General features: G+C 69.1%; 51 protein-coding genes (2 of these 51 cut by a window edge). 34 read left to right on the forward strand and 17 right to left on the reverse strand.

Going from position 1 to position 56,205, the window contains the following annotated elements; translation table 11 throughout:
• Positions 1–73, reverse strand: the start of a protein-coding gene (locus tag KY49_RS05705) for a cation:proton antiporter (RefSeq protein WP_042583724.1). The gene continues 1,508 nt to the left of window position 1, outside the view; only the first 73 of its 1,581 coding nucleotides appear in the window; its start codon is at positions 71–73; its stop codon lies off the left edge, out of view.
• A 25-nt stretch (positions 74–98) separates the two neighbouring features.
• Entirely contained in the window at positions 99–359 is a 261-nt protein-coding gene (locus KY49_RS05710; protein ID WP_042583725.1) for a XapX domain-containing protein, read from the reverse strand.
• Positions 360–635: 276 nt separating this feature from the next.
• Between KY49_RS05710 and KY49_RS05715 the strand changes: the two genes are divergently transcribed.
• Positions 636–1,322, forward strand: a complete 687-nt coding sequence (locus KY49_RS05715) for a hydrolase (protein ID WP_042583726.1) — start codon at positions 636–638, stop codon at positions 1,320–1,322.
• Between the two features lie 49 nt (positions 1,323–1,371).
• On the opposite strand, the gene KY49_RS05720 is transcribed toward KY49_RS05715, so the two are convergent.
• Positions 1,372–2,295: a LysR family transcriptional regulator gene (locus KY49_RS05720; RefSeq protein WP_042583727.1), complete on the reverse strand. Its 924-nt coding sequence runs from the start codon at positions 2,293–2,295 to the stop codon at positions 1,372–1,374.
• A 98-nt stretch (positions 2,296–2,393) separates the two neighbouring features.
• On the opposite strand from KY49_RS05720, the gene KY49_RS05725 reads away from it, so the two are divergent.
• Genes KY49_RS05725 through KY49_RS05755 form a run of 7 tightly spaced genes read left to right on the forward strand, consistent with a single transcriptional unit; the run spans position 2,394 to position 8,347 of the window.
• Entirely contained in the window at positions 2,394–2,561 is a 168-nt protein-coding gene (locus tag KY49_RS05725; RefSeq protein ID WP_042583728.1) for a DUF1427 family protein, read from the forward strand.
• 4 nt (positions 2,562–2,565) lie between these two features.
• A complete protein-coding gene (locus tag KY49_RS05730; protein ID WP_042583729.1) occupies positions 2,566–4,470 on the forward strand; it encodes an amidohydrolase in 1,905 nt (634 codons plus the stop codon).
• A 1-nt stretch (position 4,471) separates the two neighbouring features.
• The gene (locus KY49_RS05735) at positions 4,472–4,933 is read left to right on the forward strand and encodes a DoxX family protein (protein ID WP_042583730.1); all 462 of its coding nucleotides are present in this window, start codon (positions 4,472–4,474) and stop codon (positions 4,931–4,933) included.
• A gap of 26 nt (positions 4,934–4,959) precedes the next feature.
• Positions 4,960–5,877: a glyoxalase/bleomycin resistance/dioxygenase family protein gene (locus KY49_RS05740; protein ID WP_042583731.1), complete on the forward strand. Its 918-nt coding sequence runs from the start codon at positions 4,960–4,962 to the stop codon at positions 5,875–5,877.
• Positions 5,874–6,569: a YoaK family protein gene (locus tag KY49_RS05745; protein WP_042583732.1), complete on the forward strand. Its 696-nt coding sequence runs from the start codon at positions 5,874–5,876 to the stop codon at positions 6,567–6,569. Before KY49_RS05740 ends, KY49_RS05745 begins: the two co-directional genes overlap by 4 nt.
• On the forward strand, positions 6,566–8,038 hold the full coding sequence (locus tag KY49_RS05750) for an alginate export family protein (protein ID WP_042583733.1): 1,473 nt from the start codon (positions 6,566–6,568) through the stop codon (positions 8,036–8,038). Before KY49_RS05745 ends, KY49_RS05750 begins: the two co-directional genes overlap by 4 nt.
• A 42-nt stretch (positions 8,039–8,080) precedes the next feature.
• A complete protein-coding gene (locus KY49_RS05755) occupies positions 8,081–8,347 on the forward strand; it encodes a DUF3331 domain-containing protein (RefSeq protein ID WP_042583734.1) in 267 nt (88 codons plus the stop codon).
• Positions 8,348–8,420: 73 nt separating this feature from the next.
• Here KY49_RS05755 and KY49_RS05760 read toward each other — a convergent pair whose 3' ends face one another.
• Complete coding sequence (locus KY49_RS05760; RefSeq protein WP_042583735.1) at positions 8,421–10,007, reverse strand: acid phosphatase; 1,587 nt, start codon at positions 10,005–10,007, stop codon at positions 8,421–8,423.
• Between the two features lie 221 nt (positions 10,008–10,228).
• On the opposite strand from KY49_RS05760, the gene KY49_RS05765 reads away from it, so the two are divergent.
• The 4 genes from KY49_RS05765 (at position 10,229) to KY49_RS34420 (ending at position 14,104) form a co-directional block, all read left to right on the forward strand.
• Positions 10,229–11,569 carry a cytochrome-c peroxidase gene (locus tag KY49_RS05765; RefSeq protein WP_042583736.1) on the forward strand — a complete coding sequence of 447 codons (1,341 nt, stop codon included), beginning with the start codon at positions 10,229–10,231 and terminating at the stop codon, positions 11,567–11,569.
• Between the two features lie 101 nt (positions 11,570–11,670).
• On the forward strand, positions 11,671–12,057 hold the full coding sequence (locus KY49_RS05770) for a hypothetical protein (RefSeq protein WP_042583737.1): 387 nt from the start codon (positions 11,671–11,673) through the stop codon (positions 12,055–12,057).
• Positions 12,058–12,068: 11 nt separating this feature from the next.
• Positions 12,069–12,539, forward strand: a complete 471-nt coding sequence (locus tag KY49_RS05775; protein WP_042583738.1) for an NUDIX hydrolase — start codon at positions 12,069–12,071, stop codon at positions 12,537–12,539.
• Positions 12,540–13,366: 827 nt separating this feature from the next.
• A complete protein-coding gene (locus KY49_RS34420) occupies positions 13,367–14,104 on the forward strand; it encodes a hypothetical protein (RefSeq protein WP_156162433.1) in 738 nt (245 codons plus the stop codon).
• Between the two features lie 123 nt (positions 14,105–14,227).
• Here KY49_RS34420 and KY49_RS05785 read toward each other — a convergent pair whose 3' ends face one another.
• The gene (locus KY49_RS05785) at positions 14,228–15,937 is read right to left on the reverse strand and encodes a glutamine--tRNA ligase/YqeY domain fusion protein (protein WP_042583739.1); all 1,710 of its coding nucleotides are present in this window, start codon (positions 15,935–15,937) and stop codon (positions 14,228–14,230) included.
• Positions 15,938–16,202: 265 nt separating this feature from the next.
• Between KY49_RS05785 and KY49_RS05790 the strand changes: the two genes are divergently transcribed.
• Positions 16,203–16,412, forward strand: coding sequence for an ornithine acetyltransferase (locus tag KY49_RS05790; protein WP_042583740.1), 210 nt, complete (start codon positions 16,203–16,205; stop codon positions 16,410–16,412).
• 137 nt (positions 16,413–16,549) lie between these two features.
• Positions 16,550–17,104, forward strand: a complete 555-nt coding sequence (locus tag KY49_RS05795; protein WP_042583741.1) for an RBBP9/YdeN family alpha/beta hydrolase — start codon at positions 16,550–16,552, stop codon at positions 17,102–17,104.
• 30 nt (positions 17,105–17,134) lie between these two features.
• On the opposite strand, the gene KY49_RS05800 is transcribed toward KY49_RS05795, so the two are convergent.
• Entirely contained in the window at positions 17,135–18,355 is a 1,221-nt protein-coding gene (locus KY49_RS05800; RefSeq protein ID WP_042583742.1) for a CaiB/BaiF CoA transferase family protein, read from the reverse strand.
• A 308-nt stretch (positions 18,356–18,663) separates the two neighbouring features.
• Between KY49_RS05800 and alaS the strand changes: the two genes are divergently transcribed.
• Entirely contained in the window at positions 18,664–21,288 is a 2,625-nt protein-coding gene (gene alaS / locus KY49_RS05810; RefSeq protein WP_042583744.1) for an alanine--tRNA ligase, read from the forward strand.
• Positions 21,289–21,450: 162 nt separating this feature from the next.
• Here alaS and KY49_RS05815 read toward each other — a convergent pair whose 3' ends face one another.
• Positions 21,451–22,365: a LysR family transcriptional regulator gene (locus KY49_RS05815; protein ID WP_042583745.1), complete on the reverse strand. Its 915-nt coding sequence runs from the start codon at positions 22,363–22,365 to the stop codon at positions 21,451–21,453.
• A gap of 127 nt (positions 22,366–22,492) precedes the next feature.
• On the opposite strand from KY49_RS05815, the gene KY49_RS05820 reads away from it, so the two are divergent.
• From KY49_RS05820 to KY49_RS05855, 8 genes are all read left to right on the forward strand, one after another.
• Positions 22,493–23,728: a YbfB/YjiJ family MFS transporter gene (locus KY49_RS05820; RefSeq protein ID WP_042583746.1), complete on the forward strand. Its 1,236-nt coding sequence runs from the start codon at positions 22,493–22,495 to the stop codon at positions 23,726–23,728.
• A 216-nt stretch (positions 23,729–23,944) separates the two neighbouring features.
• Complete coding sequence (locus KY49_RS05825; protein WP_042583747.1) at positions 23,945–24,481, forward strand: NUDIX domain-containing protein; 537 nt, start codon at positions 23,945–23,947, stop codon at positions 24,479–24,481.
• 139 nt (positions 24,482–24,620) lie between these two features.
• A complete protein-coding gene (locus KY49_RS05830; RefSeq protein ID WP_010092613.1) occupies positions 24,621–25,058 on the forward strand; it encodes an acyl-CoA thioesterase in 438 nt (145 codons plus the stop codon).
• A 9-nt stretch (positions 25,059–25,067) separates the two neighbouring features.
• Positions 25,068–26,003, forward strand: coding sequence for a branched-chain amino acid ABC transporter permease (locus KY49_RS05835; RefSeq protein ID WP_042583748.1), 936 nt, complete (start codon positions 25,068–25,070; stop codon positions 26,001–26,003).
• Positions 25,996–27,231, forward strand: a complete 1,236-nt coding sequence (locus KY49_RS05840; protein ID WP_042583749.1) for a branched-chain amino acid ABC transporter permease — start codon at positions 25,996–25,998, stop codon at positions 27,229–27,231. Before KY49_RS05835 ends, KY49_RS05840 begins: the two co-directional genes overlap by 8 nt.
• Positions 27,228–27,980 (forward strand): ABC transporter ATP-binding protein, encoded by a 753-nt coding sequence (locus tag KY49_RS05845; protein ID WP_042583750.1) that lies wholly within the window; start codon positions 27,228–27,230, stop codon positions 27,978–27,980. Before KY49_RS05840 ends, KY49_RS05845 begins: the two co-directional genes overlap by 4 nt.
• Positions 27,977–28,681 carry an ABC transporter ATP-binding protein gene (locus KY49_RS05850; protein ID WP_042583751.1) on the forward strand — a complete coding sequence of 235 codons (705 nt, stop codon included), beginning with the start codon at positions 27,977–27,979 and terminating at the stop codon, positions 28,679–28,681. The genes KY49_RS05845 and KY49_RS05850 overlap by 4 nt, the downstream gene beginning before the upstream one ends.
• A 161-nt stretch (positions 28,682–28,842) precedes the next feature.
• On the forward strand, positions 28,843–29,589 hold the full coding sequence (locus KY49_RS05855; RefSeq protein WP_042583752.1) for a glucose 1-dehydrogenase: 747 nt from the start codon (positions 28,843–28,845) through the stop codon (positions 29,587–29,589).
• Positions 29,590–29,617: 28 nt separating this feature from the next.
• On the opposite strand, the gene iolB is transcribed toward KY49_RS05855, so the two are convergent.
• The 7 genes from iolB to KY49_RS05890 form a co-directional block, all read right to left on the reverse strand.
• Complete coding sequence (gene iolB / locus KY49_RS05860; protein ID WP_042583753.1) at positions 29,618–30,418, reverse strand: 5-deoxy-glucuronate isomerase; 801 nt, start codon at positions 30,416–30,418, stop codon at positions 29,618–29,620.
• A complete protein-coding gene (gene iolE / locus KY49_RS05865) occupies positions 30,415–31,329 on the reverse strand; it encodes a myo-inosose-2 dehydratase (RefSeq protein ID WP_042583754.1) in 915 nt (304 codons plus the stop codon). Before iolE ends, iolB begins: the two co-directional genes overlap by 4 nt.
• Positions 31,326–33,284 carry a 3D-(3,5/4)-trihydroxycyclohexane-1,2-dione acylhydrolase (decyclizing) gene (gene iolD, locus KY49_RS05870; protein WP_042583755.1) on the reverse strand — a complete coding sequence of 653 codons (1,959 nt, stop codon included), beginning with the start codon at positions 33,282–33,284 and terminating at the stop codon, positions 31,326–31,328. The genes iolE and iolD overlap by 4 nt, the downstream gene beginning before the upstream one ends.
• 9 nt (positions 33,285–33,293) lie before the next feature.
• Positions 33,294–35,270 carry a bifunctional 5-dehydro-2-deoxygluconokinase/5-dehydro-2-deoxyphosphogluconate aldolase gene (locus tag KY49_RS05875; RefSeq protein WP_042583756.1) on the reverse strand — a complete coding sequence of 659 codons (1,977 nt, stop codon included), beginning with the start codon at positions 35,268–35,270 and terminating at the stop codon, positions 33,294–33,296.
• A 13-nt stretch (positions 35,271–35,283) separates the two neighbouring features.
• Positions 35,284–36,087, reverse strand: coding sequence for an ATP-binding cassette domain-containing protein (locus KY49_RS05880; RefSeq protein ID WP_042583757.1), 804 nt, complete (start codon positions 36,085–36,087; stop codon positions 35,284–35,286).
• 13 nt (positions 36,088–36,100) lie between these two features.
• On the reverse strand, positions 36,101–37,237 hold the full coding sequence (locus KY49_RS05885; protein WP_042583758.1) for an ABC transporter permease: 1,137 nt from the start codon (positions 37,235–37,237) through the stop codon (positions 36,101–36,103).
• A gap of 94 nt (positions 37,238–37,331) precedes the next feature.
• Entirely contained in the window at positions 37,332–38,378 is a 1,047-nt protein-coding gene (locus tag KY49_RS05890; RefSeq protein WP_042583759.1) for a sugar ABC transporter substrate-binding protein, read from the reverse strand.
• A 245-nt stretch (positions 38,379–38,623) separates the two neighbouring features.
• Between KY49_RS05890 and KY49_RS05895 the strand changes: the two genes are divergently transcribed.
• From KY49_RS05895 to KY49_RS05935, 9 genes are all read left to right on the forward strand, one after another.
• Complete coding sequence (locus KY49_RS05895; RefSeq protein ID WP_042583760.1) at positions 38,624–39,517, forward strand: MurR/RpiR family transcriptional regulator; 894 nt, start codon at positions 38,624–38,626, stop codon at positions 39,515–39,517.
• Positions 39,510–40,526, forward strand: coding sequence for an inositol 2-dehydrogenase (iolG, locus tag KY49_RS05900; RefSeq protein WP_042583761.1), 1,017 nt, complete (start codon positions 39,510–39,512; stop codon positions 40,524–40,526). Before KY49_RS05895 ends, iolG begins: the two co-directional genes overlap by 8 nt.
• Positions 40,527–40,544: 18 nt before the next feature.
• Complete coding sequence (locus KY49_RS05905) at positions 40,545–41,582, forward strand: Gfo/Idh/MocA family oxidoreductase (protein WP_042583762.1); 1,038 nt, start codon at positions 40,545–40,547, stop codon at positions 41,580–41,582.
• A 119-nt stretch (positions 41,583–41,701) separates the two neighbouring features.
• Positions 41,702–41,929: a sulfurtransferase TusA family protein gene (locus KY49_RS05910; RefSeq protein ID WP_006402122.1), complete on the forward strand. Its 228-nt coding sequence runs from the start codon at positions 41,702–41,704 to the stop codon at positions 41,927–41,929.
• A 198-nt stretch (positions 41,930–42,127) separates the two neighbouring features.
• Positions 42,128–42,544 (forward strand): hypothetical protein, encoded by a 417-nt coding sequence (locus tag KY49_RS05915; protein WP_042583763.1) that lies wholly within the window; start codon positions 42,128–42,130, stop codon positions 42,542–42,544.
• 207 nt (positions 42,545–42,751) lie between these two features.
• Positions 42,752–43,456 (forward strand): response regulator transcription factor, encoded by a 705-nt coding sequence (locus tag KY49_RS05920; RefSeq protein WP_042583764.1) that lies wholly within the window; start codon positions 42,752–42,754, stop codon positions 43,454–43,456.
• 2 nt (positions 43,457–43,458) lie between these two features.
• Entirely contained in the window at positions 43,459–44,841 is a 1,383-nt protein-coding gene (locus tag KY49_RS05925) for a FecR family protein (protein WP_042583765.1), read from the forward strand.
• Positions 44,842–44,851: 10 nt separating this feature from the next.
• Positions 44,852–47,239, forward strand: a complete 2,388-nt coding sequence (locus KY49_RS05930) for a CHASE2 domain-containing protein (RefSeq protein WP_042583766.1) — start codon at positions 44,852–44,854, stop codon at positions 47,237–47,239.
• A 36-nt stretch (positions 47,240–47,275) separates the two neighbouring features.
• Positions 47,276–47,896, forward strand: coding sequence for a DUF4136 domain-containing protein (locus tag KY49_RS05935; protein WP_042583767.1), 621 nt, complete (start codon positions 47,276–47,278; stop codon positions 47,894–47,896).
• Between the two features lie 61 nt (positions 47,897–47,957).
• Here KY49_RS05935 and galU read toward each other — a convergent pair whose 3' ends face one another.
• Both galU and KY49_RS05945 read right to left on the reverse strand, forming a co-directional pair.
• Positions 47,958–48,842 (reverse strand): UTP--glucose-1-phosphate uridylyltransferase GalU, encoded by an 885-nt coding sequence (gene galU, locus KY49_RS05940; RefSeq protein WP_042583768.1) that lies wholly within the window; start codon positions 48,840–48,842, stop codon positions 47,958–47,960.
• An 83-nt stretch (positions 48,843–48,925) separates the two neighbouring features.
• Complete coding sequence (locus tag KY49_RS05945; protein ID WP_042583769.1) at positions 48,926–51,793, reverse strand: valine--tRNA ligase; 2,868 nt, start codon at positions 51,791–51,793, stop codon at positions 48,926–48,928.
• A 179-nt stretch (positions 51,794–51,972) separates the two neighbouring features.
• Between KY49_RS05945 and KY49_RS05950 the strand changes: the two genes are divergently transcribed.
• Positions 51,973–54,336: a UvrD-helicase domain-containing protein gene (locus KY49_RS05950; protein WP_042583770.1), complete on the forward strand. Its 2,364-nt coding sequence runs from the start codon at positions 51,973–51,975 to the stop codon at positions 54,334–54,336.
• A 2-nt stretch (positions 54,337–54,338) separates the two neighbouring features.
• The gene (locus KY49_RS05955) at positions 54,339–55,127 is read left to right on the forward strand and encodes a 5'-methylthioadenosine/adenosylhomocysteine nucleosidase (protein WP_088580844.1); all 789 of its coding nucleotides are present in this window, start codon (positions 54,339–54,341) and stop codon (positions 55,125–55,127) included.
• A gap of 78 nt (positions 55,128–55,205) precedes the next feature.
• Here KY49_RS05955 and KY49_RS05960 read toward each other — a convergent pair whose 3' ends face one another.
• On the reverse strand, positions 55,206–56,205 hold the 3' portion of the coding sequence (locus tag KY49_RS05960) for an MFS transporter (RefSeq protein WP_042583772.1). The gene runs 251 nt beyond the window's last position; the window shows 1,000 of its 1,251 coding nt (coding positions 252–1,251); the start codon falls outside the window, past its right edge; the stop codon is at positions 55,206–55,208.

Below are 56,205 nucleotides of genomic sequence, written 5' to 3' on the forward strand. Positions count from 1 at the left end.
CGGCGAGCCACGTGAGTGCGCCCGCGCCGCAGATCAACAGCAGCAGGTAATGAAACAGCTCGACGTTGGTCATGCGCGGCCGGCGGCGACGGAATGCATCACGACGGCTTGCGGTCGTTCCCGGTGCCGCCGGGCAGCGCGCCGAACATGTGCTGGCTGCACTGCGCGTCGCGCCACGCGGTATTCAGTCGGTGGCCCGCGAGCATCCGGCGCGCGACGGGCAGGATCTGTTCGCCGGCCAGCATCCCGAGCAGGCCGGTGAGCGCAATGATCGGCGGCGCAGGCGAATTCACGCCGAGCGCGCCGTAGATGACGCCGGCGAGGATGCCGGCGAGCAGCGACAGGACATACGGTTTCATGGTGAGCGTCTCGTGATGGTCGACCGACGCCGAGGGGCGCCGTCAGAGTCCTGAAAGCGTAGCGGGTTTGCATGCAGAGCAAAAGGGTGGAATGCCTCGAACGGACGCCGATTCCGGAATTTCATCGATTCCGTTTCTTGGGTGTTCGCGCCGCGCGTTTGTTGATTAAATGCTCGAAGCCGGACAACAACGATCCGGTGCAACGCACACCCGGCGCCTCCCGTTTTCGCGGTCGAGGCAGGGGCTCCCTTTCCCGTTCACAGGACGACTCGCGCCATGAGCAACCCCAAGCTTGAAGTACTCACTCCGCAGAACAGCCAGCTGATCTTCATCGATCAGCAGCCGCAAATGGCGTTCGGCGTGCAATCGATCGACCGCCAGGCGCTGAAGAACAACGTCGTCGGGCTCGCGAAGGCCGCGAAGGCGTTCGATATTCCGACCATCATTACGACGGTCGAGACCGAGAGTTTTTCGGGCTTCACCTATCCCGAGCTGCTCGACGTGTTCCCGAACCAGCCGCTGCTCGAACGCACGTCGATGAACTCGTGGGACGACCAGAAGGTGCGCGACGCGCTCGCCGCGAACGGCCGCAAGAAGGTGGTCGTCGCGGGCCTGTGGACCGAGGTCTGCAATACAACCTTCGCGCTGTGCGCGATGCTCGAAGGCGACTACGAGATCTACATGGTGGCCGATGCGTCGGGCGGCACGTCGAAGGACGCGCACGACTTTGCGATGCAGCGGATGGTGCAGGCCGGCGTAGTGCCCGTCACGTGGCAGCAGGTCATGCTCGAATGGCAGCGCGACTGGGCGCGCCGCGACACGTACGACGCGGTGATGGCGATCGCGAAGGAACACTCGGGCGCGTACGGGATGGGCGTCGACTACGCATACACGATGGTTCACAAGGCCGCGCAGCGCACCGCGACGCCGCATGAGTCGCTCGCGGCCGTGCCGGCAAAGTGACGGGCCGCCGGCCGCGCTCGCCGCGGCCGGCGCAACGGCCGCCGCGCGTTCAGGCCGCGGGCAGCGCCCACGGCGCGTGCGAGAAGTGGTCGGCGAGGAAGTCGAGCAGCACCGTCAAGCGCGCGGCGCGCAGCATGCCGGGCGGCGTGACGAGGTTGACGTTGATGTCGGCGATCTTCCAGTCGGGCATCACTTCCTCGAGCTCGCCGCGCTGCAGCGCTTCCCACACCAGGAACTCCGGTTGCAGCGCAAGGCCGTGGCCGGCGAGAAGCGCGGGGACGATCACGTCGGCGTTGTTGGTGCGGATGCGTCCTTGCACGGACACGCCGACATCCTCGCCCGATGCCGGGTGACGGAAGCGCCAGTATTCGGGCGTCGGCAGGTTCGTGTAGGTGAGGCATGCGTGCTGTTCGAGGTCGCGCGGGTGCGCCGGCCGGCCGCGCCGGTCGAGGTACGCGGGCGACGCGACGAGCGGCCGGCGCACCGCGCATAGCCGGCGCGAGCGCAGCGACGAATCGCTCAGCTCGGCGATGCGGATCGCGACGTCGAAGCCGCCGGACACGATGTCGACGAGGTGATCGGTGAGCACGAGATCGATGTCGACGCGCGGATAGCGTTCAAGAAACGTGGGCAGTAGCGGCGCGAGATGGCGCAGGCCGAACGACATCGGCGCATTCACGCGCACGACGCCGTGCGGCTCCAGCGCCTGCGCGGACGCGTCGCTCTCGATCAGCTCGGCATCGGCGAGCAGGCGGATTGCGCGATCGCGCAGCAGTTCGCCGGTCGGCGTGAGCGACAGCCTGCGCGACGTGCGGTACAGCAGCATCGCGCCGAGGCGCTTTTCGAGGCGCGCGATCGCCTTCGACACGGTCGGTTGCGATACGCCGAGCAGGTCGGCGGCCTTCGCGAACGAACCGGTCTCCGCGACGCGCGCAAAAATGGCCCAGGCTTCGAGATCAGGAAGATGTTGCATGGTCGGAACGGGTGGCAGGGAAGCGAAACGGATCCGACGCACCGCGAACGCGGGCGTGCGATGCAGGTGATTCTAATCCGGCCGGGAGAAAAATCGTTATGGAATCTTATCTACTTTCGTTGGGCGCCGGTATGCTGATCGGCGTCGTGTACAGCGTGATCAAGGTGCGCTCGCCGGCGCCGCCGCTGATCGCGCTGGTCGGCCTGGCCGGCATGCTGATCGGCGCACAGGCGATCGCGCCGGTCCGTCACTGGCTCGGCTTCTGACCGCATCGAGGACACGTTCACGAGTGCAATCAATACACAACCGGATCTCATCCTGCACAACGGGCGCATCACGACGCTCGATCGTGCGAACCCCGTCGCGACGGCCGTCGCGATCAAGGACGGCCGTTTCGTCGCGGTCGGCGGCAACGCGGACGTCATGCCGCTCGCGGGCCGCGCGACGAAGGTCGTTGACCTCGAGGGCCGCGCCGTGCTGCCGGGCCTGATCGACAACCATACGCACGTGATTCGCGGCGGCCTGAACTACAACCTGGAGCTGCGCTGGGACGGCGTGCGTTCGCTCGCCGTCGCGATGGAGATGCTCAGGCGGCAGGTCGCGATCACGCCCGCGCCGCAATGGGTGCGCGTGGTCGGCGGATTCACCGAACACCAGTTCGCCGAGAAGCGCCTGCCGACGATCGAGGAACTCAACGCGGCCGCGCCCGATACGCCGGTGTTTATCCTGCACCTGTATGACCGTGCGCTGCTGAATGCTGCCGCGCTGCGCGTGGTCGGCTACACGAAGGACACGCCGGAGCCGCCGGGCGGAACGATCCTGCGCGACGCCGCGGGCAACCCGACCGGGCTGCTGCTCGCGAACCCGAACGCGACGATCCTCTACGCGACGCTCGCGAAGGGGCCGAAGCTGCCGTTCGAATACCAGTACAACTCGACGCGCCACTTCATGCGCGAACTGAACCGTCTCGGCGTGACGGGCGTGATCGATGCGGGAGGCGGGTCGCAGAATTATCCCGACGATTACGAAGTGATCCGCAAGCTGCACGACGCGGGCGAGATGACGGTGCGGATCGCGTACAACCTGTTTACGCAGAAGCCGAATGCCGAGAAGGAAGACTTCGTGAACTGGACGAAGAGCGTCAAGTATCACGACGGCACCGACTACTTCCGCCATAACGGCGCGGGCGAAATGCTGGTGTTCTCGGCGGCCGATTTCGAGGACTTCCGCGTCGCGCGCCCCGATCTGCCGGCGCAGATGGAAGACGACCTCGAAGGCGTCGTGCGCGTGCTTGCGCAGAACCGCTGGCCGTGGCGCATGCATGCGACCTACGATGAAACCATCAGCCGTGCGCTCGACGTGTTCGAAAAGGTCAACAAGGACATCCCGCTCGACGGCCTGAACTGGTTCTTCGATCACGCGGAAACCGTTACCGAAAAATCGATGGATCGTATTGCGGCGCTGGGCGGTGGCATCGCCGTGCAGCATCGGATGGCGTATCAGGGCGAATACTTCGTCGAGCGCTATGGCGCACCGGCGGCCGAAGCGACGCCGCCCGTCGCGAAGATGCTGTCGAAGGGCATCAAGGTCTCGGCCGGCACCGACGCGACGCGTGTCGCGTCGTACAACCCTTGGGTGTCGCTCGCATGGCTCGTGACGGGCAAGACGGTCGGCGGGCTGCGGATGTATCCGCAGCGCAACCTGCTCGATCGCGAGACCGCGCTACGCATGTGGACTGAGTACGTGACGTGGTTCTCGAACGAGGAGGGGAAGAAAGGGCGCATCGCGGTCGGGCAGCTTGCCGATCTGATGGTCCCGGATCGCGATTTCTTCACGTGTGCCGAGGACGACATCGTGGACACGACCGCGTTGCTGACGGTGGTAGGCGGCAAGATCGTGTGGGGTGCGGGGCCGTTCGCGTCGCACGATGCGCCGATTCCGCCGGCGATGCCGGACTGGTCGCCCGTGCGCGAGTACGGCGGCTACGGTGGCTGGGGTGCGACGCAGCGCAACGGCGCGCCGCTGCAGCGCGCGGCGGCCGCCGCGATGTGCGGCTGCGCGAACGCGTGCAACGTGCACCAGCATGCGCATGCGAGCGCGTGGGGAAGCGCCTTGCCGACGTCGGACGCGAAGGGCTTCTGGGGCACGTTCGGCTGTTCGTGCTGGGCGGTCTGACATGGCCGTCTCGATCAACCGCGGCGGCTCCCACAACCCGGCATGGGTTCGCGCGCTGCTGTCGCGGCCGTGGTTCCTGCCGCTCGCGCGGCTCGCGCTGGTTTCCGCCTACCTGATCGGCGGCGTCGCGAAGGCGCTGGATTTCGACGGCGCGGTCGCCGAGCAGGCGCATTTCGGCCTGCATCCGGCCGCGCTGTGGGCGGCGCTCGCGATCGCGGTCGAGATCGCCGGCTCGCTGTGCGTGGTGCTGAATCGGTTCACGTGGCTCGGCGCCGGCAGTCTCGGCATGCTGACGATCGTCGCGATGGCGGTGGCGAACGATTTCTGGAACCGCGCGGGCGCCGGGCAATTCATGGCGCTCAACAGCTTTTTCGAGCATCTCGGGCTGATTGCGGCACTCGCGCTCGCGACCCTGCTCGCCGATGCGAAGCATACGGTCGGCGACGGCCGAACCACTCGATGACGATGAAACAACAAGGGAATCCTTTCATGAAAACCATTCGTTCCGTGTTGCTCGCCGCGCTGATCGCGGGCGGCCTCGCCGTCGCGGCCGTCGCGTTCGCGCAGACACCGGCCACGAAGGCCGTCGCGACGCCGGCCGTCGCGGTCGGCCCGCAGTACGACACGACTCACGTGTGCGTGTCGCCCGACGATTTCGACCGCTTTACCGACAGTTTCGTCGCGACCTTCGGCGGCAAGAAGTCGAAGCAGGGCGTGTTCCAGGTTACGCCGACGCCGAGCCAGACGATGTCGCAACTCGTGCTCACGCCGGTCGGCACGATCTCCGTGTTCGGTTTCAAGACGCCGGTCCCCTGGCCGTTCGGGGCGGAGCGCACGGGCTATCTGGTCACCGACATGGACGCGGCGGTAAAGGTCGCGCGTGAGCATGGTGCGGACGTGATCGTCGACACGTTTCCCGACCCGATCGGCCGCGACGCGATCGTCAGCTGGCCGGGCGGCGTGAACATGCAACTCTACTGGCATACCGAAGCGCCGCACTACGACGCACTGCAGACGATTCCCGATAATCGTGTGTACGTGTCGCCGCAAAGCGTGCGCAAGTTCGTTCACGATTTCGTCAAGTTCTCGAACGGCAGGGTAGTGTCCGACAACCTCAAGGCGCCCGGCAGCGAAATCGGCCGGCCGAACGACACGTATCGCCGCATCCGCATCGAGTCGGGCTTCGGCAAGATGACCGTGCTCGTGACAGATGGCCATCTGCCTTATCCGTTCGGGCGCGAAACGACCGGCTATGAGGTGCAGCATCTCGACGCGACGCTGGAGAAGGCCAAGGCCGCCGGCGTGACCGTGCTCGTGCCGCCGTTCGCGTCGGACGGCCGCGACGCGGCGCTCGTGCAGTTCCCGGGCGGCTACGTCGCCGAGATCCACGCTGGCGCCGCGCGATGACGCACGAAGACACGATCCTGGCCGCGGTGGCCGGCTTCGTCGACACGTTGAGCTTCGTCGCGCTGTTCGGGCTGTTCACCGCGCACGTGACGGGCAACTTCGTGCTGATCGGCGCGGGCATCGCGGGGTTCGGGCAGGGCATCCTGATGAAGCTGAGCGTGTTTCCCGCATTCGTGTGCGGCGTCGTCGCGAGCAACCTGATCGCGCGATCGCTGTCCGCGCGGCCCGCATGGCAGTGCGCGCGCGCGCTGCATGCGGTGCAGGCCGTGCTGCTGCTCGGCTTTTGCGCGGCCGGCGTGTGGGCGACGCCGATCACGCAGCCCGACAGCCTGCCGGCGCTGCTGGCCGGCATCGTCGGCACGTTCGCGATGGGCGTGCAGAACGCGCATCCGCGCGTGATCCCGCGCGCCGGCGTGCCGAACACGGTGATGACGGGCAACGTCACGCAGGCGATCCTCGACGTCGTCGACCTGCTGTCCGCCGGCACGGCCGACAGCGTGCGCGCGACCGCACGTGCACGCTTCGGCAAGATGTTGCCGGCAATCATCGCGTTTGCATTCGGTGCGGCATGCGGCGCGCTCGGATTCCGCTATGCCGGGTTCTGGGCGCTGCTCGCGCCCGTCTGTGCGCTTGCGGTGCTGGCGCTGGGCGCGGCGCAATCGGCCGGCGCCGTCACGCAGGAGCGAGCATGAACGGGCGGCGGGAACGGAAGCATCACGGCCGCCGTTTCGATCGTGCGGCCCGCGCGTCGGTCGTCGCGGGGCTGCTGCTCGCGGGGGGCGACGCTGCGTTCGCGGAAGCGGCGCCGGCATCGGCACCGGCCGCGGACAGCACCGCATCGACATGCACGGCCAAGCGGCCGACCGTGCTGTTCAACCGCTGGCAGGAAGACTGGTCGGTGCTCGTGAATCCGTGCGTGCCGCGCGCACCGCTCGACGGGCTGAAGTACATCCCGCTCGGCAACGATCCGGCGTCCTATCTGTCGCTCGGCGTGAACCTGCGCGAGCGCCTGGAGACCAACGACGCGCCGCTGTTCGGCATCGGCTCCGCGCAGTCGGACACGTACCTGATCCAGCGCGTCGAAGTGCATGCCGATGCGCATCTCGGTCAGCACTGGCAGTTCTTCGTGCAGTTGCAGGACGACCGTGCATTCGGCAAGAACACGATCTCGCCGGTCGACAGGAACCCGCTTGATCTCGAACAGGCGTTCGCGACCTACACGGGTGCGCTCGGCGGCGGCACGTTCAAGTTCCGCGTCGGCCGGCAGGAGATGGCGTTCGACCTGCAGCGCTTCATCGCCGCGCGCGACGGCCCGAATGTGCGACAGGCTTTCGATGCGGTGTGGGTCGACTACGAATACCGGAAGTGGCGCTTCATCGCGTATGCGACGCAGCCCGTGCAGAACCGCGCCGTGTCCGAGTTCGACGACGTGTCGAACCGCGACCTCACGTTCAGCGGCGTGCGCTTCGAGCGGCAGTCGGTCGGGCCCGGCGACCTGTCGGGCTACTGGTCGCGCTACAACCGCAGCAACGCGCGTTTTCTCGACGCGAGCGGTGCCGAGCGCCGCGACGTGTGGGACTTGCGCTATACGGGCACGCAGGGCCGCTTCGACTGGGATCTCGAAACGATGCTGCAGACGGGCACGGTCGGCAACAGCTCGATCCGCGCGTGGGCGCTGGGTTCGATCGCCGGCTACCGGCCCGACGCGCCGTGGTCGCCGCGCATCGCGCTGCAGGTCGATGCGGCGTCGGGCGACCGGCATCCGCACGACGGCCGCGTCGGCACCTTCAACCCGCTGTTTCCGAACGGCTATTACTTCACGCTAGCGGGCTTCACCGGTTACTCGAACCTGATCCACGTGAAGCCGTCGGTAACGCTGAAGCCGTTGCCGAACCTGTCGCTGCTCGGCGCGCTCGGTTTCCAGTGGCGCGAGACGACCGGTGACGCCGTCTACCAGCAGGGTAACGCGGCAGTGCCGGGCACGGCCGGCAAGGGCGGGTTGTGGACGGGGATGTATGTGCAATTGCGGGCGGACTGGACGATTGCCGCGAACCTGATCGGTGCGGTCGAGGCCGTGCATTTCCAGGTGGGCGACGCGATCCGGCAAGCGGGCGGGCACAACGCCGATTACGTTGGCGTCGAGCTGAAGTATGGGTGGTAGGGCGTGTCCGCCGTCGAAGGGGCGCACGATGTGTGGTGTCGAATGAATGCGCATGTGCAGGTGCTTGAGCGTTCGGAGCGGCTGCTGGTCGTGCGCTGGGTCGAGCCGGGGCGTGCGCACTTCGGCGAGCAGCACTGGAAACCCGGGCGGGCGCGGCACCCGGGCGTTTGCGTGTTGTCGGGGGTGCAGATTGCGTACGGGGATGAGGTGTTCCGCCCGAGCGGGCGGCCGACACCGCGAAATGCGCGCGCGATGATTCTGGCTGTCGCACTCGATGGTGCCGACCGCGCGTGCGGGCGCGGGGCGTGATTGCGCGCGCGGAGAACGCGATGATGGTTGCGGGAACGGAACCGGCCGGCGTGCGACGCCGGCCGGTTCTCCGTTACAGGTTCGGCGACAGCGTGAGCGCGTTGGTCAGGTCGCCCATCGGCTGCGCGCCGTTCTGCTTCAGCGCGTCGTCGCGTTGCTGCAGGCCCGCGAGGCGCGGCAGCGCGTAGCGGCGCGTGATGAAGCGCAGGATCGAGCCCGTGTCGTACTGCGTGTGGTCGACGAAGCCCTTCTTCGCGAACGGCGACACGATCAGCGCCGGGATGCGCGTGCCCGGGCCCCAGCGGTCGCCGGTCGGCGGCGCGGCGTGATCCCAGAAGCCGCCGTTCTCGTCGTACGTGACGATCACGACCATGTTGTTCCACTGCGGGCTCTTCTGCAGGTGCGAGATCACGTCGGCGATGTGCTGGTCGCCCGACGTCACGTCCGTGTAGCCCGGGTGCTCGTTCAGGTTGCCCTGCGGCTTGTAGAACGTCACCGCCGGCAGCGTGCCCGCGTCGATCGCCTGGATGAACGCCGCGCCGTTCGCGCCGCCGTCGAGCAGGTGCTGCGCGCGGCTCGCGGTGCCCGGCGCCTGGTTCGCGAAGTAGTTGAACGGCTGGTGGTGCGGCTGGAAGTTCGGCGTCGACAGGTCCGGGCCGTAGATCACGCCCGACGTGCCGCTCTGGCTCGCCGCGAGCGCCTGGCCCCACGCGCCGCCGTACCACGCCCACGACACGTTTGCGTTGGTCAGCAGGTCGCCGATGTTGGTTGCCGTCTGCGGCGGCATCGTCGACGCGTTGGCCGGATCGGCGAGCAGCGGGTCGCCGCCCGTGGCCGCCTTGTTGCCGCTCGGCTGGTACGGCGGCTGCATCGTGTTGACCGCGTAGAAGTCGGGCGTGAGCGCGCCGTCGTTGACGAACTTCGGCGGGCCGCTCAGCGCGGAAGCGGGCGAGTTCGCGGCGACGGCCAGCGACTTGCCGTCCGCGTTCAGCACCGCGATCTTGCCGGCCGCCGGGCTCGTGTTCGCGTTCGCATAGAACGGCGCGCATGCGCAGATCAGGTACTGGTGGTTCAGGAACGAGCCGCCGAACGCGCCCATGAAGAAGTTGTCGGCGAGCACGTACTGCTGCGCGATCTTCCACAGCGGCAGCTTCGACGGGTCCGGCGTGTAGTGGCCCATCGTCAGGCCGCCCGCGTCGGTCCATGCGGCGTACATGTCGTTCTTGCCGCCGTTGATCTGCATCTGGTCCTGGTAGAAGCGGTGCACGATGTCGCGCGTCGCGATGCTCATCGACTGGTTGAAGCCGTTCGGATCGTCGATCGCGAACGGCGCGTTCGGCAGGTTGGCCGTCATCGCCTCGGTGACCGCCGGCGTGATGCCGGTCGCGGTCAGGCCGCCCCAGACCTTCGGCAGCGTCGCCATCGTCGAGCCGTCGCGATCCTTCTGCACCGAGTTCGCGGCCGTCACGTTCTGCAGGCCGTTCGCGCCCGGGAAGTTGCCGTACAGGTTGTCGAAGCTGCGGTTTTCCGCATAGATCACGACGACGTTCTTGACGGCCGACAGGCCCTGCTGCGTGACGTCGTCGCCGCCGCAGGCGGTCAGGCTGAGCGCGGCCGCGAGGGCGATCGGCGTGTAGCGAATCCAGGCGTGCTTCTTCATGCGGTGTTCTCTCTTTCGTTGTTTGTCGCGTGCGGGAACCGGGTTGTATTGGAGCCGGCGCGAAAGGTGCCGGGCGCCGACCGGCTGCGCGCATTATCTGGAACCGATTTGACAGGCGGGTGTAGGGGCGCTTTCAATTCACTGTCGGTGGAAAGTCACGCAACGGTCACGGAACTGACATAAGCTCCGGCCGACTTTCCATCGCTACAAGAAGAACGACGATGCACAGCAATCCGACTTCCTTCGCGTTCGCGCGATCGTTGATCCATGCCGCGGCGGCGCTGGCGCTGGCCGCCGGGCTCGCGGCGCTCGCCGGCTGCGATGCAAGGCCCGGCGCGAGCGCGCCGGTCGCGCCCGTCGTGCCGGCCGCGCAGGCCGCGCCCGCGGTCGCGCCGGCCAGCCAGCCGCAGACGCGCGCGCAGGTGTTCGAGGGCGTGAAGCAGATGACGGCGCTCGGCAAGCAGCTGTTCTTCGATCCGTCGCTGTCGGGTTCCGGCAAGCTCGCGTGCGCGTCGTGCCACAGCGCCGAGCATGCGTTCGGGCCGCCGAACGCGCTGTCGGTGCAGCTCGGCGGCGACGACATGCGTCGCCCCGGGTTCCGCGCGGTGCCGTCGCTGAAGTACCTGCGCGGCATTCCGCCGTTCAGCGAGCACTTCCACGATTCGCCCGACGAGGGCGACGAAAGCGTCGACGCGGGCCCGACGGGCGGGCTGACGTGGGACGGCCGCGTCGACACGCGCGACGCGCAGGCGCGCATTCCGCTCACGTCGCCGTTCGAGATGAGCAGCTCGCCCGCGAAGGTCGCGAAGGCGGTGCGCGCGGCGCCGTACGTCGACGCGTTCCGCAAGGCGTTCGGCGACACGGTGCTCGCCGACGACCAGGCGACCTTCGACGCGGTGCTGCGCGCGCTCGACGCGTTCCAGCAGCAGCCGGCGCTGTTCGATCCGTACACGAGCAAGTACGACGCGTACCTGGCCGGCCGCGCGCAGCTCACGCCCGCCGAGCTGCGCGGGCTGCAGCTGTTCAACGACGAGAAGAAGGGCAACTGCGCGAGCTGCCACCTGAGCCAGCGCACGCTCGAAGGCGGCCCGCCGCAGTTCAGCGACTTCGGGCTGATCGCGATCGGCGTGCCGCGCAACCGCGCGCTGCCCGTCAACCGCGACCCGCGCTTTTACGATCTCGGCGCGTGCGGGCCGGAGCGCACCGACCTGAAGGGGCGCGGCGAGTTCTGCGGGCTGTTCCGCACGCCGTCGCTGCGCAACGTCGCGACGCGCAAGACGTTCTTCCACAACGGCGTCTACCACTCGCTCGAGGACGTGATGCGCTTCTACGTCGAGCGCGACATCCATCCGGAAAAGTTCTATCCGGTCGTGCACGGCAAGGTGCAGCGCTTCGACGACCTGCCGAAGCGCTACTGGGACAACATCAACCGCGAGCCGCCGTTCGACCGCAAGCCCGGCGACCAGCCGGCGCTGAACGAGGCCGAGATCAAGGACGTGATCGCGTTCCTCAACACGCTGACCGACGGCTATCAGGCCGCGGCGACGCAGGCGAGCCGCTGAGCGGCGCGCCCGGCGGGGCGCGCATGCTATCCTCGCTGGCTGACGCGCGGGGCGGCGAGGGTCGCGCCGCGCGGTTCGAACGATCAGCCAAGGAGAACAACATGTCGATGCGTGCATCCCTTTCCGTCGTCGCGCGCCTGCTGGCCGGCGCCGCGTGTGTCGCCGCCGCGCTGCCGGCGCACGCGCAAAGCAATCTCGGTTTCCTGAACGACACGCCGATCACGTACTTCAGCAAGGCGGACGTCGCGTCGCTGACGAAGGCCGTGCAGCAGGCCCGCGACGAGGGCAAGGACGGCGAAACCACGACCTGGCAGAACAGCGGCGGGCGCACGCCGCTCGAAGCGAAGCTCACGCCCACGACGTCCGACAAGGACGGCAAGACCTGCCGCGAGATCGCGACCGAGATCGCCGCGAAGGGCCAGTCGATGACGCTCAAGCCCGTCTACTGCAAGACCGCCGCGGGCAAGTGGCAGCTGCAGAAGCGCTGAGCGCAGCGCCGATGAAAGCGGGCGGCGCGCCGCGCACGGTGTCGTGCGGCGTCGTGATCCTCGACGCAGCGGGACGCGTGTTCCTCGCGCACGCGACGGACACGACGCACTGGGACATCCCGAAAGGGCAGGGCGAGCCCGGCGAAGCGCCGATCGACGCGGCGCTGCGCGAGCTGCTCGAGGAAACCGGGATCGCGCTCGCGCCGGAGCGGCTCGTCGATCTCGGCCGCTTCGTCTACCGCCAGGAAAAGGATCTGCATCTGTTCGCGGTGCGCGTCGCCGACGACGAGCTGGACCTGGCTCGCTGCGTGTGCACGTCGCTGTTCCCGAGCCGGCGCGACGGGTCGATGATCCCCGAGATGGATGCGTATCGCTGGACGGCGCCCGGCGATGTCGACGCGTACGCGAGCCGCAGCCTCGCGCGGCTGTTCAGGACGACGCTGTCGCTCGCGGATTTGCACCGGCGCCTGCCGCGCGCGTGAGCGCGGGGCAATGCTTGCGCGGAAGGCATCTTTAAAGGCGTGCGCGACAAATGCATGGTGTGAATCGTAGAAGATATCGGTATTCTTTTATTAAAATAATTAGTTTGAAAATGCTTGTTCGTATGGAGCATTAAAATCCATGTGAATAAAATTGCACGACAATTCGCATCGTCAGAGGAGTTGCATGCGATTGCCGTTGGTGCACAGGGTAATGGTCTGATTTCCATACGAATCGGCCGACTGTGCGCGAAGTCTCTGGAATATCGAAAATTTCCTGGAAATCCGCGTACTAAAACATTTGTAATGTTCACATCGTACGGTGCGGTTCCGTGTTCGGTATGACGTCAGTCGAATTCGGTCTTCGATTTATATTCGTCACGGGTTGAAATCCGTCAATTACTCGCCTAGGCTTAATCCAAAAAAAATGAAAATGCCGCTCACCTCGTCGTGAGCTGAATGGGTGTCCGGGGGCGTGTAGTAAATCAAGACGAATCGGCGACTATGGACACTTGCTTCCAGCAGAGATTTTCGACACTCCGTCAGTAGCGCCTTAGCGCGCCTTCGCCAACGCATGCGTGTGGATTCACGCATGCGTTGCAAAGCCGGCTCGTCTTTTCCTTATTGCGGACGCGCGTCGCCGTGCGCGTCGCGTGTGGGTGGCGGGTGAATCGACCCGCTGTGAAGTGGCGAATGAAGGAGGGGCTCATGGACAAGCGCGAAAGGAAGTCGACCTTGCTTTTCAGCACGCTGCGACGATGGCGCATGCCCGTCGTGCGGCACCGGCGCAGTCTGAAACTGTTTCCTTTTCGCTTGAACGGAGACCCGTCATGAAACAGGCGTTGAAACACGGACGCATGCTTGCATTCACAACCGGCGTCCTTCTCGGCATCTCGCTTGCTCCGGCCACCTTTGCGCAAAGCGCAGGCTCCGCCGTCTACCCGCCGGGGAATGCGGTTTCCGGATTGAGCTATGGCGAATGGTCCGCAACGTGGTGGCAATGGCTGCTAGCCATCCGGACCGGGCCCGGAAACGACCCGAACCCGCAGGACCAGTCGAACGGCGCCGTCGACTGCAGCCTCAATCAGTCGGGACCGGTGTGGTTCCTCGCGGGCAGCGGTTCAGGCTCGACCGTCATCCGCACGTGCTCCGGCAATATCTCGTCGACGACCGCGCTTTTTCTTCCACTGATCAACGTCGAGTGCTCGACTCAGGACCAGCCTCCGTTTCATTGCACCGATGCGGCATCGTGCCGCCAGTGCGCCGCGAGTTTTGCGAATTACATCGGCCCGACCACGTTGCATCTGTCGATTGATGGCGTCGAGGTGCTGAACGGCGTACAGGGTTTCCGCGCGCAATCCCCGTTCTTCGGTTTCACGACTCCGAAAAACTACAACATCCTCGGGTCCGCCGGTGGGTCCGGCATGTCGGTCAGCGACGGATACTGGGCGATGCTCAGGCCGCTGTCGCCCGGTCGGCACACGATCCGGTTTGGCGGCGCGCTCGTCCGCGGCCCGTACCCGGGCTTCACGCAGGATGCCACGTTCAACGTCACGGTGTCGCAATAGGGCAGGTCGAAAGACGTCGCGAGGTGCCAGACGCAGGCAGTCAATGAAAAACCCGGCTCGCGAGCCGGGTTTTCTTGACGATCGCGCGAGGGCGGCGCCGCGCCTCGCAGGGCAGTCGGGCCGTCAGGCCGGCTTGCCCCAGCTGTCGCGCAGCCCGACGATCCGGTTGAACACCGGCTTGCCCGGCTTCGAATCGACACGGTCCGCGACGAAGTAGCCGTGGCGCTCGAACTGGAGGCGGGTTTCCGGCGCGACGTCGCCGGCGCCCGGCTCGACGTACGCGTGCACGACCTTCTTCGAATCCGGGTTCAGCGCATCGAGGAAGTTCGCGCCGCCTGCGTCCGGATGCGGCTCCTTGAACAGCCGGTCGTAGATTCGCACTTCGGCCGGCTGCGCATGCTTCGCGCTGACCCAGTGGATGTTGCCCTTCACCTTGTAGTTGTTCGCGCCGTCGGTGCCCGACTTGCTGTCCGGGAAGTAGTTGCAGTGCACGGCCGTCACGTTGCCGTCTGCATCCTTGTCGAAGCCCGTGCACTCGACCACGTAGCCGTAGCGCAGCCGCACCTTGTTGCCCGGGAACAGGCGGAAATAGCCCTTCGGCGGCGTCTCGACGAAATCCTCGCGCTCGATCCACAGCTCGCGCGAGATCGGGAACGTGCGCTGGCCGCGCTCCGGATGGTGCGGATGCACCGGCGCCGTGCACGCTTCTTCCAGGTCTTCCGGATAGTTGTCGATCACGAGCTTCAGCGGATCGAGCACCGCGACCGTGCGCGTGGCCTTGGCGTCGAGGTCGTCGCGCAGCGCGCCTTCGAACACGCTCATGTCGATCCACGAATCGACCTTGGTCACGCCGATCCGCTCGCAGAACAGCTGGATGCTCTCCGGCGTGAAGCCGCGGCGGCGCACGCCGACGATCGTCGGCATCCGCGGATCGTCCCAGCCGTCGACGTGGCCTTCGGTCACGAGCTGCAGCAGCTTGCGCTTGCTGGTGATCGCGTACGTGAGGTTCAGCCGCGAGAATTCGATCTGCTGCGGCAGCGGGCGGGTGAACACGCCGGCGTCGGCCAGCTCGTTCAGCACCCAGTCGTACAGCGGGCGGTGATCCTCGAATTCGAGCGTGCACAGCGAGTGCGTGATGCCTTCGAGCGCGTCCGAGATGCAGTGCGTGTAGTCGTACATCGGATACACGCACCACGTGTCGCCGGTGCGGTAGTGGTGCGCGTAGCGGATCCGGTAGATCACCGGGTCGCGCATGTTCATGTTCGGCGAAGCCATGTCGATCTTCGCGCGCAGCACGTGCTCGCCTTCCTGGAACTCGCCGGCCTTCATCCGGCGGAACAGGTCGAGGTTCTCGTCGGGCGTGCGCTCGCGATACGGCGACGGCTTGCCGCCTTCGGTCAGCGAGCCGCGGTTCGCGCGCATCTCTTCCGCGCTCTGGCTGTCGACGTACGCCTTGCCGCGCTTGATCAGCAGCTCGGCGAATTCGTAGAGCTTGTCGTAGTAGTCGCTCGCGAAGTACTGGTGGTCGACCGCGTCCTTGCGCCAGTCGAAGCCGAGCCAGCGCACCGCGTCGACGATCGAGTCGACGTATTCGACGCTTTCCTTTTCCGGGTTCGTGTCGTCGAAGCGCAGGTGGCACACGCCGCCGTAGTCGCGCGCGACGCTGAAGTTCAGGCAGATGCTCTTCGCGTGACCGATGTGCAGGTAGCCGTTCGGCTCCGGCGGAAAGCGGGTTTCGACGCGGCCGGCCCATTTGCCCGTGCGGTTGTCGTCGTCGATGATGTTGCGGATGAAATTGGAGGCCGCGGGGGCGTCGTTGCGTTCGGTGCTCATGCGGATAGAGTCAGGTTTGGATCGGCGCGTGCCGCGCCGCCGGTTTAATCTTGCTTAATCTTGTAATTCTACCTGAGCGGGGTTCGGCCCGTGCGCGTTGCGCGTAGACGTCGCGCGCGGGTGGTGCGGCCGCGCATTATCTCGACATTGTGTCTGCTGTAACACGACGTAAATCGGATTGCCCGTGGTATTCGGCTTTTCCTATGATCACAGCACCGATTCAATGCCGCCGTCGCGTCGTCCGCGAGGCGGGAGGAACTGAACAATCATGAAGAAAACCACCTTTATCGTACGCACCGCGGTGATCGTCGCGGCCCTGTCCCAGCTCGGCGCATGCGCGATGACGCACACGCAGCGCAATGCCGGCATCGGCGCGGCCGCGGGCGGCGCACTCGGCTACCTGATCACCGGTGGCCCGATCGGCACGGTCGCGGGCGCCGCGGCGGGCGGCATCGTCGGCGCGAACGTGCGCTGACCGGCGGCGGCGCCAGCCGCCGCCTTCGCACATCCTTCCGATGGTTCGAATATTGACGGGCAGCATCAGGGAGGAACGGATGTGCGACACTCCGTCGACCCATCATCACAACGCTTCAAGCGTCGACGGACCCCCGCATGACCCAACCACTCGTATTCGTGTTGCCGGGCTACGGCAATTCCGGCCCGCTGCACTGGCAGAGCCGCTGGGAGCGCGATGACGCGCGCTTCGTGCGCGTCGCGATGCCCGACTGGGAGCGCGCATTCCGCAACGGCTGGTGTCTCGCGCTCGACCGCGCGGTCGAGGCGGCGCGCGCGCCGGTGCTGATCGCCGCGCACAGCCTCGGCACGCTGACGACGGCCTGGTGGGCGACGCGCTATGCGCGCCCGGCCGCGCTCGCGAAGGTCAGGGGCGCGCTGCTCGTCGCGCTGCCCGATCCGGCCGGGCCGGCGTTTCCGGCCGATGCGCACGGCTTCGGGCCGGTGCCGCGCGAGCGGCTGCCGTTCCCGACCCGGGTGGTCGCGAGCCGCGACGATCCGTACGGCACGCCGGCGTTCGCGCGTGCGTGCGCGAACGCATGGGGCAGCGACTTCCACGACATCGGCCCGCGCGGCCACATCAACGCGGACAGCGGGCTCGGCGACTGGCCCGCCGCGCGCGCATGGCTCGACGCGCTGGCGGTCGCGGGCTGACCGTGTCGCGCGGGGCGGATCGCAGGACCGTCAGATCGCCTGCTTCGCCTTCAGCGCCGCGATCCGTTCGTCGTCGTAGCCGAGCAGCTCGCGCAGCACGGCGTCGGTGTGCGCGCCGAGCAGCGGCGGGGCCGAGCGCGCGTCGGGCGGCGTCGCGCTCATCCGGATCGGATTGCGCACGAGCTTCACGTTCGCGCCGCACGGATGCGGCAGCTCGACCTGCATCCCGCGCGCGACCACCTGATCGTCGTCGAACACTTCCTCCAGATCGTTGATCGGCCCGCACGGCACGCCGGCCGCCTCGAGCGCCGCGATCCACGTGTTCTTGTCGAGCGTCCTCACCATGTCCGCGAGGATCGGCACCAGCGTGTCGCGGTGGCGCACGCGCGCGGGATTGGTCGCGAAGCGCTCGTCGTCGGCGAGCTCGGGGCGGCCGCCGGCCTCGACGAACTTGCGGAACTGCCCGTCGTTGCCGACCGCGACGATGATCCAGCCGTCGCGCGTCTGGAACGTCTGGTAAGGCACGATGTTCGGGTGCGCGTTGCCCCAGCGCACGGGCGGCTTGCCGCTCGCGAGGAAATTGGTGTTCATGTTCGCGAGCAGCGCGACCTGCACGTCGAGCAGCGCCATGTCGATGTACTGGCCTTCGCCCGTCCGGTCGCGATGCGCGAGCGCGGCGAGCACCGCGATCGTCGAATAGAGGCCGGTCGCGAGGTCGGAGATCGCGACGCCGGCCTTCTGCGGGCCGCCGCCGGGCTCGCCGTCGCGCTCGCCGGTGATGCTCATGAACCCGCCGATCCCCTGGATGATGAAGTCGTAGCCCGCGCGGTGCGCATACGGGCCGGTCTGGCCGAAGCCCGTGACCGAGCAGTACACGAGGTCGGGCTTCACCGCGCGCAGCGACGCGTAGTCGAGCCCGTATTTCTTGAGCTGGCCGACCTTGTAGTTCTCCAGCACCACGTCGCTTTGCGCGGCGAGCTCGCGGACGATTCGCTGGCCTTCGGGCGTCGCGATGTCGATCGTGACCGAGCGCTTGTTGCGGTTCGCGGCGAGGTAGTAGGCGGCCTCGGCGGTGTCCGCGCCGTTCGCGTCCTTCAGGTACGGCGGCCCCCAGTGGCGCGTGTCGTCGCCGGCGCCCGGGCGCTCGACCTTGATCACGTCGGCGCCGAAGTCGGCAAGCGTCTGCGCGCACCACGGGCCCGCGAGCACGCGGGTCAGGTCCAGCACGCGGATATGGCTCAGGGCACCCATCGTCGATTCGTCTCCTTTATGGCTTGGCCGTGCCGCGCGGCGCGGGCAAGGCGTGCGGCATGGCGAGCATCTTAAGGCGAATCGCGCGCGCGTGGCCCGGCAACCCCGCGATCGGGGCGGAATCGGACAAATGCAGCCCAAAGCGGGCCGAAACCGGGCTCGAGTCTGACGAAACGCGCGCCGGCCGGGCCCGCCGGCCGCGCACCGGGATCTATCCCGTATAATCGATCGTTTCAGAAACCTGCCGCCGTGCGCCCGCGAGGGTCGCCGGCATTTGAAGCGTCTTAGCCAGACCGTCCCCGCACGCCATGAAAGCTGCCGAAATCCGCGAGAAATTCCTCAAATTCTTCGAATCGAAGGGCCACACGATCGTCCGCTCGTCGAGCCTCGTGCCCGGTAACGACCCCACGCTGATGTTCACGAATTCGGGGATGGTCCAGTTCAAGGACGTGTTCCTCGGCACGGAATCGCGCCCGTACTCGCGCGCGACCACGTCGCAGCGCAGCGTGCGCGCGGGCGGCAAGCACAACGACCTCGAGAACGTCGGCTACACCGCGCGCCACCACACGTTCTTCGAGATGCTCGGCAACTTCTCGTTCGGCGACTACTTCAAGCACGACGCGATCAAGTTCGCGTGGGAGCTGCTGACCACGGTCTACCAGCTGCCGAAGGAAAAGCTGTGGGTCACCGTCTACCAGGAAGACGACGAGGCGTACGACATCTGGGCGAAGGAAGTCGGCGTGCCGGTCGAGCGGATCATCCGCATCGGCGACAACAAGGGCGCGCGCTACGCGTCGGACAACTTCTGGACGATGGGCGACACGGGCCCGTGCGGCCCGTGCACGGAAATCTTCTACGACCACGGCCCGGACGTGTGGGGCGGCCCGCCGGGGTCGCCTGAAGAAGACGGCGACCGCTACATCGAGATCTGGAACCTCGTGTTCATGCAGTTCAACCGCGACGCGCAGGGCAACATGACGCGCCTGCCGAAGCAGTGCGTCGACACCGGCATGGGCCTGGAACGCCTCGCCGCGGTGCTGCAGCACGTGCACAGCAACTACGAGATCGACCTGTTCCAGAACCTGATCAAGGCCGCCGCGCGCGTGACCGAGATCAGCGACCTGAACAACAACTCGCTGAAGGTGATCGCCGATCACATCCGCGCGTGCTCGTTCCTGATCGTCGACGGCGTGATCCCCGGCAACGAAGGCCGCGGCTACGTGCTGCGCCGGATCGTGCGCCGCGCGATCCGCCACGGCTACAAGCTCGGCCGCAAGGGCTCGTTCTTCCACAAGCTGGTGGCCGATCTCGTCGCCGAGATGGGCGTCGCGTATCCGGAGCTGAAGGAAGCCGAGCAGCGCGTGACCGACGTGCTGCGCCAGGAAGAAGAACGCTTCTTCGAGACGATCGAGCACGGGATGTCGATCCTCGAGGCCGCGCTCGCCGAAGTCGAGGGGAAGGGCGGCAAGGTGCTCGACGGCGAACTCGCGTTCAAGCTGCACGACACCTACGGCTTCCCGCTGGACCTGACGGCAGACGTGTGCCGCGAGCGCGGCATGACGGTCGACGAGCCGGCGTTCGACGACGCGATGGCGCGCCAGCGCGAGCAGGCGCGCGCGGCCGGCAAGTTCAAGGCCGCGCAGGGCCTCGAATACACGGGCGCGAAGACGACCTTCCACGGCTACGAAGAGATCGCGTTCGACGACGCGAAGGTCGTCGCGCTGTACGTCGACGGTTCGTCCGTCAACGAAGTGAAGACCGGCCAGGATGCGGTGGTCGTGCTCGACCACACGCCGTTCTATGCGGAATCGGGCGGCCAGGTCGGCGACCAGGGCGTGCTCGCGAATGCGTCGACGCGCTTCGCGGTCGGCGACACGCTGAAGGTGCAGGCCGACGTGATCGGCCACCACGGCACGCTGGAGCAGGGCACGCTTAAGGTCGGCGACGTGCTGCGCGCCGAGATCGACGCGCACCGCCGCGCGCGCACCCAGCGCAATCACTCGGCGACCCATCTGATGCACAAGGCGCTGCGCGAGGTGCTCGGCTCGCACGTGCAGCAGAAGGGCTCGCTCGTCGACGCGGACAAGACCCGCTTCGACTTCGCGCACAACGCGCCGATGACCGACGACGAAATCCGTCGCGTCGAGCAGATCGTCAACGACGAAATCCTCGCGAACGCGCCGGGCATCGTGCGCGTGATGCCGTACGACGAGGCGGTGAAGGGCGGCGCGATGGCCCTCTTCGGCGAGAAGTACGGCGACGAAGTGCGCGTGCTCGACCTCGGCTTCTCGCGCGAACTGTGCGGCGGCACGCACGTGAGCCGCACCGGCGACATCGGCTTCTTCAAGATCGTCGTCGAAGGCGGCGTCGCGGCCGGCATCCGCCGCGTCGAGGCGATCACCGGCGACAACGCGGTGCGCTACGTGCAGGAGCTCGACGCACGCGTGAACGAAGCGGCGGCCGCGCTGAAGGCGCAGCCGTCGGAACTGACGCAGCGCATCGCGCAGGTGCAGGACCAGGTGAAGTCGCTCGAGAAGGAGCTGGCCGCGCTGAAGTCGAAGCTCGCATCGAGCCAGGGCGACGAGCTCGCACAGCAGGCGGTCGAAGTCGGCGGCGTGCACGTGCTGGCCGCGATGCTCGACGGCGCGGATGCGAAGACGCTGCGCGAGACCGTCGACAAGCTGAAGGACAAGCTCAAGAGCGCGGCGATCGTGCTGGCGGCCGTCGAAGGCGGCAAGGTCAGCCTGATCGCGGGCGTCACGCCGGAAGCGAGCAAGAAGGTCAAGGCCGGCGAACTGGTGAACTTCGTCGCGCAGCAGGTCGGCGGCAAGGGCGGCGGCCGTCCGGACATGGCGCAGGCGGGCGGCACCGAGCCGGCGAACCTGCCGGCGGCGCTCGCGGGCGTCAAGGGCTGGGTCGAAGAGCGGCTCTGATCGGCCTGGCCGGCGCGGCGCTCGCCCGAGCGTCGCGGGCCCGGTCCGGCCGTGCGATGCGCGACGGCCGCCCGGTGGCGGGGACCGAATGAAACGACCCGACCGGCACAGGCCGGTCGGGTCGTTTTGCGTGTGCGCGCCGCAAGTCTGCGGGGCGATCCTTCAGGCCGGCGCCGCCGCGCGCCGCTTCCCGGCATCGGCTGGCGGCCGCGCGGCCGCCTCCAGCGCGTCGCGCAGCGCGCCGAGCGCTGCCGACGCGTAACCCTTGCGCCACGCAAGCACCGTGTCGATCCCTTCGAATTCGGCGATCGCATGCGCCGCGACGTCGTCGGTCCCGGGCTGCAGGTCGAGCACCGAACGCGGCGCGACCGCGACGCCCGCGCCGGCCGCGACGCACGCGACGATCGCGTGGTACGAGCCGAGTTCGAGCACGCGCGCCGGCTTCGTCCCGTGCGCCGCATACCATTGCTCGACGTACTTGCGATACGTGCAGCCGCGCTCGAATGCGATCAGCGTCGGCAGGATCACGTCGCGCGGCGTGCGCACCCGAGGATGGCCGCGCGGCGTGAGCAGCATCAGGTCTTCGCGGAACACTGGCACCACCTCGAACGTGTCGGGCAACGCCTCCGGCGCGGGCGGGCGCGCGAACAGCGCGGCGTCGATCGCGAACTCGCGCACCTGCTCGATCAGGCAGCCCGTCGTGCCCGTCAGGAGTTCGAGCGACACGTCGGGCCACGCATGGTGATAGCGCGCGAGCAGGGCCGGCAGCCGGCTCGCGGCCGTGCTCTCCATCGCGCCGAGCCGCAGCCGGCCGCGCGGCCGGTCCTCGCGCACCGCATGGCGGGCCTCGTCGGCAAGCGCAAGCAGGCGCTCCGCATACGTCAGCAGCGTCTGCCCGGCGGGCGTCAGCACGAGCCGCCGGCCGTCGCGCACGAACAGCGCCGCGCCGAGTTCCTCCTCGAGCTGCTTGATGCGTGTCGTCACGTTCGACTGCACGCGATTGAGCTTCTCCGCCGCGCGCGTCACGCCGTTTTCGCGCACGACGGCCCGGAAAATCGCCAGCGCCGCCAGATCCATGATTCTCTCCGAGCGATGAATCGATTCTGAATTATTCATTTTTAGAGAACGATTGGTCAAGCTACGATGAAGGCATTCCGATTTCCGTTCAGGCCGGCGCGCCGCGCGCCGGCCGTACGCTGCCGCCATGTCCCGTTCCGATGCCTCGTCCGCCGCCCGCGCGTTTCCTTCATACGATAGCGACCGCCGCGCCCGCACGGCCGCACTCGCCGGCATGATCGGGCTCGCGGTCGCGCTCGGCGTCGGCCGCTTCGCGTTCACGCCGCTGCTGCCGCTGATGCTCGCCGATGGCTCGATCGGCCTGAAGGCCGGCAGCTGGCTCGCGTCGGCGAACTATGCGGGCTACTTCGTCGGCGCGGTCAGCTGCGCGGCGTTGCGCGTCGCGCCCGCGCGGATGGTCCGCTTCGGACTTGCAGCAACCGTGCTGCTCACCGCCGCGATGGGCGTCGGCCATCTGCTGGCCGTGTGGCTCGCGGTGCGCTTCGTCGCGGGTGTCGTCAGTGCGTGGACGTTCGTGTTCGTGTCGCAATGGGGGCTGCGCCGGCTTGCCGAGCTGCACGCGCCGGAATGGAGCGGCGTGATCTACGCGGGCCCCGGCGTCGGCATCGTGCTGACGGGGCTGATCGGGAGCGCGTTGGCCGGCCAGCGCGCGGCGTGGGGCTGGCTCGGTTTCGCGGCGCTGTCGGCCGTGCTGTCGGTCGCGATCTGGCGCACGTTCGGCGGCGCGGCGCCACCCAGGTCGCCGGCCGCTTCGCCGCACGCGCCGGACCGTCACGCGCCGGCCGCCGCGGGGCCGCATCGCGCCGACGCGGCCTGGCTCGTCGCGCTGTACGCGATGCCGGGCTTCGGCTACATCATCACCGCGACGTTCCTGCCGGTAATCGCGCGCGCGGCGCTGCCGGCCGGCTCGCCGTGGCCGGACCTGTTCTGGCCGATGTTCGGCGCCGCGCTGATCGTCGGCGCGATCGCTGCCGCGCGGCTGCCCGCGCATTGGGACAACCGGCTGCTGCTCGCGGGCGGCTGCGCGACCCAGGCGCTGGGCATCGCCGCCGGGATCGTCAGGCCGAACGCGGCGGGCTTCTCGCTCGGCAGCGTGCTGCTCGGCCTGCCGTTCACCGCGATCACGCTGTTCGCGATGCGCGAGGCGCGGCGCCTGCACGGCGAGCGCGCGGCGGGGCTGATGGGCTACGCGACCGCGTCGTACGGGGTCGGACAGATCGCGGGGCCGCTCGTGGCCGCGCCGCTGGTGGCGCAGAGCGGGTCGTTCACGCCGGTGCTGTGGATCGCGGCGGCGTCGCTCGTGGCCGGCGCGGCCGGGTTTGCGATGCGCGCATCGCGCGGCAGGCGCTGGTCGCCGAATTGATCGCGGCGCGGGCCGCGCCGCCGTCGCCGGTGCCGCTTCTTGCCGCGTTCGCGACGCGCGAGCCCGCGCGGCCCGCCGCGGCGGACGACCCTGACGCGGCTGGGGCCAGATCCTCTGCGGCGCGGGCAAACTCGCTAGAATGAAGCCTTTCCCGCGCCGAGCGGGCGCGCGAGCCGCCTGCGGGCGGCCTCCCCGGCGTCCGCCATGCCCACATCGATGACCACCGCCGACTATCGCTTTTGCCCGCGCTGCGCGCGCCCGCTGACCGAGCGCGCCGATTCCGAACACGAAGGCGGCCGCGTTCGCCAGGTTTGCCCCGACGACACCTGCGGCTATGTGCACTGGAACAACCCGCTGCCCGTCGTCGCCGCGATCGTCGAGCTCGACGGCAAGATCCTGCTCGCGCGCAATGCAGCCTGGCCCGAAGGGATGTTCGCGCTGATCACCGGTTTCCTCGAGAACGGCGAGACGCCCGAGGACGGCATCGCGCGCGAGGTGTTCGAGGAAACCGCGCTGAAGGCCGAGCACGTGTCGCTCGTCGGCGTCTACGAATTCATCCGCAAGAACGAGCTGATCATCGCGTACCACGTGCGCGCGTCGGGCACGGTCGCGCTGTCGCCGGAACTGCTCGAATACAAGCTCGTCGATCCACCGCTGCTGCGCCCGTGGCGCGCCGGCACGGGCGTCGCGCTCGCCGACTGGATGCGCGCGCGCGGCCTCGATTTCGAATTCGTCGACCGGCCGGGGCAATGACGGGCCGGTCCGTCCGCGGGGTTTCATCCGCCGCGCCGCGCGCGATCGCGACGCGGCGCTTCGCTGCCTGCCGGCGCGCCGTGCGATACGGCCGCCGCGCTTCGTCTTCATCGCCTCCATCGTCCTGAGCGCCATCGCCATGTCCGACAAGCCGCAGCCGCGTTCGCGCGACGCCTATCGCCACTTCCTGCCGATCACGACCCGCTGGATGGACAACGACGTCTACGGGCACGTGAACAACGTCGTCTACTACAGCTACTTCGATACCGTCGTGAACGAGTACCTGATCCGCGCGGGCGTGCTCGACGTCGAGCGCGGGCAGACGATCGGGCTCGTCGTCGAAACGCAGTGCAACTACTTCGCGCCGCTCGTGTTTCCGCAGTCGGTCGACGCGGGGCTGCGCGTCGTGAAGCTCGGCACGTCGAGCGTGCGCTACGAGGTCGGGCTGTTCGCGCAAGGCGACGCATCGCCCGCCGCGCAGGGGCATTTCGTGCACGTGTACGTCGATCGCGGCACGCGTCGCCCGGTGCCGCTGCCGGACGCGCTGCGCGCCGCGCTCGACCCGCTCGCCGCCTGACGACGCGCGGTGCAGGCGTTCGCGCTCCAGGCGTTCAACGGCCTCAGCTACGGCTTGCTGCTGTTCATGCTGTCGGCCGGCCTCACGCTGATCTTCAGCGTGCAGGGCGTGCTCAACTTCGCGCATGCGAGCTTCTACATGCTCGGCGCGTACGTCGGCTACGGCATCGCCGCCCGCGCGGGCTTCTGGCCGGCGCTCGTGCTCGCGCCGCTCGCGGTCGGGCTGCTGGGCGCGGGCTGCGAGCGCTGGCTGCTGCGCCGCGTGCAGGCGCACGGGCATACGAGCGAGCTGCTGCTGACGTTCGGGCTCGCGTACCTGATCGGCGAGGGCGCGAAGTTCGTCTGGGGCCTCGCGCCGCTGCCCGCGCCGGTGCCGCCGCTGTTCGACGGCGCGCCGGTCACGGTGTTCGGCGTCGCGCTGCCGCGCTACCGGCTGTTCATGATGGCGATGTCGGCGGCGATGCTGGTCGCGCTCGCGGGCCTGCTGCGCGCGTCGCGCATCGGTCTCGTCGTGCGCGCGGCGCTCACGCATCGCGCGGCCGTCGAGGCGCTCGGCCATGACGTGCCGCGCCTGATGACGGGGCTGTTCGGCGCGGGCACCGCGCTCGCGGCGCTGGCCGGCGTGATCGGCGCGCCGCTCGCGGTGATCGAGCCCGCGCTGGCCGAGACGGTCGGCTCGATCGTGTTCGCGGTCGTCGTGATCGGCGGGCTCGGCTCGCTCGGCGGCGCGTTCGCCGCGTCGCTCGCGGTCGGCTTCGCGCAGACCTTCGCGGCCGCGAGCGACACGTCGCTGCGCGAGCTCGCGCAATGGGCCGGCGTCGTGCTGCCGGACGGCGTCGCCGCGGTGTCGGTCGCGCAACTCGCGCCGCTCGTGCCGTACCTGCTGCTCGTCGCGGTGCTGGTCGTGCGCCCGCGCGGACTGTTCGGCGAGCGTGCCGATGCGTAGCCGCGCGTTGGCGGGCGTCGTGCGCTGGACGCTGTTCGCCGGCTGCCTCGTGCTGCCCGCGTGGCTGTGGCCGCACGGCTGGATGCTCGGCTATCTCGCGCAGACCGCCGCGCTCGTCGTGCTCGCGCTGTCGTACAACCTGCAGCTCGGCACGACCGGGCTGCTGTCGTTCGGCCATGCGGCATTCGCGGGCCTCGGCGCGTTCGCGGCCGCGCACTGGTTCAACCGCTTCGGCGGCCCGCTGCCGCTGCTGCCGCTCGTCGGCGGCGCGGCGGGCGCGGCCTTCGGCCTGCTGTTCGGCGTGCTCGCGACGCGCCGCGCGGGCACCGCGTTCGCGATGATCACGCTCGGCCTCGGCGAGTGCGTCGCGGCGGCCGCGTGGAGCGTGCCCGCGTGGTTCGGCGGGGTCGGCGGCGTGCCGATCGATCGCGCGAGCGGCCCGCCGCTCGGCGGCTGGCAGTTCGGCGCGCCGGCGCACGCGTATGCGCTGATCGCCGCGTGGTGCATCGGGTCGGCGCTCGCGATGCGCGCGCTGACGCGCACGCCGCTCGCCCGCCTCGCGAACGCGGTGCGCGACAACCCGGCGCGGGTCGCCGCGCTCGGCACCGAGCCGCGCCGGGTGCGGCTCGCGATGGTCGCGTGCGCGTCGTTCTTCGCGGGCGTGGCCGGCACACTGACGCTGATCGACGTCGAGATCGCGACGCCCGACAGCGTCGCGATGTCCCGCTCGGCGACGGTGCTGATCGCCGCGGTGATCGGCGGCGCCGGTTCGTTCTTCGGGCCGGCGGCGGGCGCGGCCGTGCTGACCGGGCTGAGCGTCGCGGTCGCGGGCGTGTCGCGCGCGTGGGCGCTGTATCTCGGGCTGCTGTTCGTCGTCGTCGTGATCGCCGCGCCGCGCGGGCTCGCGGGCGTCGCGGCGGACGTCGCGCACGCGCTGCGGCCCGGCACGCGCAGGGGCGAACGCGCGGCGCTGCTGTATGGCGTCGCGGCGAGCCTGTGCGGGGGCGTCGCCGTCGTCTGCGCGGCGGAGCTCGGCTACGCGTGGCGCTTCGCGCAGGACGGCGGCGCGCCGGCCGCGTTCGGCGCGTGGCAGGTCGATGCGGGCGCGCCGTTCGGCTGGGCGGTCGCGCTCGCGGCGGCGGGGCTCGGCGCGCTGCTGTGGCGCCGGCGCGGCCGGATCGCGCGCGACATGTCCGGCGTGCACGGAACGCAAGGCGCGCCGCGATGAACGGCGCCGCGCTCGCCCTGCACGGCATCACGCAGCGCTTCGGCGCGCAGACGGTGCTCGACGGCGTCGAGCTGGCCGTCGCGGCCGGCGAGCGGCATGCGCTGATCGGGCCGAACGGCGCGGGCAAGTCGACGCTCTTCAACGTGATCGCGGGTGTCGTGCGGCCGACGCGCGGGCGCGTGGTGCTGCACGGCGTCGAGCTGCGCGGGCGCGGGCCGGTCGCGGCGAGCCGCCTCGGCATCGGCCGCAGCTTCCAGCAGACGAGTGCGTTTGCCCGCCTGACGGTGTTCGACAACCTGCGCTGCGCGGCGCTGCACGCGCCGGCCGAGCGGCGGCGCTGGTGGAACCGGCTGCGCGAATCGGCGTCGGTCGACCGCGCCGCCGCGCAGGTGCTGCGCGACATCGGCCTCGTCGCACACCGCGATACGCCGGCTGCCGCGCTCGGCTACGCGGAGCAGCGCGCGCTCGATCTCGGCATCGCGCTGGCGAGCGGGGCGCGCACGCTGCTGCTCGACGAGCCGACGGCCGGCATGAACCGCGCGCAGGCGGCGCGGATGATCGAGCTGATTCGCGCGACCACGCAAGGCCGCACGGTGCTGATGATCGAGCACGACATGGACACGGTGTTCGGCTTCGCGGAACGGATCACGGTGCTGGTGCGCGGCGCGGTGGTCGCGACGGGCGCGCCGGAGGCGATCCGCGCCGATCCCGCCGTGCGTGCCGCGTATCTCGGCGACGGGTTCGCATGAGCGCGCTGCTCGACATCTGCGGCCTGCGCGCATGGTACGGGATGCAGCCCGTGCTCGACGGCGTCGATCTCGCGCTCGCGCCGGGCGAGACGCTCGCGCTGCTCGGGCGCAACGGCTCGGGGCGCTCGACGCTCGCGAAGGCGGTGATGGGGCTCGTGCGGACCGCCGGGTCGGTGCGGATCGCGGGCGTCGAATGCGCGGGCGCGCGGACCTTCGAGATCGCGCGGCGCGGCGTCGCGTATGTCGCCGAGCAGCGCGACGTGTTTGCGCTGCTGAGCGTGCGCGACAACCTGCGCGTCGGGCTGCGCGGCAGCGGCGGCGCGGCCGCGCGCACGGCGCTCGACGCGCTGTTCGAGCGCTTTCCGCTGCTGGCCGCGCGCGCGGACGTGAAGGCCGGGCGGCTGTCGGGCGGCGAGCAGCAGGTGCTCGCGCTCGCTCGCGCGCTCGCCGGCGAGCCGCGCGTGCTGATCGTCGACGAGCCCGCGGAAGGGCTCGCGCCGCTCGCGGCCGCCGAGATCGGCGCGTGTCTTGCAGGACTGCAGGCGGACGGCGTCGCGATCGTGCTGATCGAGCAGCGGCTGCAGCTCGCGCCGCGCTTGACGCGGCGCGCGGCGGTGATGGGGCGGGGCCGGATCGTCTATGACGGCGTGCTCGACGGACTGGACGGCGAGATCGCCGACGCGTGGCTGAGCGTGGGGTGACGACGCGCGGCGGATTGTTCGGCTGGCCCCGCCAGTCAATTCGTGGCGAGCCGCTTTATCGACGCCGGGCGGACGCCTAGAGTGACACCGTCGCAGGCTCGTTGCATCGCAGCGGCAGCCGGTGCGATCCATCGTGCATCATCAGACTGAGGAATGAAATCATGAGCAAGCTGGCAGGCAAGGTCGCGATCGTGACGGGCGGGTCCAAGGGGATCGGCGCCGCGATTGCCAGGGCGCTGGCCGCCGAGGGCGCGGCGGTGGTCGTCAATTATGCGAGCAGCAAGGCCGGCGCCGACGCCGTCGTGAGCGCGATCGTCGAAGCCGGCGGACGCGCGGTGGCGGTCGGCGGCGACGTGTCGAAGGCGGCCGACGCGCAGCGCATCGTCGACACGGCGATCGACACGTATGGCCGCCTCGACGTGCTCGTCAACAATTCCGGCGTGTACGAATTCGCGCCGATCGAGGCGATCACGGAAGAGCACTACCGCCGGCAGTTCGATACGAACGTGCTCGGCGTACTGCTCACGACGCAGGCGGCCGTCAAGCACCTCGGCGAGGGCGCGAGCATCATCAACATCAGCTCGGTGGTGACCAGCATCACGCCGCCGGCGACCGCCGTCTATAGCGGGACGAAAGGTGCGGTGGACGCGATCACGGGTGTGCTCGCGATCGAGCTCGGGCCGCGCAAGATCCGCGTGAACGCGATCAACCCGGGCATGGTGGTGACCGAAGGCACGCACAGCGCGGGGATCATCGGTTCCGATCTCGAAACGCAGGTGCGTGGCCAGACGCCGCTCGGCCGCCTCGGGCAGCCGGACGACATCGCATCGGTCGCGGTGTTCCTCGCATCGGACGACGCGCGCTGGATGACCGGCGAACGCCTCGTCGCGAGCGGCGGCCTGCACTGAGCCAAAGGGCCGGCCCGCGCGCATCCCGCTACTTCCGCTCGAGCATCCACTCGTGCGCGGGATCGTTCTTGAAGTGCCACACGCGCGTCGGCCCGGCCATCACGTTCAGGTAATACGACTCGTAGCCGTAGGGCACGACGACCGGGTGATAGCCGCGCGGCACCAGCACGACGTCGTGGTCGCACGCGGCCATCGATTCGTCGAGATCGCGTTCGTCGGTGTACACGCGCTGGAACACGAAGCCCTGCGGCGGATGCACGCGATGGTAGTAGGTCTCCTCGAGCGAGCTCTCGAACGGCACGTTGTCGGTGTCGTGCTTGTGCGGCGGATAGCTCGACGAATGCCCGGACGGCGTGCGCACCTCGACGACGAGCAGCGCTTCGGCGGGCTCCGTCTGCGGAAGGATGTCGCAGACGTAGCGCGTATTCGCGCCCGCGCCGCGCACCGAGCGCTTCATCTGCGACGGCTTGATCACGCGCGCCGGATATTTCCCGGTCGCGGGCGCGGTCGCGACGCCGAGCTCGGCCGCGCGCGACGCCGCGACCGTGACGCGCACGCCCGGCGGCAGATACAGCGCATACGGCGCGACGCCGTCGAACACGCTGTCGCGCGAGCCGAGATCGGTCCAGCGCGTGCCGTCTCCCGCGGTGATGTCCACGCTGCCGGTCAGCACGACGATGCACGTCTCGCGCGCGGCTTCGTACAATTCGACCGATTCGCCGGCCGCGAGCCGATACGCGGCAAACCCGACATGCCGCCAGTGCGCGGATTCCGGCGTGACGCGCGCGATCGTCGGTCCGTCCTGCGCGCCTTTGACCAGCAGGCTCATGCCGCCTCCTTGTGCGAATCGAGCGGCGCGTCGACGAGCGCGCGCAGCGTGCGGTAGCCCTTTTGCGCGTACGCGTAGCTCGGCGCGACGACCGGGTCCTGTTCCGCCTCGACGACGAGCCAGCCGCGATAGCCGTGCCGCTTCAGCAGGTCGATCAGCGTCGCGAAGTCGATCGCGCCGTCGCCCGGCACCGTGAACGCGCCGTTGATCACCGCGTCGAGAAAGCTCCAGTTGCGGTTGCGCGCGAGCCGGATCACGGCCGGCCGCACGTCCTTGCAGTGCACGTGGCACACGCGCGCGATGTGGCGCTTCAGCACCTCGGCCGGATCGCCGCCCGCGAACGTGATGTGGCCCGCGTCGAACAGCAGGCCGACCGCGTCGCTCGTCGTGGCCATCAGCCGGTCGACGTCGGCGGGCGTTTCGACATACGCGCCCATGTGATGGTGATACGCGACGCGCACGCCGCGGCTCAGCGTATAGCGCGCGAACGCGTCGAGCCGCTCGGCGTAGCCGTCCCATTGCGCGTCGGTCGTGAAGCGCGGCCGCTGATACAGCGGCACGGGCGCGCCCTGGATCGTGTCGGCGACTTCGCCGTAGACCATCACGGTCGCGCCGTTCTGCGCGAGCAGGTCGAGATGCGGATCGACCGCGGCGATTTCCTCGTCGACGCTGCGCTGCGCGAGCCGGCCCGAGTACCAGCCGGACACGAGCGACAGCCCGTATTCGCCGAGCAGCGCCTTGAGCGCCTGCGGCTCGCGCGGGAACTTGTTGCCGAGCTCGAAGCCTTCGTAGCCGATGTCGCGGCCTTCGGTCAGCGCGACCGCGAGCGGCGTCTCGCCGCCGAGTGACGGCAGGTCGTCGTTCATCCACGACAGCGGATTGATGCCGATGCGGAATTCGAATGGATTCATGCTGGAGATCCTGAACGGGAGAGGGCGCCCGTGCGGGCGGCGACCTGCTTGTCATACGCGCTGCGCGCGTCGCGCACCGCCTCGCGCGACGACACTTCGGGCACCGCGACTTCCCACCACCAGCCGCCTTCGGCCGTGGTGCGCGCGGGATCGGTGTCGATGCAGATCACATAGGTGCGGTCCGCGGCGCGCGCGCGCTGCAGCGCGGCGTCGAGCGACGCGACGTCGGCGACGTGCTCCGCGTGCGCGCCGAGCGCGCGCGCATGCGCGGCGAAGTCGATCGCCGGCGCGCCGAGCGGGCCTTGCAGGCAATCGTCGAGCAGGTTGTTGAACGGCGCGCTGCCGCATGCCTGCTGCAGCCGGTTGATGCAGCCGTAGCCGCGGTTGTCGAGCACGACGACGATCAGCTTCGCGCCGAGCATCACCGACGTCGCGATCTCGCTGTTCATCATCAGGTAGCTGCCGTCGCCGACCATCACGATCACGTCGCGCTCGGGCCGCGCGAGCTTCGCGCCGAGGCCGCCGGCGATCTCGTAGCCCATGCACGAGTAGCCGTATTCGACGTGGTACGCGCCCGGCCGCCCCGCGCGCCACAGCTTGTGCAGCTCGGCGGGCAGCGTGCCGGCCGCGCACACGACGATGTCGGCTTCCGGCGACGCGCGATGCGAGCGCTGCACCGCGCCGATCACGTCGGCGTCGTACGGCAGCGCGCCCGCGCGCGGCGGCGCGTGCGTGATGCGCGACACCGCATCGCGCCACCCGGCCGCGAGTTCGTGCGCGCGCGCGGTCCACGCGCGCTCGGCGGACCAGTCGTCGAGCAGCGCATCGAGCGCGTCGAGCGCCGCGCACGCGTCGGCTTCGACCGCGCACGCGTGATGCTTGAGCGCGTCGAACGCGTTCGCGTTGATGCCGATCACCGTTGCGTCCTTCGCGAACAGCGTATTCGAGCCGGTCGTGAAATCCTGCAGCCGCGTGCCGATCGCGAGCACGCAGTCGGCGTCGGCCGCGAGCGCGTTCGCGGCGGGCGAGCCCGTCACGCCGAGCGCGCCCGCGTTGAGCGGATGGTCCCAGCGCAGCGCACCCTTGCCGGCCTGCGTCTCGCCGACCGGGATGCCGCGCTGTTTCGCGAACGCGGCGAGCGCGTGCGTGGCGCCTTCGCTGTACAGCACGCCGCCGCCCGCGACGATGAACGGCCGGCGCGCGGCGCGCAGCGTCGCGAGCGCGGCTTCGAGCTCGGCGGGCACGGGCGCGGGCGCATGGAACGACACGGTGCGCGGCGCGAAGAACGCGGCCGGATAGTCGTAGGCCATCGCCTGCACGTCCTGCGGCAGCGCGAGCGTGACCGGGCCGCACTGCGCGGCGTCGGTCAGCACGCGCAGCGCGCGCGGCAGCGCGGTCAGGAGCTGCGCGGGATGGACGATGCGGTCGAAGTAGCGCGACACGGGCCGGAGCGTGTCGTTCGCCGACACGCCGCCGTCGCGGCCGTCCTCGACCTGCTGCAGCACCGGGTCCGGCGCGCGCGACACGAACACGTCGCCGGGCAGCAGCAAGAGCGGCAGGCGGTTCACGTGCGCGAGCGCGGCGGCCGTCACGAGGTTGGTCGCGCCGGGGCCGATCGACGTCGTCACGGCCATCATCCGGCGGCGGAAGTGCGCCTTCGCATACGCGATCGCGCTGTGCGCCATCGCCTGCTCGTTGTGCGCGCGATAGGTCGGCAGCACGTCGCGGTGCTGGTACAGCGCCTCGCCGAGCGCGGCGACGTTGCCGTGGCCGAAGATCGCGAACACGCCGCCGAACAGCGGCTCGGTGGCGCCGCTGCCGTCGCCGGTGTCGACCCGCTGCGCGGCGAGGTAGCGCACGAGCGCCTGCGCGGCGGTCAGGCGGATCGTGCCGTTGGAGGATGCGTTCACGATAGGCTCCTGAAGGGAGACGCCGGAGGGCGCGGGATGATGCATCGGGCCTCCTTACGCGACGCGGCGCGCGGCCGGCATGCCGTGACGCGCGGCGCGCCATGCGCCGATCAGCGTCTCGAACGTCGCGCGCACGCGGGCGACCAGCGCCGCGTCGTCGATCTCGCCGGCGAGCCACGCGCGGCTCGGCTCGTGGAAGATCGTGCGGCCGACCGTGAAGCCGCGGCAGCTCGCCGACGCCGCGGCGGCCGGAAAGCCGCGCGTCAATTCGTCGACGCTCGCCGACAGCCCGAGCAGCACGACGCCGCGGCAATGCGGGTCGCGCTCGGCGATCAGCGCGTCGATCGCGTGCCATTGCGCGGCGTCGAGCGGCGCGAGCTTCCACCATTCGGGGTAGATGCCGAGGTTGTACAGGCGCTTCAATGCGCGATACACGACGTCGGGCCCTTGCGGCAGGTCCGCGCGGCGCGGCGGGATCACTTCGAGCAGCAGTTCGTGGCCGCTCGCCTGCACCGCGTCGTACAGCGTGCGCAGCTGCGTTTCCTGCTCGATGCGCTGCTCGACCGGCTCGTCCGGGTGGAACTGCACGAGGCATTTCGCGACGTGCTCGTGCGGCCAGCTCGCGAGCGTCGTGCCCACCGAGCGGCCGTGGTCGAATTCGAGCGGCGCCGAGCCGGGCAGCTCGACCGGCCGGCCGATCCACCAGCCGCGCCCGGTGGCGGCGTTCAGCGCGTCCTGGCCGTAGCGGTCGTCGATCAGCACGCCGATCCGGCCCGCGAGGCCGAGCTGCGCTTCGGTCTGCGCGACCGCGTCGACGAACAGGCGCTTGAGCGCATCGATCCGTGCGAGCGGCGCGCCAGTCTGCTGCGCGAGCTCGAAGAACTGGTTGCGATGATCGAACGCGAAGCCGAGCACCTCGTCGCGCGGCACGCGCGGCGGCGTGACGCGATGCAGGCGCGCGAGCGTGCGGTCGAGATCGGGACGGCGCATCTTCGCAGGGTCGCGCTGCGCTTCTTCCAGGAAGTAGCGCAACTCGGCCGGCGTCGGCATCGCCGGCGAGCAGCCGTGGCGCGACACGACGAGCGCGCCGCATGCGTTCGCGGTGCGCGCCGCTTCGTCGAGCGAACGGCCGCGCAGCCACTGCGACAGGAAGCCGGCCGCGAACGCGTCGCCCGCGCCGAGCACGTTCATCACGTCGACCTCGACGCCGCCGACGAGCGCCAGCGCGTCGAGCGACGCCGGCACCTGGCTTTCGACGATCGAGCAGCCGAGCGGCCCGCGCTTGACGACGAGCGTCGCGCTCGTGACCGCGCGCACCATCGCGAGCGCGTCGAGCAGCGTGTCCTTGCCGCCGGCGATGCGGAATTCCTCCTCGGTGCCGATGATCAGGTCGAACAGCGGCAGGATGCGCTGCAGGTGCGCGGTCACGCCTTCGTTCGCGATGAAGCGGGTCTCGCCGTCGGCCTTGCCGGTCAGCCCCCACAGCACGGGCCGGTAGTCGATGTCGAGCACCGTGCGCACCTGGTTGCGGCGCGCATGGTCGAGCGCGCGCCGGCTCGCGCGGTTCACCTGCTCGGTCGAGAAGTGGGTGCCGGTGATCAGCAGCGCCTTCGCGGACGCGATGAACGCCTCGTCGAAGTCGCCTTCGTCGAGCGCCATGTCCGCGCAGTTCTCGCGATGGAAGATCAGCGGGAACGTGTCGCGATCCTTCAGGCCCAGCAGCACCAGCGCGGTCAGCCGGTCGGGGTCGATGCGCAGGTGGCTCGTGTCGCAGCCTTCGCGCTCGAGCGTCTCGATCAGGAAGCGCCCCATGTGGTCGTGGCCGACGCGCGACAGCATCGACGCTTTCAGGCCGAGCCGCGCGCAGCCGAACGCGATGTTGCCCGACGAGCCGCCGAGGTACTTCGCGAAGCTCGTCACGTCCTCGAGCCGCGCGCCGATCTGCTGCGCATAGAGGTCGACCGCGACGCGCCCGATGCAGATCACGTCGAGCGGCCGGTTCTGCGCAAAGGTGTGGGATGAGAGTGCCATGGAAAATCCTGGGTTAGATCACCGCGCCGTCGAGCTCGCTGATCATCTTCTGCATTTCGGCGCCGCCCGCCATCATGTCGAGCACTTCGTCCTTGCTGATCGTCTCTTTCGTGAAGGTGCCGAGCGAGCGGCCGCGATTGAGCAGCGTGAACGAATCGCCGATCGGGTACGCGTGATGCACGTTGTGCGTGATGAAGATCACCGAGATGCCTTTCGCGCGCGCGGTGTGGATCAGCTTCAGCACGTTGAAGCTCTGCTTGACGCCGAGCGCGGCGGTCGGCTCGTCGAGGATCAGCACGCGCGCGCCGAAGTGGATCGCGCGCGCGATCGCGAGGCACTGCCGCTCGCCGCCCGACATCGTGCCGATCGGCTGGTGCGGGTCGCGCACGTGGATGCCCATCTCGGCGAGCTTCGCGCGCGCGATCTCGGCGCTCGTATCGAGGTCCATCACGTTGAGGAAGCCGAACAGCTTCTTCTGCGGCTCGCGGCCCATGAAGAAATTGCGCGCGACGGACAGGAGCGGCACGAGCGCGAGATCCTGGTAGACGGTCGCGATGCCGAGGTCGAGCGCGTCCTTCGGCGATTCGAAATGCACGGGCCGGCCGTCGACCAGGTACTGGCCCTCCGACGGCGCATGCACGCCCGCGAGCGTCTTGATCAGCGTCGACTTGCCGGCGCCGTTGTCGCCGAGCAGGCAGTGCACCTCGCCGCGCTTCAGGCGCAGCGTCACGTCCGACAGCGCGATCACCTTGCCGAAATACTTGCTGACGTTCTCGAGCGCGAGGATCGTGTCGTCGCCGGTCTGTACAGTGGACATGGCAAGCCTCCCGTTACGATTGCGACACGCGCCGGCGCACGTAGTGGTTGAACAGCACCGCGATCAGCAGCATCACGCCGAGGAACACGCGGAACCAGTCGGAGCTGATGTTGGTGTACGTGATGCCGATCTGCACGACGCCGAAGATCAGCGCGCCGAACGCGGCGCCGACCACCGAGCCGTAGCCGCCCGTGAGCAGCGTGCCGCCGATCACGGCCGCGATGATCGCCTCGAACTCCTTCTGCAGCCCGCGGTCCGCGGCGGCCGAGCCGATGTCGGCGACCTGCAGCACCGCGAACAGGCACGCGCAGAACGCGGTCAGCACGAACAGCGAGATCTTCACGCGGCGCACCGGCACGCCGACGTTCTTCGCGGCGTTCGCATCGCCGCCGACCGCGAGGATCCAGTTGCCGTAGCGCGTCTTCGCGAGCACGAACGCGCCGATCGCGGTGACGGCGAACCACCACAGGATCACCTTCGGCACGCCCGGCACCAGCGGCTCGCCGTTGTCGAGCGTGCGGCCGAGGCCGTGCTGCGCGAGCCAGCGGAACAGGTCGTGGAACGCGACGCCCTGGAACAGCGTGTGCGTGAGCCAGTCCTGATGGGCGATGTCGCCGAGCCCCGAGATGATCGTGCGGTCCGCGAACATGATCGACAGCGCGAGCGTGAGGCCGCGCAGGATGAACAGGAACGCGAGCGTGACGATGAACGACGGCAGCCGCGTGCGCATCACGAGGTAGCCGTTCAGCGCGCCGAGCGCCATCGAGCCCGCGAACGCGAAGATCACCGCGCCCCAGATCGGCCAGTGGAAGTACGCGGTCGGGATCGCGACCATCATCCCCGCGAAGCCGATCATCGAGCCGATCGACAGGTCGAATTCGCCCGCGACCATCAGCAGGCACGCGCCGACCGCGAGGATGCCGAGGTAGGCCGCGACCTGCGACCAGTTCATGATGCCGTCGAGGTTGAACATGCCCGACCCGCCCGCGCCGAGCGCGAACACCGCGAATACGAGCACGGTGCCGGAAATCGCGGCGAATTCGGGACGGTTGAGGAAGCGCTGGAACCACGCTTCGTTGCGCACGCGCTCGTCGGCGCGCGCCTCCGGCTGAGGCGAATGCGCGGACAGATGCTTACCGGCTACACCCATGATGTCTCCTTGATGCCCGGCGGGCGGGGCGGGGGCTCCCCGCGTCGCCGGTGAAGCGCGCAGCGCTGCGCCGCGCGACGAACAGGCCCTGGGGTCAGCGATACTGGCCCGCGTACTTCACGACCTTGTCGAGGTTGTCCTTCGTGATGAAGCCGGGGCCCGAGCGGATGTTCTTCGGGCCGTACGACGGCTGCAGGCCGTAGGTCGACATGCGCGCCTGGAACTTCGGGTTCGCCTCGAGGAGCTGGCGGATCTTCGCGGGGTCGGTCGTCTTGTTCTTCCGCACGATCGCGAGCACGGCGACCGGGATGTAGCCCTGCAGGTACGGCTGCTGGTCGATCGCGAACTGGATCGTGCCCGCGCGGATCGCCTTCGCGATGTCGTCCGAGAAATCGAACGTCGCGAAGTAGAGCTTGCCGCCGAGTCCCATCTGCTGGACCGCCTTCAGCGACGCCGCGGCCGGCACCGGGCCGAGCGTGAGGATCGCCTGCGTGTTCGGGTGGTTGCGCAGGTAGGCGCTGACCTTCGACTGGATCTCGGTCGGGTCCTGGCCCGAATCGATCGTCGAGGTCTTGTAGTCGGCGCCGATCGCGTCCGCGAAGCCGCGGCAGCGGTCGAACGACACGCTGTTGGTCGCGATGTGGTTCACGCACAGGAACGACTTCACGCCCGCGGCCTTCGCCTTCTCGCCGGCCGCGTGGCCCGCGAAGTATTCGGGCTGGCCGACGTGCATGATCGCGCCGAGCTGCGCGCTTTGTTCCTCGGTGCCCGAGTTGATCGTGACGAGCGGGATCTTCTTCGCGGTGACCTTGCCGAGCGAGTTCTTCAGCACGTCGTAGTCGGCGATCGTCGTGATCACGCCGTCGTAGTCGCGCGCGGCCGACTGCTCGATCAGACGCGCCATGTCCGCGATGTCGCCGTTCGGCGGATTGCGGTAGTCGGTCTTCACGTCGAAATCCTCGTCGGCCTGCTTGATCGCGTTCTTGATCGTGTTCCACCACGAATCGGAATCGGGCGCGTGGCTCACCAGCACGAAATGACCGTCGGCCTGCGCCGCCGGCGCGGCGAGCCCGGCCGCCGCCACGACGGCGAACGTTGCAGCGATGGCCCGGACGGCAGCCTTGCCCAAGCAAAGTCTCATGTCTCCACCTTTCTCTGTCTGTCGTTCTTGGATCGACGCGGCGCGGTGATGCGCGGTGATGCAAAGCCGCCGCGTTCACGAGCAAGCGTAGGTCAAGTCGACCGTGAATGCAAAGAAAATTTTATTTTTCGATTGGATGGAAAATCTGTTCCATTTCGGCGGGCGCGTGCCTATACTCGGTTCACGAAGGAGACGACACAACCCGGCGCGGGCGGCCCCGCCGCGCCTTGCGAGCCGACCATCCCATGCAAGACGATTCTTCCACTCCCGATGCCGTCGGCGCGACCGACGTCGATGCGCTGCTGCGGCGCATCACCGATGCCTACGATTCGCTGCCGCGGCAATTGAAAAGCATCGCGTCGTACATCGACGAGCACCGCGCGAGCGTGATGATGGACCGCACGAGCGACATCGCCGAGCGCTGCGGCGTGCATCCGTCCGCTGTCGTGCGCTTCGCGCAGCGCTTCGGCTTTTCCGGCTTTTCGGACCTGCAGGCGGTGTTTCGGGACGCGTACACGGGCCAGAACCCGACCGCGCAGAGCTACCAGCAGCGCATCCGCCGGCTGATCGACGAGACGGCCGGCCCGCTGTCGGGCGGCTCGGTCGCGCGCGAGTTCATCGACGCGTCGCGCGCGGGGCTCGACGAGCTCGCGGCCGGGCTCGACGACGGCCAGTTCGACGCGGCGGTGACGATGCTCGAGCGCGCCGAGAACATCTACGTGATCGGCGTGCGCCGCTCGTTTCCGGTCGCGAGCTACATCGTGTATGCGCTGCAGCATACGGCCAAGCGCGTGCATCTCGTGTCCGGCCTCGGCGGGATGTATCGCGAGCAGATCCGCAGCGTGCGCAAGGGCGACGTCGTGATCGCGATCAGCTTCGCGCCGTACGGCAAGGAAACCCAGTACTGCCTGCGGGCGGCGCGCCACAACCATGCGCAAACGCTGGTGATCACCGACAGCCGCCTGTCGCCGCTCGTACGCGACGCGGGCGCCCATTTGCTGGTGAAGGAGGGGAGCGCGTTCGCGTTCCGTTCGCTGACCAGCACGATCTGCCTGTGCCAGGCGCTGTTCATCGCGCTCGCGTACCGGCTGGAATTGAACGTCGAAGAAGCGAAAGAGACTGGAGGATACGATGACTGACCAACGGGCGACCCTCGACGTCGCCGTGTTCGGCGCGGGCCGGATCGGCCGCATTCACGCAGGCAATCTCGCGCGCCAGCCGGGCGTGCGGCTCAAGTACGTCGTCGACGTGAACCGGGCGGCGGCCGACGCGCTCGCCGCGCAGCACGGCGCGCGCGCGGTCGATCGCGACGCGGCGCTCGGCGATCCGGCGGTGGGCGCGAGCGTCGTCTGCTCGAGCACCGACACGCACGCGGACCTGATCCTGCAGTCGGCCGCGGCCGGCAAGCACGTGTTCTGCGAGAAGCCGGTCGACCTGAGCGTCGAGCGGGCCCGCGCGTGCGAGCAGGCGGTCGCGCAGGCGGGCGTCGTCTGCATGATCGGTTTCCAGCGCCGCTTCGATCCGACCTTCGAGGCGCTCAAGGCGCGCATCGACGCGGGCGAGATCGGCGCACCCGAAATGCTGGTCGTCACGAGCCGCGACCCGGGCGCGCCGCCCGTCGACTACATCAGGCATTCGGGCGGTATCTTCAAGGACATGCTGATCCACGATTTCGACATCTTCCGCTGGATTCTCGACGACGATGCCGACACGATCCACGCGACCGGCAGCTGCCTGTCCGACCCGGCGATCGCCGATGCGGGCGACATCGATTCCACCGCGGTGACGATCCGCACGAAGCGCGGCCGGCTGTGCCAGATCAACACCGCGCGGCGCGCCGCATACGGCTACGACCAGCGCTTCGAGGTGCTCGGCAGCGACGGGATGCTGCAGGCCGGCAACGTGCGGCCGACGGAGGTGACCGGCTATTCGGCGCACGCGGTGTCGACCGACCTGCCGGAGGCATTCTTCCTCGAGCGCTATCGGGTGGCCTATGCGCGCGAGATCGAGCACTTCTTCGCGGCGGTCGCGCGCGGCGAGCCGGTGCGCACGACGATCGCCGACGGCGTGAAGGCGCTCGAGCTCGCGGAAGCTGCGACCCGTTCGTGGCGCGAAGGGCGCGCGATCCGGTTCGGCGGCGCGGACTGACCCGGGGAGGGCGAGCGGATGACTTCATCGATTCGACCCGCGCCGGTGCGCATCGGCATCGCCGGCCTCGGCCGGCTCGGCCGCCGCCACGCGGAAAACCTCGCGCGCCGCGTGCCGGGCGCGGTGCTCGCGGCCGCGTGCAGCCCGGTCGCCGACGAATGCGCGTGGGCGCGCGACGCGCTCGGCGTGCCGCGCGTGCATGAGGATTTCGCGTCGTTCGTCGCCGATCCCGAGCTGGACGCGGTGTGGCTCGTCACGCCGTCGGCGCTGCACGCGGACCAGATCGTCGCCGCGCTCGCCGCGGGCAAGCACGTGTTCTGCGAGAAGCCGCTGTCGCTCGATCTCGCCGAGTGCGAGCGGGTGCTCGCGGAAGCGGCCGCGCGGCCGCACCTGCAGGCGACGATCGGCTTCATGCGCCGCTTCGATCCGAGCTATCGGGATGCTTACGCGCGGGTCGCGGCCGGGCAGATCGGCCGGCCGTTCCTGGTGCGCTCGCAGACCTGCGACCGGAACGACCCCGACGGCTTCTTCGTGCGTTTCGCGCCGACCTCCGGCGGGATCTTCCTCGACTGCACGGTGCACGACATCGACGTCGCGCGCTGGCTGCTCGGCGGGCCGCGCGCGAAGCGCGTGTTCGCGGCGGGCACGATCGCGCTGCACGACGGGCTGCGCGCGTGCGGCGACGTCGACAACGGCGTCGCGATCTGCGAGTTCGACGACGGGCGCCTCGCGATGTTCTACGCGTCGCGCACGATGGCCCACGGCAACGACACGCACTCGGACGTGATCGGCACGGCCGGCGCGCTGACGATCGGCGCGAACCCGCGCGCGAACCGCGTCGAGATCTACGACAGGTTCGGCATCCGCAATACGTGCACGCCGACCTTCTTCGAACGCTTCGAGGAGGCGTTCCTGCTCGAGGCGCAGGCGTTCGTCGCGGCGATCAACGGCGCGCCCGACACCGGCGCGGCGACCCTCGCCGACGCACTCGAGGCGACGCGGATCGGCCACGCGCTGCGCACGGCGCTCGAAACCGGCCGGTCGGTCGACCTGTAGCGGGGAGGGCGGCTGGAGGGGCGGGCTGCCCGGGGCTCCGGCAGCCCCGGCGGCGCTGCGGTAAAATCGCTGCTTCCTCCAGCGCCGCACGAGGCGCGCCATTCGAAGGTCGAAAGCCGATGCAGATTCACAAGGAAGTGGATGCGCGCGGGCTCAATTGCCCGCTGCCGATCCTGCGCGCGAAGAAAGCGCTCGCGGACATGGAGAGCGGGCAGATCCTCAAGGTGCTTGCGACCGATCCCGGCTCGCAGCGCGACTTCGCCGCGTTCGCGAAACAGACGGGCAACGAGATCGTCGAATCGACGACCCAGGACAAGACCTTCGTGTTCCTGATGCGCCGCCGCTGACCGGCGCCGCCCGGTTTCGACCGCGCCTGCGCTGGCGCGGCCGTGTTTCTGACAATTCTTAAACCTCGCTGTGCCGCACGCTACGTATACTGAGCCGGCCGGTCGTCCGCACTCAACGGATGTCTCGGATGCGGTACGTCGATTCGAGGCGGGCACGGGGGCCATGCCTGACGCTGCCGTCGTACACGGGGAGAGGACATGCCCTTCAGACCGGGGACCAGTCGAAGTCCGTCCGAAGCGAAACACACCGCGCCTGCGTGCGCAACCGGGTTGGGCCGAGTCGAGCTCGACCCGCAACACGACCGTCATGCGCGCGCCGCGCTGGAAGCCTATGCGGATTCGGTCGCGGCGGAGATGCCGTGGCTGGCCGAATGGCTGCGCGACGCGCTGCCGGACGGGGAAGCCGGCGTCACGCAGTGCACGGCGACCGTCGAGCGCGTGTTCGACCTGGCCCATGCGTGGGCGGCGAGTCAGCCCGATTACGCCGCCGCGGCATGGGAGCGGGTGCGCGGGCAGTTGCTGGGATTGCTGCGGCAGCCGTCGCTGCGGCAGCCGCGCGTGCGGCTCGACGAGCCGGCCGACGAGTCGGACGACTGCGCGGCGCCGGTCGATTGAGCGTGCCGATTGCGTTTCGGGAAGGATTATTCGAAGAAAGGGCCGCCTGCCGCGCAAATCATTGGCGATTTTCATACTACTATGGTGGAATCGCCGGTTCGTCCGCGCCCCGTTTTTGAGATATAGGCCGGGTTCGTCCGCTCGTGCGCGTGGTGCGCGCCGCGGTGAGCGCGAGGAGTCGAACTGGATTTCGTTTTGCGGGGTGCTATGAGAATTGCTGTACTGGATGACGACCCGGCCCAGACGGACTTCGTCAGTCAAACGCTGACGGCCGCGGGCCACACCTGCTACGCCTTCAAGGAAGGCAAGGCGCTGAAGAAGCGCTTGCAGCGCGAAACCTTCGATCTGCTCGTGCTCGACTGGAACGTGCCCGACATGTCCGGCGAGGAAGTGCTGAAGTGGGTGCGCGCCAATCAGACCGAGCACAGCCTGCCGATCATCTTCATGACGAGCCGCGACGACGAAGCGGGAATCACGCAGATTCTCAACGCCGGCGCGGACGATTACGTCGTCAAGCCGGTGTCCGGGCCGATCCTGCGCGCGCGCATCGGCTCGCTGCTGCGCCGCGCGTATCCGGTCAACGTCGAGGCGGCGGTGCGCGAATTCGACCAGTTCCGCTTCGACGTGAACCTGAAGCAGGCCTACGTCGGCGACAAGCCGGTGAGCCTCACGCAGAAGGAATTCGAGCTCGCGCTGCTGCTGTTCCAGCACCTGGACCGGCCGCTGTCGCGCGCGCACATTCTCGACCTCGTGTGGAAGCAGGCGACCGACATCCCGTCGCGCACGATGGACACGCACATCTCGATGCTGCGCACGAAGCTCGGCCTGCGCCCGGAGAACGGCTACCGCCTCGCGCCGATCTACGGCTACGGCTACCGGCTCGAGCGGGTCGGCCAAGGGGAATCGGAGTGATCATGGGGAGCGCCCAACGCACGTCAGGCGCGCCGAGGCTGCGCGCGGCGCGTTTGCGCGCCGCGGCCCTCGGCGCGGCGTGCCTGCTCGCGGCGGCCGTCGCGGCCCAGCCGGCGGCCGCGCAATCGCGGCCCCGCGCGGCCGGCAAGACGGTCGTCTATACGACACGCGCCGGCGACACGCTGTATGACGTCGCCGCGCGCTACCTGCAGGGCCCGGACGACTGGCAGGTGCTCGCGCAGATGAACGGCGTGCCCGCGCCGAAGCGCCTGCAGCCCGGCCTCGCGCTGAAGCTGCCGGTCGCGCGGCTGCGCAAGGAGCAATTGTCCGTGCGCGTCGTCGCGGTGCAGGGGGCCGCCGAGCGCGCGTCCGGCGAAGCGGTCGCGCCGCTCGCGGTCGATGCGACGCTGAGCGAAGGCGACCGCGTGCGCACCGGCGCGAACGGCTTCGTGACGCTCGAGCTCGCCGACGGCACGCACCTGAGCCTGCCGCCCGACAGCCAGCTCGACCTGAAGACGCTGCGCCGCACCGTGCTGACGGGCGCCCTCGACCGCGAGTTCGAGCTGACGCGCGGAACCGTCGACAGTGAAGTCACCCACCTGAAGAAGCGCGACGACCGCTTCCAGATCCGTTCGCCGTCGGTCGTGGCCGGCGTGCGCGGCACGCGCTTCCGGGTCAACTACGACGCCGCCGGCAACGCGACGACGCGCGTCGAGGTGCTCGACGGCGCGGTGGGCGTCGCGCGCAGCCAGCGTCCGGCGGACGCGACGCTCGTGCCCGCGAACTACGGCAGCGTCGCGACGTCGTCGGGCGCGATCGGCGCGCCGGTCCGGCTGCTGCCCGCGCCGGCGCTCGTGGCGCCGGCCAAGGTGCAGGACGAGCCCGACGTCGCGTTCGAGATCGCGCCGCTCGAACGTGCCCACGCGTATCAGGTGCAACTGGCGCACGACGCCGGGCTGCTCGACCTGTTCAGCCAGACCCGCACGGATACGCCGCGCGCGGTGTTCCGCAACGTGCCGAACGGCACGTATTTCGTGCGGATCGCGGCGATCGACGAGAACGGTCTCGAAGGGCGGCCGCGCACCTACGCGTTCGAGCGGCGCCTGATGGGGCTCGACGCAACCGCGACGCCCGGCCCCGGCGGCTACGAGTTCCGCTGGTCGTCGAACGGCGCGGCCGCGAATGCACGCTACCGGTTCGTGCTGTCGAGGTCGAGGGACCTGAGCGCGCCGGTCGTCGACGAGGTCGGCCTGCGGGCGCGGCAGATCACCGTCGCGCACCTGCCGCCCGGCGAGTATTTCTGGGCGGTGATCGTCGAGGAATTCGACGGCGGCCGCTTCTACGAGAAGACGAGTCCGGTCGGCGCGTTCACGCTGTCGCGGTGACCCGCGGCGCATGAAACCCGACTCCGTTTCCCCGCGGCGGCGGCTCGGCCGCCGCTTCCTCATCGAATGGATCGCGATCGGCTGCCTCGGGATCGCGGTGATCCTCGCGTGCGTGCTCGGGCGCGCGTCGACGAGCGTCGACGGCCTGATCTACGACCGCCTGCTGATGCTGCGCAGCCTGCCGCTGTCGCCCGACATCGTGGTGGTCGACATCGACAACCAGAGCGTCGCGGCGCTCGGCCGCTGGCCGTGGCCGCGCGACGTGCATGCGCGGCTGCTCGACTCGCTCGCGCGCGCGAAGCCGGCCGCCGTGGTCTACGACGTGCTGTTCACGGAGCCGTCGGCGGACGATCGCGCGTTCGCCGACGAGGTCGGCCGGGTGCCGACCTTCCTGCCGATCCTGCTGAGCCCCGAGCGCGCGGACGGCACGCGCACCGTCGATCCGCCGGTGCCGGCGCTCGCGGCGCGCGCCGCAGGCCTCGGCCACATCAATCTCGAAGTCGATCCCGACGGCATCGTGCGCAGCGTCGCGCTGTTCGAAAGCGACGGCCGCACGCGCTGGCCGCAGCTGATGGTGCCCGTGTTCGACGCGCTCGGGGCCGGCAAGCTGCATCCGGCGAGCGGCGCGCCGCGCGCGCGCGGGCACGACCTGTCGCGCGACGCGCGCGGCGAGGGCCGCTACCTGATCCCGTTCAGCCGCAACACGCCCGCGTATCCGTCGCTGTCGTTCGACGACGTGCTTGACGGCCGCGTGCCGCCGGACGCGCTGCGCGGCAAGATCGTCGTCGTCGGCGTGACCGCGTCGGGCCTGTACGACCGTTTCGCGACGCCCGTGTCCGGCGTCTTCGGGCCGCTCGCGGGGGTCTACATCCATGCCGGCGTGCTCGACATGCTGACGAGCGGCCGGGCGATCTCGCCGGTGTCGCGCGCGGGCCTGTTCGCCGCGTCGCTGCTGCCGCTCGCGGTGCTGCTGGCCGGCTTCCTGATGCTGTCGCCGTGGCGCGCGCTGCTGCTGACGCTGAGTCTCGCGGGGCTGGCCGTCATCGTGAGCGCGGCGCTGCTGTACGAAGGGCGGCTCTGGCTGTCGCCCGCGCCGGCGATCTTCGGGCTGATCGCCGTGTATCCGATCTGGAACTGGCGGCGGCTCGAGATGACGATGGCGTACCTGCGCCGCGAGCTGCAGCGGCTGGCCGACGAACCGCACCTGCTGCCGGAGGCGCCGCGCACGCAGAGCGTCGGCGGCGACGTGCTGGAGCGGCAGATGGCGCTGATGGCGCAGGCCGCGCAGCGCGTGCAGGACATGAAGCGCTTCGTATGGGACAGCCTCGACAGCATGCCCGAGCCGATCTTCGTCACCGACCTGGCCGGCACCGTGCTGATCGCGAATCATGCGGCGAAGCGCTACGGGGCGCGGCTCGCGCTGCCGCTGCCGGAGGGGCGGCCGCTGCGCGCCGCGCTCGGCGAGCTGACGTTCGTGAAGACGGTCGACGGCAATGCCGAGCACGACGCCGCGATCAGCCAGCGCTGGCCGGCCGCGCTCGACCCGACGCACGAGGCGGACAACGACGCGATGGAGCGGGGGATCGAGGTGCGCGATCGCGACGGCCTCGATCATCTGCTACGCTACGCGCCGTGCACCAACGCGCAGGGGCGCGTGACCGGCTGGATCGCCGGCCTCGTCGACGTGACCGAGCTGCATGCGGCCGAGCGCCAGCGCGAGGAAGCGCTGCACCTGCTGTCGCACGACATGCGCTCGCCGCAGTCGTCGATCCTCGCGCTCGTCGAGATCGAGCGGCAGCGCGTCGAGTCCGACGACGTGCGCCGGCTGCTCGCGCGGATCGAGCGCTATGCGCACCGCGCGCTGTCGCTCGCCGACGAGTTCGTGCAGCTCGCGCGCGCGGAATCGCAGGCGTACCAGTTCGAGGCGACGAGCTTCGTCGACGTGCTGATCGACGCGAGCGACGAGGTATGGCCGCAGGCGCAGGCCAAGCGCATCCGCATCGACACGGATATCGGCGGCGAGATGTGCTGGCTGCGCGCGGACCGTTCGCTGATCACGCGCGCGTTCGTCAACCTGCTGAACAACGCGGTCAAGTACAGTCCGACCGACACCGTGATCACGTGTACGCTGTCGATCGGGCACGCGTCGAAGCGGATGTTCTGTACGATTCGCGATCAGGGGTACGGCATTGCGCCGGAAGACCAGCGGCATCTGTTCGAACGTTTCAAGCGGTTCCATGCCGGCGAGCGGCCCGAGATTTCGGGTTCCGGGCTCGGCATGGCATTCGTGAAGACGGTCGTCACGCGCCATGGCGGCAACGTGACGGTCGAAAGCGAAGTGGGCGTCGGCACCGCGGTGACGGTGGCGCTGCCCATGATCGACGAGCCGTCCGCCTGACAGGGCCGGGCGCGGCGGCAAGCAATGGGGAAAGTCATGAAACACGAATGGGCGGCGGCCGCGCTGGCGGCGGCGCTGTTGACGGGTTGCGCCGGCGTGACCACCGGCGTGAGCGCGGTCGGGCAGCCGGACGCATTCGCGTCGGGCGCGCACGGCTACGGCTTCGTGCGCACCGACGCGCAGGCGGGCGACGAACAATACCGGCAGATCGAAGCGCTCGTGCACGACGAGCTCGCGCGGCGCGGCTTCGATGCGCAGCCGCTCAAGGACGCGCGCTACCGGCTGTCGATCGCCTACGCGACGCAGCCTGCGACGGTCGCGGCCACGGCCGAGCGGTGCGGCGGCGCGAGCAGCGCCTGTGTCGCGGTCGACGGGCCGGCGCCGTCCGGGCTGCCGTTTGCCGGCAAGGTTTATCGGCACGTGCTGACGCTGCGGTTCGTCGACGCGAAGTCGGGCGCGGACGTCTATCGCGTGTCGGCCGCGCTGCGCGATCGCGAGCCGGGTACGCAGCACGCCGCGCCGGCGCTCGTCACGAGCGCGCTCGCGAAGCTGCCGTTCGAAGCGGGCGGGGGCTGGCTCGTCGAGACGAAAACGAAAAAAGACGACGCGGGCGGCATGCCGGGCGTCGTCTCGGTGAAGCCGGCAGCCGCGCGCTGAGCGCGCCGGCAGCCGTTGTGTCGGGTTTCGGGACCCGCGGTGCCGAGGGCCTATCGCTCAGTTACGCGGCGGGTTGCGTCACGCCGCGCGTGCGCAGGTACTCGTCGAATTCCGTGCCGACTTCCGGGTGGCGCAGCGCGAATTCGACGGTCGCCTTCAGGTAGCCGAGCTTGCTGCCGCAGTCGTAGCGGGTGCCCTGGTACTTGTACGCCAGCACCTGCTCGTCGGCGAGCAGCGCCTCGATCGCGTCGGTCAGCTGCAGCTCGCCGCCCGCGCCCGGCTTCAGCGCGCGCAGGTGCTCGAAGATCCGCGGCTTCAGGATGTAGCGGCCCACCACGCCGAGGTTCGACGGCGCGACTTCCGGCGCGGGCTTCTCGACGATCGCCGACATCTTGATGATCGACTCCTCCCATTCCTTGCCGTCGACGATGCCGTACGACTTCGTCTCCGACGGCGGGATCTCTTCGACGCCGATCACCGAGCTGTGATAGTGGTCGAACACGTCGACCATCTGCTTCATCACCGGCGGGTTGCCGTCGAGCAGGTCGTCGGCGAGGATCACCGCGAACGGGTTGTCCGCGACGAGCTTCTCCGCGCACAGCACCGCGTGGCCGAGGCCGAGCGCTTCCGGCTGGCGCACGTAGAAGCAGTCGACGTGGCTCGGCTTGATGCTGCGCACCAGGTCGAGCAGCTTTTCCTTGCCGCGCGCCTCGAGTTCCGCTTCGATTTCGTATGACTTGTCGAAATGGTCCTCGATCGCGCGCTTGCTGCGGCCGGTGACGAAGATCATTTCCGTGATGCCGGCGGCGATCGCTTCCTCGACCGCGTACTGGATCAACGGCTTGTCGACGACGGGCAGCATTTCCTTCGGGCTGGCCTTCGTCGCGGGCAGGAAGCGTGTTCCGAGGCCGGCGACCGGGAATACTGCCTTGGTGACTTTCAACATGATCGGACCTTTGTTCCTGTAATCGACACTGCGGGTTATGTTCGCGCCCGCATTATAGTGAGCGCAAACAGCCTTACGGATTGTTACGCCGGCAACCGTTCGAGCTGCGCGCGCAGTTTCTCGAGCGTCGTCCGGAATTCGGCGAGGCGCTTCTGCTCCTGCTCGACGACTGCGGGCGGCGCTTTCGCGACGAACGCCTCGTTGCCGAGCTTCGCATTGCACTTCGTGATCTCGCCCGTCAGGCGCGCGACTTCCTTCGACAGGCGCTCGCGCTCCGCCGCGACGTCGATTTCCACCTTCAGCACCAGCTTGTTCCGGCCGACGATCGCGATCGGCGCGCCATGCGCTTCCTTGTCGAGCGCGGCTTCGTCCGCGAGGATCTGCACGTCGGACAGGCGGGCGAGCGCCTGCACGTACGGCGCGAACCCGCGCAGGCGCTCGGCTTCGCCCGCCGCGAGCAGCGGCACCTTGGTCGCCGGCGACAGGTTCATCTCGCCGCGCAGGTTGCGGCACGCGTCGATGATCGCCTTCAGGTCGGCCGCCCATTGCTCGGACGCCTCGTCGATCTTCGCGAGATCGGCGAGCGGGTAGGCCTGCGTCATCAGCGACGCCTCACCCTCGGCCTTGCCTTGCGGATAGCGGCCCGCGAGCGGCGCGACCTTCTGCCAGAGCGCCTCGGTGATGAACGGGATGATCGGGTGCGCGAGGCGCAGCACCGTTTCCAGCACGCGCAGCAGCGTGCGGCGCGTCGCGCGCTGCTGCTCGGGCGTGCCGCTCTGGATCTGCACCTTGGCGAGCTCGAGATACCAGTCGCAGTATTCGTCCCACACGAACTTGTAGATGCTGTTCGCGATGTTGTCGAAGCGGTAGTCCGCGAAGCCCTTCGCGATGTCGGCCTCGGTGCGCTGCAGGAGCGACACGATCCAGCGGTCGGCCGCCGAGAAGTCGAGATAGCCGCCCGGGCCGCAGTCGCCCGCGCCGCAGACTTCCGGCTTGTCGAGCCCGCAGTCGTGGCCTTCGCAGTTCATCAGCACGAAGCGCGTCGCGTTCCACAGCTTGTTGCAGAAGTTGCGGTAGCCTTCGCAGCGCGCGAGGTCGAAGTTCACGTTGCGGCCGAGCGTCGCCATCGACGCCATCGTGAAGCGCAGCGCGTCGGTGCCGAACGCGGCGATGCCGTCCGGGAATTCCTTGCGCGTCTTCTTCTCGATCGTCGCGGCCTGCTTCGGGTTCATCAGGCCGGTCGTGCGCTTCGCGACCAGCGACTCGAGGTCGATGCCGTCGACGATGTCGATCGGGTCGAGCGTGTTGCCCTTGCTCTTCGACATCTTCTGGCCTTCCGAGTCGCGCACGAGGCCGTGCACGTACACGGTGTGGAACGGCACCTTGCCCGTGAAGTGGGTCGTCATCATCACCATACGGGCGACCCAGAAGAAGATGATGTCGAAGCCGGTGACCAGCACTGACGACGGCAGGAAGTGCTTCAGTTCAGGCGTTTCGTTCGGCCAGCCGAGCGACGAGAACGGCACGAGCGCCGACGAGAACCATGTGTCGAGCACGTCGTCGTCGCGCTTCAGCGCGCCCGTGTAGCCTTTCGCGGCAGCCTGCGCGCGCGCGTCTTCCTCGCTGCGCGCGACGAACACCTCGCCGTTCTCGCCGTACCACGCGGGAATCTGGTGGCCCCACCACAGCTGGCGCGAGATGCACCAGTCCTGGATGTTCTCGAGCCACTGGTAGTAGGTGGTCGTCCAGTTTTCGGGGACGAACTTGATCTGGCCGTTGCGCACGACGTCGAGCGACGTCTCGGTGATCGACTTGCCGGGGTTGAACGTGCCTTCCGGCGCCGGCTTCGTCATCGCGACGAACCACTGGTCGGTCAGCATCGGCTCGATCACGACGCCGGTGCGGTCGCCGCGCGGCACCATCAGCTTGTGCGGCTTCACGGACTCGAGGAAGCCTTGCGCGTCGAGGTCGGCGACGATCGCCTTGCGCGCGTCGAAGCGGTCGAGGCCGCGGTATGGCTCGGGGCCGTTGTCGTTGATCTTCGCGTCGAGCGTCAGGATCTCGATCGGCGCGAGGTGGTGGCGCAGGCCGACCTGGTAGTCGTTGAAGTCGTGTGCCGGCGTGACCTTCACGACGCCGGTGCCGAATTCGCGATCGACGTAGTCGTCGGCGATCACCGGGATCTCGCGGTCGGTCAGCGGCAGCTTCACGAGCCGGCCGATCAGGTGCTTGTAGCGCTCGTCTTCCGGATGGACCATCAGCGCGACGTCGCCGAGCATCGTCTCGGGGCGGGTGGTCGCGACGGTCAGCGTGCCCGAGCCGTCGACGAGCGGGTAGCGGATGTGCCACAGGTGGCCGTTCTCTTCCTCGCTCGCGACTTCGAGGTCGGACACCGCGGTCAGCAGCACCGGATCCCAGTTGACGAGGCGCTTGCCGCGGTAGATCAGGCCCTGTTCATAGAGCGTGACGAACACATCGCGCACGGCGGCCGACATCTTGTCGTCCATCGTGAAGTACTCGCGCGACCAGTCGGTCGATGCGCCGAGGCGGCGCACCTGGCCCGTGATCGTCGAGCCGGATTGCTGCTTCCAGTCCCACACGCGCTCGACGAACTGCTCGCGGCCGAGGTCGTGGCGCGACACGCCCTGCGCGTCGAGCTGGCGCTCGACGACGATCTGGGTCGCGATCCCCGCGTGGTCGGTGCCCGGCACCCACAGCGTGTTCTCGCCGAGCATCCGGTGGTAGCGGGTGAGGCCGTCCATGATCGTCTGGTTGAACGCGTGCCCCATGTGCAGCGTGCCCGTGACGTTCGGCGGCGGCAGCTGGATCGCGAAATCGGGCCGGCCCGGATCGAACGCCGGGGCGGCGTAGCCGCGTTTTTCCCACTCCGGCCCCCATTGGGCCTCGATGGTGTGGGGCTCGAAACTCTTCGCCAGCGTGCTGTCGCTCATGGTCGGAAATCTGCTGAAAATTGCGTGAATTGGATACGTAAACCATGAATTATAAATGGTTGCGCATCGGCCGGTCACCGCCGGGCGCGCCGACCGGGCGCGCAGCGCCGATCCCGGCAAGTCGCACGGCGGATTTATAATGGCGGGCCTACGTTCCACCGCACGCCCGTTGCCACTCCATGCCCGATCTGCTCGCGAATCTCAACCCTGAACAATACGCCGCCGTCACGTTGCCGAACGAACCGGCGCTGATCCTCGCGGGGGCGGGCAGCGGCAAGACGCGGGTGCTGATCACGCGGATCGCATGGCTGATCCAGCAGGGCTACGCGTCGCCCGCGACCGTGCTCGCCGTCACCTTCACGAACAAGGCCGCGCGCGAGATGATGGCGCGGCTGTCGGCGATGATGCCGATCGATACGCGCGGGATGTGGATCGGCACGTTCCACGGCCTGTGCAACCGGATGCTGCGCGCGCACTACCGCGACGCGGGCCTGCCGCAGACCTTCCAGATCCTCGACACGTCCGACCAGCTGTCCGCGATCAAGCGGCTGATGAAGGGCGCGAACATCGACGACGAGAAATATCCGCCGAAGAACGTCCAGTACTTCATCAACAACGCGAAGGAGCAGGGGCTGCGGCCGGACAAGGTCGACGCGACCGACAGCTTTAACCGCAAGTTCGTCGAGATCTACCAGGCGTACGACCAGCAGTGCCAGCGCGAAGGCGTCGTCGATTTCCCCGAGCTGCTGCTGCGCTGCTACGAGCTGCTCGCGCACAACCCGCCGCTGCGCGCGCATTACCAGGCGCGCTTCAAGCACATCCTCGTCGACGAGTTCCAGGATACGAACAAGCTGCAGTACGCGTGGCTCAAGCTGCTCGCGGGCGGCCAGAACGCGATCTTCGCGGTCGGCGACGACGACCAGTCGATCTACGCGTTCCGCGGCGCGAACGTCGGCAACATGCGCGACTTCGAGGACGAGTTCCGCGTGCGCAACCTGATCAAGCTCGAGCAGAACTACCGGTCGCACGGCAACATCCTCGACGCGGCGAACCACCTGATCTCGAACAACGCGCACCGCCTCGGCAAGAACCTGCGCACCGACGCCGGCCACGGCGAGCCCGTGCGCGTATACGAGGCGACGACCGATTCGCAGGAAGCCGGCTGGATCGTCGAGGAGGTCCGCTCGCTGATCAATACCGGGATGGCGCGCAGCGAGGTCGCGATCCTGTACCGCAGCAACGCGCAGTCGCGTGCGATCGAGCACACGCTGATGACGGCCGGCATCCCGTACCGCGTGTACGGCGGCCTGCGCTTCTTCGAGCGGCAGGAAATCAAGCACGCGCTCGCGTACCTGCGCCTGATCGACAACCCGAACGACGACACCGCGTTCGCGCGCGTCGTGAACTTCCCGGCGCGCGGCATCGGCGCGCGCTCGATCGAGCAGCTCGCCGACGCGGCGCGCCTGTACGGCTGCGCGATGGCCGCCGCGATCCCGTACGTGACCGGCAAGGCCGGCACGAGCCTCGGCGCGTTCGCGAACCTGATCGCGAAGATGCGCGCCGACACGCAGCAGATGAGCCTGCCGGAGACGGTCGAATACGTCGTGCGCGCGAGCGGCCTCGCCGATTTCTACCAGGGCGAGCGCGAAGGCCAGGACCGCCTCGAGAACTTGCAGGAACTCGTCAACGCGGCGACCGCGTTCGTCAGCGAGGAAGGCTACGGGCTCGACACGCCGGCCCGCGCGATCCCGCTGCGCGCGGGCGCGATCGCGGCGCCCGAGCTCGGCGCGGCGGCGGACGGCGCCGTCGTCGACGTGCTCGACCCGGCGGCCCCGGGCGACCCTGCGCAAAATCCCGACACGATGACGCCGCTCGCGGGCTTCCTGTCGCACGCGTCGCTCGAGGCCGGCGACAACCAGGCGCAGGCCGGCCAGGACGCGGTGCAGTTGATGACGGTGCATGCGGCGAAGGGCCTCGAATTCGCGGCGGTGTTCATCACCGGTCTCGAGGAGGGGCTGTTCCCGCACGAGAACAGCGTGCTCGAATCCGACGGCCTCGAGGAGGAGCGCCGCCTGATGTACGTCGCGATCACGCGCGCGAAGGAGCGGCTCTACCTGTCGTTCGCGCAGAGCCGGATGCTGCACGGGCAGACGCGCTACAACGTGCGCTCGCGCTTCTTCGACGAGTTGCCGCAGCACGTGCTGAAGTGGCTGACGCCGAAGGTCGAGGCGGGCGCGCGCTGGGGCGGCGGCCGCAGCGACAACGCGGGCTGGGGCCGCGACTGGTTCGCGCGGCCGGGCGCCGGGCGCGAGCAGATCGTCGACGCGGCCGTGTCGGCGCCGCTGCCCGCGTTCGCGAACCAGCAGCGCGCGGCCGACACCGGCTTCCGGGTCGGCCAGCAGGTGTTCCACACCAAATTCGGCGAAGGCACCGTCACCGCGCTCGAAGGCAACGGCGCGGACGCGAAGGCCCAGGTGAAATTCAAGCGGCACGGCGAGAAATGGCTCGCGCTCGCGGTCGCTAAACTGCAGGCGGTGGAATGAGCATGGATATCAAGGCTTCGTCGCCGGGCAAGCCGCTCGGCATTCTCGCCGCGCTGCCCGAGGAACTCGGCGACCTGATCGCCGCGATGCGCGCCGAGGGCGCGGTCGAGACGGTCACGCTCGGCCGCCGCGACTATCACGTCGGCACCGTGCACGGCGCGGCGTGCGTCGTCACGCTCGCGCGGATCGGCAAGGTCGCGGCCGCCGCGACGGTCAGCGCGCTGATCCACGTGTTCGGCGTCGCGGGCGTCGTGTTTACGGGTGTCGCGGGCGGGGTCGCACGCACGGTGCGGGTCGGCGACGTCGTCGTCGCGGATACGCTGCTGCAGCACGATCTCGACGCGTCGCCGCTGTTTCCGCGCTACGAGGTGCCGCTGCTCGGCGCCACGCATTTCGACACCGACGCCGAGCTGTCCGCGCGCCTGAAGGCCGCGTGCGCGCAGTTCATCGCGGAAGAGGGCGGCGCGCTCGCCGAACGCTTCCGGCTGGCCGGCGCGCAGTTGCGCAACGGGCTCGTGATCAGCGGCGACCGCTTCGTGTCGAGCGAGCGCGAGGTCGTCGCGCTGCGCGACGCGCTGCCGGACGCGCTCGCGGTCGAGATGGAAGGGGCGGCGATCGCGCAGGTGTGCGTCGAGCACGGCGTGCCGTTCGCGCTCGTGCGCACGATCTCCGACACCGCCGACGATCACGCGACCCAGTCGTTCTCGCGTTTCCTGTCGGAAATCGCGAGCAGCTATTCGTCCGGCATCCTCAAGCGTTTCCTGACGCTGCATGCGGCGACGGCGGCCTGAGCGCCGCCGTCGCCCGGTCTCCCGCGAGCCCGGCGCGCATCGCCGCGCGCCGGGCTCGCGCATTTCACGTCACGCCTGCTATGCGCGCCGGCTGCCTTCGAGGTTCGGCAGGAACACCGTCAGCACGCCGATGAGCGGCAGGAACGAGCACACCTTGTAGACGAACGCGATGCTCGTCGCGTCGGCGAGCTGGCCGAGCACCGCCGCGCCGACGCCGCCGAGCCCGAACGCGAGGCCGAAGAACAGGCCCGCGACCATGCCGACCTTGCCGGGCATCAGCTCCGTCGCGTACACGATGATCGCGGCGAACGCGGACGCGAGCACGACCCCGATGATCACCGTCAGCACGCTCGTCCAGAACAGGTTCGCGTACGGCAGCAGCAGCGTGAACGGCGTGACGCCCAGGATCGACACCCAGATCACGTACTTGCGGCCGATGCGGTCGCCGATGGGCCCGCCGATCAGCGTGCCGGCGGCCACGGCCGCGAGGAACACGAACAGGTGGAACTGCGCGGCCTGCACCGACAGGTGGAACTTGTCGATCAGGTAGAACGTGAAATAGCTGTTGATGCTCGCGAGATAGAAGTACTTCGAAAACACGAGCAGCACCAGCACGCCTGTCGCGAGCATCACGCGGTTGCGCGGCAGCGTCGCGTGCGCGGCCGGCGCGCCCTTCCTGCGCATCGACGGATGCCGCTTGTACCAGTGGCCGATCCGCGTGAGCACGACCATCGCGACGAGCGCGGCGGCCGAGAACCACGCGATGCTCGGCTGGCCGTGCGGGATCACGACCAGCGCGGCGAGCAGCGGCCCGAGCGCCGCGCCCGCGTTGCCGCCGACCTGGAACACCGACTGCGCGAGCCCGTGCTGGCCGCCCGACGCCATCCGCGCGACGCGCGACGATTCCGGATGGAACACCGACGACCCGCAGCCGACGAGCGCCGCGGCGACCAGCAGCGCGCCGAAGCTCGGCGCGACCGACATCAGCAGCAGCCCTGCCAGCGTGAAGCCCATGCCGACCGGCAGCGAGTACGGCTGCGGGCGCTTGTCGGTGTAGAGGCCGATGAGCGGCTGCAGC

The organism is Burkholderia sp. MSHR3999, from assembly GCF_000833595.1.
GTDB classification, from domain to species: Bacteria; Pseudomonadota; Gammaproteobacteria; order Burkholderiales; family Burkholderiaceae; genus Burkholderia; species Burkholderia ubonensis.

Coding starts and splice junctions, on each gene's coding strand:
- KY49_RS05710 (WP_042583725.1), bottom strand. CDS start 359: ATGAAACCGTATGTCCTGTCGCTGCTCGCCGGCATCCTCGCCGGCGTC.
- KY49_RS05715 (WP_042583726.1), top strand. CDS start 636: ATGAGCAACCCCAAGCTTGAAGTACTCACTCCGCAGAACAGCCAGCTG.
- KY49_RS05720 (WP_042583727.1), bottom strand. CDS start 2,295: ATGCAACATCTTCCTGATCTCGAAGCCTGGGCCATTTTTGCGCGCGTC.
- KY49_RS05725 (WP_042583728.1), top strand. CDS start 2,394: ATGGAATCTTATCTACTTTCGTTGGGCGCCGGTATGCTGATCGGCGTC.
- KY49_RS05735 (WP_042583730.1), top strand. CDS start 4,472: ATGGCCGTCTCGATCAACCGCGGCGGCTCCCACAACCCGGCATGGGTT.
- KY49_RS05740 (WP_042583731.1), top strand. CDS start 4,960: ATGAAAACCATTCGTTCCGTGTTGCTCGCCGCGCTGATCGCGGGCGGC.
- KY49_RS05745 (WP_042583732.1), top strand. CDS start 5,874: ATGACGCACGAAGACACGATCCTGGCCGCGGTGGCCGGCTTCGTCGAC.
- KY49_RS05750 (WP_042583733.1), top strand. CDS start 6,566: ATGAACGGGCGGCGGGAACGGAAGCATCACGGCCGCCGTTTCGATCGT.
- KY49_RS05755 (WP_042583734.1), top strand. CDS start 8,081: ATGAATGCGCATGTGCAGGTGCTTGAGCGTTCGGAGCGGCTGCTGGTC.
- KY49_RS05760 (WP_042583735.1), bottom strand. CDS start 10,007: ATGAAGAAGCACGCCTGGATTCGCTACACGCCGATCGCCCTCGCGGCC.
- KY49_RS05765 (WP_042583736.1), top strand. CDS start 10,229: ATGCACAGCAATCCGACTTCCTTCGCGTTCGCGCGATCGTTGATCCAT.
- KY49_RS05770 (WP_042583737.1), top strand. CDS start 11,671: ATGTCGATGCGTGCATCCCTTTCCGTCGTCGCGCGCCTGCTGGCCGGC.
- KY49_RS05775 (WP_042583738.1), top strand. CDS start 12,069: ATGAAAGCGGGCGGCGCGCCGCGCACGGTGTCGTGCGGCGTCGTGATC.
- KY49_RS34420 (WP_156162433.1), top strand. CDS start 13,367: ATGAAACAGGCGTTGAAACACGGACGCATGCTTGCATTCACAACCGGC.
- KY49_RS05785 (WP_042583739.1), bottom strand. CDS start 15,937: ATGAGCACCGAACGCAACGACGCCCCCGCGGCCTCCAATTTCATCCGC.
- KY49_RS05795 (WP_042583741.1), top strand. CDS start 16,550: ATGACCCAACCACTCGTATTCGTGTTGCCGGGCTACGGCAATTCCGGC.
- KY49_RS05800 (WP_042583742.1), bottom strand. CDS start 18,355: ATGGGTGCCCTGAGCCATATCCGCGTGCTGGACCTGACCCGCGTGCTC.
- alaS (WP_042583744.1), top strand. CDS start 18,664: ATGAAAGCTGCCGAAATCCGCGAGAAATTCCTCAAATTCTTCGAATCG.
- KY49_RS05815 (WP_042583745.1), bottom strand. CDS start 22,365: ATGGATCTGGCGGCGCTGGCGATTTTCCGGGCCGTCGTGCGCGAAAAC.
- KY49_RS05820 (WP_042583746.1), top strand. CDS start 22,493: ATGTCCCGTTCCGATGCCTCGTCCGCCGCCCGCGCGTTTCCTTCATAC.
- KY49_RS05825 (WP_042583747.1), top strand. CDS start 23,945: ATGACCACCGCCGACTATCGCTTTTGCCCGCGCTGCGCGCGCCCGCTG.
- KY49_RS05830 (WP_010092613.1), top strand. CDS start 24,621: ATGTCCGACAAGCCGCAGCCGCGTTCGCGCGACGCCTATCGCCACTTC.
- KY49_RS05840 (WP_042583749.1), top strand. CDS start 25,996: ATGCGTAGCCGCGCGTTGGCGGGCGTCGTGCGCTGGACGCTGTTCGCC.
- KY49_RS05845 (WP_042583750.1), top strand. CDS start 27,228: ATGAACGGCGCCGCGCTCGCCCTGCACGGCATCACGCAGCGCTTCGGC.
- KY49_RS05850 (WP_042583751.1), top strand. CDS start 27,977: ATGAGCGCGCTGCTCGACATCTGCGGCCTGCGCGCATGGTACGGGATG.
- KY49_RS05855 (WP_042583752.1), top strand. CDS start 28,843: ATGAGCAAGCTGGCAGGCAAGGTCGCGATCGTGACGGGCGGGTCCAAG.
- iolB (WP_042583753.1), bottom strand. CDS start 30,418: ATGAGCCTGCTGGTCAAAGGCGCGCAGGACGGACCGACGATCGCGCGC.
- iolE (WP_042583754.1), bottom strand. CDS start 31,329: ATGAATCCATTCGAATTCCGCATCGGCATCAATCCGCTGTCGTGGATG.
- iolD (WP_042583755.1), bottom strand. CDS start 33,284: ATGCATCATCCCGCGCCCTCCGGCGTCTCCCTTCAGGAGCCTATCGTG.
- KY49_RS05875 (WP_042583756.1), bottom strand. CDS start 35,270: ATGGCACTCTCATCCCACACCTTTGCGCAGAACCGGCCGCTCGACGTG.
- KY49_RS05880 (WP_042583757.1), bottom strand. CDS start 36,087: ATGTCCACTGTACAGACCGGCGACGACACGATCCTCGCGCTCGAGAAC.
- KY49_RS05885 (WP_042583758.1), bottom strand. CDS start 37,237: ATGGGTGTAGCCGGTAAGCATCTGTCCGCGCATTCGCCTCAGCCGGAG.
- KY49_RS05890 (WP_042583759.1), bottom strand. CDS start 38,378: ATGAGACTTTGCTTGGGCAAGGCTGCCGTCCGGGCCATCGCTGCAACG.
- KY49_RS05895 (WP_042583760.1), top strand. CDS start 38,624: ATGCAAGACGATTCTTCCACTCCCGATGCCGTCGGCGCGACCGACGTC.
- iolG (WP_042583761.1), top strand. CDS start 39,510: ATGACTGACCAACGGGCGACCCTCGACGTCGCCGTGTTCGGCGCGGGC.
- KY49_RS05905 (WP_042583762.1), top strand. CDS start 40,545: ATGACTTCATCGATTCGACCCGCGCCGGTGCGCATCGGCATCGCCGGC.
- KY49_RS05910 (WP_006402122.1), top strand. CDS start 41,702: ATGCAGATTCACAAGGAAGTGGATGCGCGCGGGCTCAATTGCCCGCTG.
- KY49_RS05915 (WP_042583763.1), top strand. CDS start 42,128: ATGCCCTTCAGACCGGGGACCAGTCGAAGTCCGTCCGAAGCGAAACAC.
- KY49_RS05920 (WP_042583764.1), top strand. CDS start 42,752: ATGAGAATTGCTGTACTGGATGACGACCCGGCCCAGACGGACTTCGTC.
- KY49_RS05925 (WP_042583765.1), top strand. CDS start 43,459: ATGGGGAGCGCCCAACGCACGTCAGGCGCGCCGAGGCTGCGCGCGGCG.
- KY49_RS05930 (WP_042583766.1), top strand. CDS start 44,852: ATGAAACCCGACTCCGTTTCCCCGCGGCGGCGGCTCGGCCGCCGCTTC.
- KY49_RS05935 (WP_042583767.1), top strand. CDS start 47,276: ATGAAACACGAATGGGCGGCGGCCGCGCTGGCGGCGGCGCTGTTGACG.
- galU (WP_042583768.1), bottom strand. CDS start 48,842: ATGTTGAAAGTCACCAAGGCAGTATTCCCGGTCGCCGGCCTCGGAACA.
- KY49_RS05945 (WP_042583769.1), bottom strand. CDS start 51,793: ATGAGCGACAGCACGCTGGCGAAGAGTTTCGAGCCCCACACCATCGAG.
- KY49_RS05950 (WP_042583770.1), top strand. CDS start 51,973: ATGCCCGATCTGCTCGCGAATCTCAACCCTGAACAATACGCCGCCGTC.
- KY49_RS05955 (WP_088580844.1), top strand. CDS start 54,339: ATGGATATCAAGGCTTCGTCGCCGGGCAAGCCGCTCGGCATTCTCGCC.